Genomic DNA, 57671 nt, shown 5'->3' on the forward strand with positions numbered 1-57671 from the left:
TAACTTAATTTCATGTGTAAGACTCTTTTTTGTCCAACTTTTGGGGTGCAGTTCAAAAATAAGCCACCTTCACTATAATAATCTGCAAATCAGAAACAAACGCACAAAGAGTGATAAGGTGAAGGCAAGCCTAAGTAAAAGTTGAATAACTGCTAAATAGCCAGAATAAACAAGCTAAAACGCCTAAGGGAGTGTCGGCTTACGTCCCGGTAGATGTTAGTTATCGCTCCCTTGAGCGTTAGCTAACACTCCCTTAGGTGATAGGCTACGCTCCCTTAGGCGATTTCGAACAACCTTGAGATTTTTACAAACACCAAGATGTTTTTTAAAATCATCAGGTTGATTGAAAAAAACATAAGGACGATTACAAACAAAGATACGGTCGGTTGTCCACAAACTCCTATCGTTTGCAAACAATCGACCGTATCTTTGTCTTAGACAGAAAGACGCTATTATTTAATAGCCTCTACCGCTCTTTTTATTCGAGAAATGGTCTCCTCTTTACCCAAAACCGCAGAAATGTCAAACATGTGTGGACCTTTACCCTCTCCTACCAATGTCAGACGGAAAGCATTCATTATAACACCCAGATTATAGCCTTTCTGCTCTATCCATGCCATTACTATCTTTTCTTGATTCTCAATAGAGAAATCATCTATACTTTCAAGTAACTCTGCCAATTCCGACATTTGTGCAGGAGATTCTTCTTTCCAACGTTTCTTTACCGTCTTCTCATCATATTCTGTCGGAGCGACAAAAAAGAATTTGCATTGTTCCCACAACTCTTTCACAAAGCTGACACGTCCTTTCATCAGACCGACGACTGTGACAATCTTGTCCATCGGAGCATCAATGCCATGCTCTTTCAGAATTGGTGCAAACAATCCCGCTATCTCCTCATTACTTTTCAACAAAATATATTCATGGTTGAACCATTTTCCTTTTTCATAGTCAAATTTAGCACCAGCCTTGCTGCAACGATGCAAATCGAATAGTTTTACCAATTCATCCATCGACATGATTTCCTGATCATTCCCCGGATTCCATCCTAATAATGCCAAGAAATTAATAACAGCCTCCGGCAAATAACCGGATTCACGATAACCGGATGAAACCTCCCCAGTTTTAGGATCGTGCCATTCTAACGGAAATACAGGAAAACCGAGACGATCACCGTCACGTTTACTCAACTTTCCATTACCATCCGGTTTCAGGAGTAAAGGTAGGTGGGCAAACTCAGGCATAGTATCCGCCCAACCGAATGCACGATATAATAAGACGTGCAACGGTGCAGACGGCAACCATTCTTCACCGCGAATAACATGAGTTACCTCCATTAAATGGTCGTCTACAATATTGGCAAGATGATAAGTAGGTAATTCATCGGCAGATTTATACAACACTTTATCATCCAATATAGAAGAATTTATAACAACCTCTCCACGTATAATATCATGTATATGAACATCTTCATTCGGTTCTATTTTAAAACGCACCACATATTGTTTGCCTTCAGCAATCAGAGCGTCCACTTCTTCTTTTGAAAGTGTCAATGAGTTACGCATTCCCATACGGGTAGAAGCATCATATTGGAAATTATTTATCTCTTTGCGTTTTGCATCCAGCTCTTCAGGTGTATCAAATGCAATATACGCTCTATCGCTATCTAAAAGTACGTTTACATATTTTTTATAGATATCCCTTCTTTCAGACTGACGATAAGGTCCATAATTGCCACCAAAGCTAACGCCCTCGTCAAACTTAATGCCCAACCATTTAAACGATTCTATAATATATTCCTCTGCACCGGGCACAAAACGGTTTGAATCGGTATCTTCTATACGGAAAATCAAATCCCCACCGTGCTGACGGGCAAATAAATAATTGTACAATGCAGTACGCACTCCACCAATATGCAATGCTCCCGTAGGACTCGGAGCAAAACGAACTCTAACTTTTCTTTCTGCCATTTTACATTAGTATATAAAAACGGAGCAAAATTAAGGTATTTTTCCCAAATAACAGCACAACTTACATGCAAGTATATGTGTTCTTTATAAAAAAACTTACTCTTATCATTTATTTTTTGTATTTTTCGCCCCAAATAAGAATATTATGAATATCAGCAACAATAAAAAGAAATTCTATAAGGACTTACTATATAAAGCCCTGATATTTATCGGTACAGTAGGTATTATCGTGTATTTCCTACCGAGAGAAGGTAAATTCAATTATCAATTCGATATTAACAAACCATGGAAGTACGGATTATTACAGGCTTCTTTTGATTTCCCGATTTTTAAAGACGAGAATGTGGTTAAAAAAGAGCAAGACAGCATACTTTCATTATACCAACCCTATTATCAGTTGGATAACAACATTGGTAAATTGGAAATAAATAAATTACGGGAAAACTATAATAAGGATCTTAGAAAGACTTTGCCATCCGTCGAATACATGAAGTATATCGAGAAAGCACTAAAAAAGATATATGAAACAGGCATTGTGTCAAATGAAGAAATGAACCGGCTCTCTAAAGACAGCATACGTTCTATTATGGTAGTCAACAAGAACATGGCTACACCATTGGCTGTCAACAATTTATTTACCATTAAAGGGGCATATGAATATATTATGAATGCCGACACCATACATTTCAACCGCAATATGCTTCACCTGTATAATTTGAACGAATATATTACCCCAAACTTGACGTTCAACGAACAAAAATCCGCAGTTGCCAAAAAAGATTTACTCGCCAACATTTCCTGGGCTAAAGGAATAGTGCAAAGCGGGCAAAAGATCATAGATCGCGGTGAAATAATCACTCCCGAAACATACAGCATATTGGAGTCATTACGGAAAGAGTCTATCAAACGAAGTGAATCCATAGAGCAGAAGCGAATGATACTAGGAGGACAAATTTTATTCGTTAGTATACTGATGCTCTGCTTCATGTTATATCTAGAATTATTCCGCAGCGATTATTATCAACGGAAAGGAAGCCTGTTATTGCTCTTTGCCATCATTGTGTTCTATTCGGTACTCACCGCCTTAATGGTAAGCAATAATCTCTTCAATGTTTATATCATTCCATTTGCCATGTTACCGATGATTATTCGCATTTTCCTGGATTCACGCACGGCATTCATGACATTAATCACCACTGTACTCATCTCATCCGTAGCCCTACGGTATCCATACGAATTTATCTTATTGCAAACGGTTGCCGGATTGGTCGCCATATTCAGTTTAAGAGAGTTATCGCAACGATCACAACTATTCAAATCTACCATTCTAATTATTCTCAGCTATATTGCCTTATATTTCGCTTACGAGCTCATTCATGAGAATGATTTGACAAAGCTAAATCTGAGTATGTACACCTATTTTATTATAAACGGAATTCTATTATTATTCACCTATCCGCTACTATTTTTGCTGGAAAAAACATTCGGATTTACTTCCAACGTTACATTAGTGGAACTTTCCAATATTAATAACAGCCTACTAAGAAAGATGTCTGAAATAGCTCCCGGAACTTTCCAACATTCTATGCAAGTAGCAAACCTTGCGGCAGAAGCAGCTAATAAAATCGGGGCTAAAAGCCAATTAGTACGTACCGGAGCTTTGTACCATGACATAGGAAAGATGGTTAACCCCGCTTTTTTTACAGAAAATCAATCAGGAGTAAATCCGCATAAAAGCCTCAGCTATGAACAAAGTGCACAAGTTGTCATTAACCACGTAACAGACGGGTTAAAACTTGCTGAAAAATATAATTTACCCAAAGTTATCAAAGACTTTATCAGTACGCATCATGGATTGGGACAAACCAAATACTTTTATATTTCGTACAAAAACGAGCATCCTGATGAGCCGATAGACGAACAGAAATTCACTTATCCGGGTCCTAACCCATTCACACAAGAAACAGCCATACTGATGATGGCAGATGCTGTGGAAGCAGCATCACGCAGTCTTTCCGAGTATACGGAAGAGTCCATTAGTAATCTAGTAGAAAAAATCATTGATTCACAAGTAGCAGAAGGATACTTTAAAAACTGTCCGATCACTTTTAAGGATATAGAGACTGTAAAATCCGTGTTTAAAGAAAAACTTAAAATAGTTTATCATACGCGAATCAGCTATCCTGAATTAAAAACTAAATAACAGACCTAAAATACCAATAGATGAGAAACAAAATCATTCTGCTAACGATTCTTATTCTCTGCCTTTATAATTTCTGCCCAATTAATGCAGAAGAAGATACTACTTATCAATCGATTCTACAATATAGCCCGGAGGAACTATTTCAAAAAGCAGAAAGGTTTAAAGCTGAATCTCAAGAAGATTCGGCACATCTCTATTATTCAATCATCCTTAGCCGTTATAACGATCAAATTACTCCGGAAGAAGGAAAACTTTATGCTCAAAGTGCTAACAAGGCAGGAGTAATATGTTATTACTCGGGGAATTATACAGGAGCATTCAATCTTTATATTGAAGGTTTAAAGATTGCCGAGAAAAGTAAATATGTTGAATATATGCCTAACCTATACATCAATTTAGGAAATATATACAGTATTTACCAAGACTATGAGATTGGACGAAGTTATTACGAAAAAGCTCTGAACCTAAACAAACAATACAAGAATCCCGATATTGACTTCAAAATATTAACGAATCTGGTTCAGGTCTGTTGTTTCATGAAAGATACGCAACAAGCCAATAAATATTTCAAAGAGATACAATTTTTGCATCTGCAAGACAGTGTGTTCAAACAATATTTCGACAGATTCAACTTAGGACTTATATATGTTACGGATAATCAAAGTTCAAAAGGTATTTATTACCTAAAACAATCTGTCGATTATTGTCAGCAATATATAAATGATCCGGCTGTAGAATGCTCCTCATTAATTGAAATCAGCAAAGCCTACCAACAAGTACACCGATTGGATTCAGCTTTGTACTACTCAAAATTATGTTATGAGTTGGCCAGAAAGAATCAGGTAAAAGATATGCTGATACAAAGTTTAAAAGATCTGTCTGATCTTTATGAAAGAAAAGGTGATTTATCTAAATCATTAGCATGCAAGAGTGAATATCTCTCTCAAAATGATTCAATCTTCAACATAAGAGAATTCAATAAAATAAAGAAGATGCAATTTCTTTATGAAACGGAAAAGACCAATAATGAAATTGCTATGCTGAACAAAGAACGTGAAATAAAAGCATTACGTATCAAACAACAAAATAAAATATTATTTTCCATAGCGTTGGGATTACTTATTACAGCAGCATTTCTTGTTATTTTATACCGACAAAAACGTAAATTACAAGAGACCTACCAAGATTTATTCCAGCGCAATCGCGAAATCATGTTATCCGAAGAAATCTATAAAAAAATACATCTGCGCAGTGAGGCACGCATAAAAGAATTGGAAAACAAGCTAAAAGAACTACAACCGGAAGAAAACATACAAGAAAAAGAAACGGATGAAGATGATAAGAAATATCAGAAAAGTAATCTTAACGATGAGCAGAAAGAAATACTTCTTGAGGCCATCAATCACGTAATGGAAGATACTTTAGAATTCTGTAATGTAGATTTCTCATTAGAGAAATTAGCTTCATTGGTCAATTCAAATAGTAGATACGTATCTCAAGTAATTAATGAAACATACCATAAGAATTTTAATCTGTTCATCAATGAGTACAGAATCAAAGAAGTTCGCAAAAGGTTGATGGACACCGAGAATTATAGCAACTATACGATTAAAGCTATTGCCGAAAGTGTGGGTTACAAATCACACGCCAACTTTGTCCTTATCTTTAAGAAGTATACAGGCATAACCCCTTCAATGTTCCAGAAGATGGCTAACAAATAACAAAATGATACGAATTTAAGAATTCGTTCGTCACGGTTTCCCATAAGGTTAGTATTTCATGTATATTTGTAGTAAGATTTAATTGTTATTGTTCAACTGTTTAATTAAAATCTTATGAGAAAAAGGACTACTTTATGGATGCTATTTTTAATAGTGTTCTCATTTGCTTCCATAACATCAGAAGCTCAAACGGTTTCTGACAAAAGGAACACAACAAACAAAGAAAAAGGGATTCTCATGAATAGCCTTTCTTCTAAAGTAAAGAAACAAAGTAACCCTGCGAGAAAAGTACCTCTGCAAAATGTATCAGCAGGGAACATACCGACTTTTTACGGTACTCTTCTATATACTTCTCCTTGGGGAAGCAATCCCAATAATAAAAAATACGGAGTATATTCTTTTAATGTTACCGATAATGGTTTCAACTCGTCCCCTCTCATTTTAAACGATGATTTCCGGGATATGTACGCAGGGATGTACCTGGATGGGAAATATTATACATTGGCCAATCGCCCCGAAACAAGCACGGAACTCCCCTATGTTCTTTATACAACTTACAATACTTCTGACTGGACGATTGCCAATCAAAAGAAATTGCCCTATACCTCAATAGCTCTCGATATGACCTATGATCCGATAGGCAAACAATTCTATGTTCTTTCTTTAGATTTAAACAATAATCAAGTCTTAGCAACTTTTGATGTAGCCACCGGAGACATGGCTAAGATAGATATTATTAAACCGATGATTGTTCTTGCCGCCAATACGGATGGAAAACTCTATGGAATAGGAACTGACAGTAATTTCTATAGTCTGGATAAAAGTACCGGAAAAGAAACCCTTATCGGCCCAACTGATACAAGATCCCTATCAAATTATCATTTTGTACAATCTGCAACATTCGACTATTCAACCGGTAGACTATATTGGGTAGCATGTTTCGATGATCAATCTTCTTCCTTATATGAAATAGACTTGACTTCCGGAAAAGCATTATTAATCCAAAACCTACCAACAGACGATCAAATCACCGGATTATATATATTAGGAGATATTCCCGATGCCACAGCTCCTTTTGCTGTGTCTAACCTACAATTCAATTTCACCACATTAGGAAGCACAGAAGGAAATATATCCTTTAAGGCCCCTACTACCAATTTTTCAGGAGAAGCGTTGTCAGGAAACATGGATATAACAATCACGCAAGATGAGGAAATCATAAAAACACTCACCGGCATTGCTCCGGGTGCTGATTATGAAAGCGAAAAAATAACAATTCCGGCAGGATTACATACTATTAATGTCACCCCGTCCAATGAAAACGGTAAAGGTCCGGTCAGCACAATCAGAATATGGTCAGGACCGGATGTTCCTGCTGCGGTAAATAATTTGAAAGCTATAAAAGCTGAAGACGGAGGTGCTATCTTAACATGGGAAACTCCAACCAAAGGCGCACATGACGGTCTGCTTAACAGCAATTCTATAACCTACAAGATTATACGTAACCCTGACAATTACACTGTAATTGAGAATCTCACGACAAACACTTACACTGATTATGTAACCAGTGAGCTCGGTTATTTCACATATACCGTCATTCCCGTATCTGATGGAGGTGAAGGAATTGCATCTACTTCCGAAACATTAATGTTGGGTAAAGCATTCGATGTTCCTTATACAGCTGACTTCACCAAACAAGAAGACTGTCATTTATGGACTATCATTGACAATAATAAAGATGGAAAAACATGGTTTTATAATGAGAATAGAGGTCATGTTAGTTCTGACTACAATGGTATATTAAGCAATGATGACTGGTTCATTTCACCGGCAATACAACTCTCCTCCGAAAAAGTGTACAAATTAGAATACGAAGCAGCAGCGGGACTTAGTTCATGTCCGCAAAACTTTAAAGTTACTATAGGTAAAAGTCCTAATCCGGATTCGCAGGTCACAATTTTGGATACGCATGAGAATTTTAAAGATAATGTAAGTAAAGCATATGAAGTTATATTTTCTATTCCTGATGATGGTATCTATTATATAAGTTTTCAGGATTATAGTACAGTCAATCAATTTGCGGTTTATCTTTTCTCATTTAAGCTAACAGCATTAACCAGCTCCGGAGCTCCCGGAAAGATTGAGGATTTAACAATAACTCCCGACAAACAAGGAGCTTTATCGGCTCTTATATCTTTTACAACTCCTTCATTAACCTATTCCGGACAAACATTGACAGCTATTAATACTGTTAGTATATACAGAAACGGAGAACAGGCACACACGATCCAAAATCCCAACCCGGGAAAACAGTACTCTTGGACGGATGAGCATGCAATAGCCGGAAATTGTTCGTACAGGATATTTGCATCCAATGATAAAGGAGATGGTATGGATGTTGAACAATCAGCTTTCATAGGTCTTGATACCCCGAAAGCCATAGAATCTGTAACACTTAAAAAAGAGAATAATAAAGCTGTTATCTCTTGGGAACCTGTTACCGAAGGTATAAATAATGGCTACTTAGGAGATATCCATTACCAAATAGAGAGAAGCGATAATGTAATAGTAGCAGATAATATTTCGATAACAAACTATACAGATGATGTAATCAGCAGCATTTCTAGCGGACAAAAACTTATTTTCTACAAAGTAACACCTATAAATGCAAACGATATAGCAGGCCAACCAACTACATCAAATGAGATTGCTTTTGGTTTCCATTATACCGTACCGTTTGCAGAATCATTTGCTGGTAGTAAGCAACAAAACGAACCGTGGATTATTGAGAATACATCTAAAAACGGAATATGGTCCATTCAGTTACAGGGCTACAACCCCACAGCCATACCACAAGACAATGACGGAGGATTAGCTTCATTTAATGGTTATATGACAAACGGAGGTATGAGTCGTTTGATTTCTCCAAGTATCACATTAAAGGATAGTAAAAACCCCACTCTGCAATTCTATCTATATCATAATTACGATGGAGAGAACAAGGGCGACGATAGGGTACAAATCGAGGTAGCTGTAAACGGTGGTGACTTTACAGAAATAGAAGGGGCACTGTTTAAACGTGAAAGTCAAGAACTTGAAGGCTGGAGAATGTATGAAGTGCCATTAGTTACTTATCAGGATGCCGAATTTATTAATCTTTCATTCAAAGGTATTGGAGGTTACGGTCAAAATCTACATATAGATAATATACGTATCGTAGAGTCTTATACTTATGACCTGGAAATGACCGATCTATCCGGTCCATCAACGATAGAAGCCGGAAAAAGTAAAGAAATGGTTGTTACAATCTTAAATAAAGGAGCAGAAGCGACAAGTGAGTATACAGTAGAACTCTATAGAGATGGCAGTTTGTTCGAGAGCAAAGCCGGAACTTCAATAGCAGCAGGAGCTACTTCTGAATTTAAATTCATGTTAGCCACTACATTGGACGATGCCAACACATCTTCCATATTTACAGCTAAAATAATTTATTCTAAAGATGAAGTACCAGAAAACAATGATTCCAAAGAATGGAATGTACAAATAACAGAGCCTATCTATCCTAAAATAACCGAGCTTCAAGGAATTGCCGATAACAATAAAATCACACTATCCTGGACAGCACCGGAAACAGGTGGTATAAGCATTGCTGAAGCTATTACAGATGACTTTGAAAGTTATCCGACCTTTGCCATCGACAACATCGGACAATGGTTAATGTATGATGGTGATAAAAAGACTACTTATGGTATAAGTGGGGTCGATTATGATCACAAAAATGATCCAAAAGCTTTCCAAGTAATAAACTTCGATGAATTTATGTATGAAGATGAAGATGCTGAAAAAGCATGGGCACCTCATAGCGGAGTACAACACTTAATCTGTTTTGACGCTAAAGAGTCTACTAATGACGACTGGTTAATATCACCGGAATTAAGCAAGAACGAACAAACCGTCACATTCTTTGCCAAGACTGCTGTTTCCAAATACGGAAAAGAACGTTTTGAATTCTGGAGTTCAATTTCCGGTACTGAGATCACTGATTTCACGAAATTGAATGAAGGGGATTATATTGAAGCTCCGGATTCATGGACTAAATATTCATTTACTGTCCCTGCCGGAACCAAATACTTTGCAATACGATGCGTTTCAAACGATTCATATGCATTCTGTGTTGACGATGTTACTTACGAGCCATTAGCCGGTGAAACGAATTATGAAGTATCAGGTTATAACATCTATCGTGACGGAAAGAAAATAAATTCCGACCTTATAAAAGAAACGACCTATACTGACAATGGATTAGAGGACGGTACATATTCTTATAAAGTAACTGCCGTCTATCCGGAAGGAGAGTCGTATTATTCCGATGCTGTTGAAGTAACAGCCAAAGCATCCGGTATTGAAAGCATTACTGCACAATATCAGGTTTATGCTCAATCCAACAGCATTATTATAAAAGGAATCGGGAACAAAAACATAGCAGTCTGCAATGTCGATGGCTATGTACTATACAAACAATCAAACAGTGACGAAAATATCGAAATACCAGTACAACAAGGTATTTATATTGTCACTATTGGGGAAGAAGTTTACAAAGTTTTTGTAAAATAACTTAGACCTTATCCATTAGGGAGCTATAACTACCGTGAAGGTGAAGTTCGTTTCACTTTCACGGTAGTTTCATATTATTTTCTCAACATTTCTAATAAACCGCCGCACGTATCTTCAAGTATATCCAATACGTTCTCAAAGCCGGAATCTCCTCCATAATAAGGATCTGGGACATAGTCTACAACCTTTTTTACCGAGAAATCACACATACGATATATTTTCTTTTCTTCTTCCGGTGAGGGAGCCAGTTCGCGAAGATCATCTATATTACGATCATCCATACCGATAATCATATCAAAATCATAAAAGTCCTCTGTACGCACAGGACGAGAACGATGCACCAAATTGTAACCGCGACGAGCCGCGTGCATACGCATTCTTGCATCCGGCAGTTCTCCCTGATGATAACTCAGAATTCCCGCAGAATCGACTTTTACTTCATTTTCCATCCCTGCCTGCTCCAACAAACGAAGCATAATCCCTTCGGCAGATGACGAACGACAAATATTTCCGAGACAAACAAAAAGAATCTTCTTCATACCTATTATTATTCCAAGAATGTACGAAACAAATCAATCTGTGTATTAACAATCAAACTTTCCGGAAAGTCCGTTTCCACCAACAGTTCATACAGAAACTCATAATTGGCAATATCAAACGAAATATGCGCATCACTTCCCAATATAACAGGCATCTCATATTTCTTGCACAACCGTAATAACTGTATATTATTATCACGGGCCGAGCCTTTATGACGAGCCGGTTTTAGCGAACTATTGTTTATTTCCAACAAGGTGTGATTTTCCTTTGCTGCTAATACGATAGGTTCAAAATGAAGCGGGACAGTACCATCGCTCGGATGACTGATTATCTGTATCGCCGGATTACGGACAGCCCCGACAATAGCTTGGGTATTCTCATCTATTGTTCCGGACTGATAGCACAAAGAATGAATTCCTGCTATACGAAGATCAAGCATAGAAAAATATTCTTCCGGCATATCAACATTCCCTTTATAATCTATGATGTTCATTTCTGCCCCAAGCAACAATTCCACACCATACATATTTCGAGGGACAACATGTAAATTACGAAAATAAATCAACTCACACGTGCCCGGAATACCCGGTGAATGTTCTGTTATACCAAGTATTTTCAAACCTTTATCCGCAGCAGTACGTACCATTTCCTGCAGCGTACTGAAAGCATGACCGCTAGCTATCGTATGCGTATGTACATCCAACAATATATCCATATTTATTTTTAATCCGCTACAACAATTTTAAATACAGCAAATGATTTTCTATCGTCCAATTTAACGAAATAAACACTACTGAAAGGCAAAGGTATAGTCATTGGAATTACTTCTTCCCGACTCAAAAGAACCTTTCCTGAAATATCTGTTATAGTCACATTTGTATAAGTTCCTGTTGCACCTTCTATTATCAATTGATTTCCAATCACTTTAACAGAAGGAGAAGATTCGTCTTTTCTCACTGTCTCAATACCAACTAAAGGTTTCTGAAGAAACGCATCCATTATACTATAATTCTCACGATACCAATTCTTCATAAATTCAGCTTCTTCATCAATATTCGTACACTTTTCCGGCCAAAGATTAAGTTCTCTTGAGAAAGCTCCGGATGAAACAAATAAATCTTTATAGTTATCAATTCTCTCTTCAATTGTAGATATCGACAGCTGATTCTGTTTTAATTCTTCCCAGCAAGCTTTCAAACGTTCTTCAAAGTTACAAGGTTTTTCTTCAAATAAACGTTCAAATAATACATTAGAGAAAGGTACTTCACCTGTAAAAGCATATTTATTCAGATAACTACCATCGTAAGTACGCCCAAAAGTCGAATCCAAATCCCATGGTGTTATAAAGAATCGCTCTGCTTTCTGCACATTATAGACGCTAAGAAACATATTCTTTACCGGATTATCTACAACATACATTGCATTCAGGAATAAAATATAATCAATAATATTGTCCAGACAAACATGATTTTCCAGTTCTTCTGCAAAGTAGGCTTTATCTTTATTATAAATCGGAGAAACAAAATCAATAAAATGCTGGAGGTATTCCCAACCGGCAAGACCTTCCTCACCCGGATATTCCGACTCCAGACCACTCCATGTCACCCCATCTATCGGTTCATCTTTATCATAGACTCCACTGCCCAAAGGAGTTGCCCAAGTATTCGATTTATAAGACACTCCTTTAAAGCCATCTTTGTATTTTTTCAGCTTCAATTGTTTCCGGTCTATCTTTTCAGTAAAACAATATAAACCATTATACTTTCCATTCAAAAATACTTCTACAAAATACCCTCGAGTACCATTGTGTGCTTCCGGTTCATCTTTTATATGCGGCACATTATTAAATGAATTCCAGATATCAGTACAAAGACGGTTTCTCATCCGAGCATGATCAATATACATCGCATCCAAAATCCAGTCTCCGTCCTCTCTTAAACCCAACAAAGAAGCATCGACTTCTTCTCCTTGTTCATCCTGTAATTCTATAGAATATGACTTTTTAGGATAAGTGCTCGAAGATGCGCCACGAACTTTAATACCGGCCTTATGTGTAAATAACGCTTCATTAGTTGAAGTACGCTTTAAAGGATCTATCAAAACAAATCCGCAATCTGTTCGTTTGTCTTTTATTATCTCCGCTCCTTTCGCATCAAGACAAACAATCGGCAAAGTAGTTATCATCAAATGATAGGCAACTTCATTATCGGTAAAAAGGACTTTCAATTCATAACTCTTTTTACGCCCTATATCTTCCAAAGAATACTCAGAACCTTGAGCACAAAGTTGATCTTCAATATAAAATCCTGTAACGTCACTTCCTTCATAAGATACTGTTACTTTCAGGTTTTGTATATCCTGAGGTACGGAATAGTACAAATCAGTCGTATTCCCATCCTGAATACAAGAAACACCGTTCAACTTCAACGTAAAAACATTCTGGGCATACGTAGAAACTCCACTAAGAGAGAAAAGCCCCAACAGCAATAAATAAAAGAATTGTTTGTGTCTCATTTTACATCTTATTTAAATTAATATTTTACATCGGATCCACATCATAATAAACTATCAGCGAGCGAAACCGTTCATCCTCCACCATCTCCCGTTGTACACGAAGTAACTGGTCGCGTACTTTTTTCATAGAAGCATTGGCCTCGATCTTTATTACAATCTTCTTTATATAAAGAGTTTGAACACGAGCTACCGGCGGATTGTCCGGTCCCAATATACGATTACCGAATACGGCACGGAGTTTCTCCGCCATCGTCCTCGCCATCAAACCTAATAAATCTTCTTTCCTGTTTTTTAAATAAACATAAATCAAACGGTAATAAGGCGGATACTTAAATAATTGACGTTCGGCCAGCTGTGATTCATACATAGTCTGATAATCATTTTGTATCACTTGATGTATGATAGGATGCTCTATCGACTTGGTTTGCAATACAACCAGCCCGCGCTTATTCTTTCTTCCCGCACGCCCTGCCACTTGTGCCATTAATTGAAAAGCCCGTTCATAAGAACGAAAATCCGGATAATTGAGCATTGTATCGGCATTCAGAATACCAACGACACTTACATGGTCAAAATCCAACCCTTTGGATACCATCTGCGTACCGATAAGAATATCTGTTTTTCCTCCTTCAAAATCCGCAATAATACGCTCATAAGCCGCACGGGTACGTGTTGTATCCAAATCCATACGGGCAACGGTAGCCTCCGGAAAGATGAGTTTAATATCATCTTCCACCTTCTCCGTACCGAAGCCACGGTTCATCATCTCCACTCCTCCACATGCCGGACATGATTTCGGCACTTGATAGGTATAACCGCAATAATGGCAAGTGAGTTGATTAATCCCCTTGTGATACGTGAGACTCACATCGCAATTCTTACAACGGGGCACCCATCCGCAAGTACGGCACTCTATCATCGGAGCAAAACCACGACGGTTCTGAAACAATATAATCTGCTCCTTATTCTCTAAAGCTACGCGTATCTTTTCCAGCAGCATGGGAGAAAACTGACCGGACATACGCTTCTTTCTTGCCAATTCCTTAATATCTACCGGCATAATCTCCGGTAATTGTATATCTTTATAACGCTCCGCTAATTCTACAAATCCGTATTTCCCACTAACCGCGTTATAATAAGTCTCTATTGACGGTGTCGCCGTTCCCAACAAGGTTTTAGCACCATACATGGAAGCCAGTATGATGGCGGCATTCCTTGCATGATAACGTGGAGCCGGATCTTGCTGCTTATACGTATTCTCATGTTCCTCATCCACTATCACAAGACCAAGATGCTCAAACGGAAGAAAAACAGAAGATCGTACACCCAAAATAACTTGATATCCATTACCGCCCAACTGTTTACGCCATATTTCAACCCGCTCGGCGTCGGAAAATTTAGAGTGATAGATGCCAAGTTTATCACCGAATACCCGTTGTAAACGTTCGGTAATCTGTGTCGTCAAAGCTATTTCCGGCAATAGATACAATACTTGTTTGCCTGAATCTATAACCTTTTGAATCAGATGAATATAAATTTCCGTTTTACCACTTGAGGTAACTCCGTGAAGTAAACAAACGTTCTTCTCCTCGAAACTGGCAAGAATAGCGTCAAACGCCTGCTGTTGAGAAGTATTAAGTGCATTTATTTCCGAGACATTTGCTTGCTGCCTGTTTAAACGTCCGATTTCATGGTAATAAACTTCAAAAACATTTTTATCAACCAATCCGTTGAATATAGCAGGTGAAGCTGTAGCTTTAGCCAGCAAATCCTTTTTTGAAACTTCTTTCAAAGGCGTCTTTCCCATAAATCCGGAAAGTTCCACATACTTCATCAGCAACGCCAACTGTTTGGGAGCACGAGACAGCTCATCGAAAAGCTCCCTTAAACGTTCCTCCACGGAAGCCTCAGCAGTAAGCCGCACACGTACTTCCGTCTTTGGCTTATAATTACGCTTTAACTCTTCCTTTATGAAAAGGGCTTCTTTGTCCAATAGGGATTTGATTACGGACAACACATTTTTCACCCCGCTCTCTTTCTCCAATTGCGTGACACATTGCTCCGGCTCTTTAGACAATAAGTCCAAGATTAACTGCTCTTTCTCCGGTAACGGAGCATTTGCTTCAAAATCGGGATTATAAACAACTATCGTTTCACTCTCCAACTTCAGCCCTGAAGGAAGAGCCGCTTTATAAACATCTCCGTTCGTGCAGAGATAGTACTCCGACAACCAACTCCAAAAACGAAACTGTATGGGAAGAAGTATAGGTTCGGCGTCAAGCAACTCCGTTATATCTTTTGTTTCATAAGCCTCCGGAGCAGAAAAATGCACATTGGCTACTATTGCCGTATAAAACTTCTTACGCCCGAAAGACACAACGACACGGCAACCTATCTTCACTTTCTCCGCCATCTCATCAGGCAAAGAATAAGTGTAATAGTTAGCTAAAGGAAGTGGCAATATGACGTCTACGTATTTCTTCACGGCTTCATCATGTTAAACTCCGACAAAGATACAACAAACATCGGCATGATTAAATCTTTTCTCCCTTTAAATTGAATCGTTTCACCATGCTCATCCTGTCGTTTGAGCAAGGGAAACCTGTCGTTCAGGCATGGTGAAACGCAAGGATGTCCATAGGTGAACGATTCAAAGATACAGAAGTTATTCCATACTTAATATAAAAGGGACGTATCCGCAATGGACACGTCCCTTTCAAACAAAGTTTTATTCCTATTAGAACATATAGGCAAGAGAAACCTGCCACATCTTATTCTTTTTCTTAAATACATCACCGGTTAAGATAGTATCTAAATTCTTATCGCTAACCGTCGCTTTATTAGAGTTGCCTAAAGGAATGTTGTAATTTACAGCAATCTGCAGGCAATTAATTAATTTAGCACCGAGACCTACATTGATACCAATGTCTGCTTTCTTTGCAGTACTTTTCACTCCACTACCGATTGTTTCTCCTGCCAAATCGGCAATTCCTTTGAACACATCGTCCGATTTCAAATTAAACGAAAAGTCCGGTCCGGCTGTTACAAAGACACTCGCCATATCACCCATACCTATGGAGTATTTTAAATTGATAGGAATATCTATGGCATGCTGGCGGCTGGTCTTACTTGCCGTAGCCTCTCTCGGATCATCCGGCGTATATTCTATTTTAGCGGACTTCTGAGAATATAATAAGGAAGCATCAAATCCCAATCCACCGATAGGAAGTGTGAAATCAAGCATCGGACCGAAAAAATAACCGGCCTTATTTTCTGCTTTAAAGTTCTCTTTCAAGCCTGAGAAATCAGCTTTATTTAAATTCAATCCGGCTTTAACACCCCATCTTAATTGGGCCTGTGAAGGAAGGGCCATACACAAACATACAGCTACCAACAAAGCACTAATAATCTTCTTCATAAGTTCATTTGTTTTAGTATTCATAGGCAAAGATATGTAATTTCTTATTAACACCCTAAAGATTAGGCATAAAAAGTAATTACCCGGCTCTACCGCATATTCGCCTTTCTATAAAGAAATAACAATAAAACAGCTTAATTGTTTCTCTGTTCAGGATGACAAATTCTGTTCATGATAGGCATCAACCGCCTTTTTTACCGAGCCATACAGCAGCAATAGCCGTTTAGCCTGTTCATATTCTATTCCTAATTCTTCAGCCACCATACGGGTTCCCCTATCCACCAGTTTTTGATTGGACAACTGCATATTGACCATTCTATTCCCTTTCACACGTCCCAACTGAATCATGGTAGAAGTCGTTATCATATTTAGAATCATCTTCTGCCCTGTTCCCGATTTCATTCTCGAACTTCCCGTTACAAACTCCGGTCCGACAATCATTTCTATCGCAATATCCGCTTCTTTTGATATAGGCGCTTCGGGATTACTGGAGATAGAAGCGGTCAAAATACCGTTTTCCCGAGCCTTTCTCAATGCACCGATCACATAAGGAGTCGTACCGGAAGCTGCGATACCGACAACTGTATCTTTCACATTAATAGCATGTTCTTTTAATTCTTCCCAACCTCTCTCCATGTCATCCTCTGCATTTTCTACCGGGCAACGCAATGCACGCTCTCCTCCGGCTATCAAACCAATAACCAAAGTAGGAGGCATACCGAAAGTTGGCGGAATTTCCGAAGCATCCAGCACACCAAGGCGACCGCTCGTTCCCGCACCCATATAGAAAAGACGCCCGCCCTGTTTCATTCGCTTTACAACTTCCGTCACCAGCTTTTCTATTTGCGGAATCGCTTTCTGCACCGCATCCGCCACTTTATGGTCTTCTTCATTTATATCTTCAAGAAGTTCACGAATCGGCTTCTTCTCCAAATCATTATATAACGACGGTTGTTCTGTTATTTTTATAAAAGCCATTTTAGTTACTGATTCTTTTTAGTATGATAATTTATTAATCCCTCCATAGGACTTTTCACGATACTCCCAAGCTCTATTCCCATTTCAAAAGCTGCTTCACGCAAAATATCCTGATAATAATACGCCACAGACCCAACCATACGTATGGGATAATGACGATAATCATATTGCATCACATTCCGTTTGAAGAAAGCTTTAAAGCTATTTAGTACCAACGAACGAACTTCCGGTTCACTGAGGTTGGCCGCAATAAAAGGCGAAAAGCTTGCTAAGAAACGATTCGGAAAAGGTTGTTTATAAACCCTATCCATAATCTCAGCTCTCGTAAGACCGGATTGCTCAAAGAACTTTTCCTGCAATGTTGCCGGCAGTTGATTCTTTAAACAGTCTCCGATAAATAGTTTACCCAATACAGCCGCACTTCCTTCGTCACCAAGAATAAAACCTAAAGGAGATACATTACTTGTAATTTCATTCCCGTCATAAAAGCAAGAGTTAGAACCGGTTCCCATAATACAAGCGATTCCGGCTTCTTTACCGTAAAGTGCACGAGCCGCCGCAAGCAGGTCACTACCTATTTCTACCGGCACATCTATATGCCGGGCTATTGCCGTACTGACAATCCGGTTCTTTTCAGGGAAAGCACAGCCTGCACCATAGAAGTAAACCGCATCAATCACACTCCGCTCCAACTTCGGCATCAGGTTACTCGCAATTTCTTCGCTAATCTCATCGGTCGTTTGAAAGAAAGGGTTCGTACCCTTCGTACAAACGTGTAACACCGGCTTCCCATCAGTTACCAAACACCAATCCGTTTTAGTAGAACCGCTATCTGCCAACAATATCATATCTTTATATCTATTATTCATGCTTTTTCTTCTATCTCTTGTTTTCCATAATCCGGATCGATCTTAATAAACGAACATACGGCAATGGTCGCTGCACAACACAGCATTACCCAAATAAAGAAATTCTCATAACCAATATGTTCTTGCAGCCATCCGGCAGCCATACCCGGCAGCATCATACCCAAAGCCATAAATGCCGTGCAGATAGCATAATGTGCTGTTTTATGTTCGCCATCCGAATAATAAATCAAATAAAGCATATAAGCAGTAAATCCGAAACCATAGCCAAACTGTTCAATGAACACACACAAATTTATGACGATTAAACTCTGAGGCTGCGCATATCCCAAATAGACGAAAGTAAGACAAGTCAGCGAAAGGCTCCAAGCCATCGGCCAAAGCCATTTTCTCAGTCCGCCTTTAGCAGCACAAATACCACCGATAATGCCGCCGACCGTCAATCCTATAATGCCAATCGTACCATATACCCATCCCACTTGTTCCGTTGTAAGCCCCAAACCTCCTTTATCCAAAGGATCAAGTAAAAAAGGATTTATCAATTTTACCAATTGAGCCTCAGGGAAACGATAAAACAACATAAACAAAATAGCAATACCTGCCTGTTTCTTCTTGAAAAAAGAAGCAAAGGTGTGGAAGAACTCCCGAAAAATATCCGAGACATTAGTTACACCACCTGCAACAGGCCTGTCCGACGCAGGTTTAGGCAGAATAAACTTATGGTACAAGCTAAATCCTATAAATAAGCCCGCCAATATAAAAAATGTAATAGACCATGCAAAAGATACTTTTCCCGTCCACCGTTCCAAAGAACCGGCCAATATAACCAATAACCCTTGTCCGGCAATTGTTGCTATACGATAGAATGTACTACGGATGCCGACATATAAAGACTGGTCGTGCACATTCAAAGCCAACATATAAAAACCATCTGCCGCTATATCATGGGTTGCCGAACTAAAAGCTACCAACCAAAAGATTGCCAAAGTCAACTGAAAGAAATAATCCATCGGGATGGTAAAAGCAATGCCTGCCAATCCTGCCCCGACCAACAGTTGCATGGTTACCACCCACCAACGCTTTGTTCTCAATAAATCAATAAAAGGACTCCAAAAAGGTTTAATTACCCACGGCAAATATAACCAGCTTGTATATAAAGCAATATCCGTGTTAGATATACCCAAGCGTTTATACATGATTACAGAGATAGTCATGACCGCTACATAAGGCAATCCCTGCGCAAAATACAAAGTAGGAATCCATGCCCACGGAGATACTTTTTTGTCTTTCATCATACTTTTTCAATATAGTTTATTAACCATCGCTCCAATATAATAGTGCAACAATATCTCGTTGTAATTATAACCTTGCTCACCCATCACAGCCGCACCGATCTGGCAAAGTCCGACACCATGCCCCCAGCCTGCACCATAGAAAATAAACTGATCGCCTTTTCTCTCTATTACAAAAGCCGAGCTATATAAATGAGATGTTGACAATATACGTCTTATCTCCAACTCCTTTCCGATAGTCAGTGTCCTCTTACTACCAACGATCTTCAGACGGACAAGTCTTCCTGATACTCCACGTTCTACCGGAATCAACTCTTCTACCGTTCCAAAATCAATGCCTGAACGCCGGTTAATCAGTTCGGACAATTCATCTTGCGTATATACAACCTTCCAACGATAGAAATTTATGGTTTCCTGATCATAATTATTTAAAACCTGACGCAATATACGCTGATCCGTCGTATTACAGAAACTATCCGGAATACTTTTTATCCATTTCTCTGCTTCCGTTTCAAGACGAAGATCCGGTAGCTCTGTACACTTCTTACTATCTCTTTGTCTGGACAAATAAGGATGTTTCTTGTCTTCCCAACAATATTGGAACTCTTCGAAGGCCCCTCCGCAGCATTTAGAGAAACGTGCATCGCAAATTTCACCTTCATACATCAATACCTCCCCTGCCGTTTCCGTCACAGCTTGTGTTACCGTAGGTCTGGAAGCACGTGTTATGCCCTGATACCGTTGGCAATGATCATCCGCACAAACATCAAAAAGCAAATGATCGTCCGTATCATACCATTTTATCAGTTGGGAATCCTGAATAGCGAACTGAGGTTTCTCCGATTTACCGACCAATACTCCATTGACAGATTTCAGCTTATTCATTAACCAGCTTCTGGATATAACGGCATGAGCTTTAAGTAACTCCAAAGAAGCAGAGGCACTCATCTCGGAAGAAATAACACTTATCAGATACGTCTCAAGCGGAACAAGATTGATTACTAACAACTTCCCATTTTCCACTATAAACTTCAGAGCACCCTGAAACGATTGGTTCTCTCTTCGCTCCCAATGAAAACCTATACCGATACTCACTTCATACAACTCGAAAAAGCTCTCCGTAAACCCGGATGGTTCAAATAAAAGTTCAGAATAATATTTGTCTTTCCATTTTATGCCTTCCGAAGAATAAGTAACCAATTGCTCACCTGTGAAACAAGCTTCTCCAAACAAATAATCACCATGGAAGCAAAAACGAATCTCTTGTCCGGACATGATACCTACACGTACTTTCGGCTCTTTCATAATTCTCTCTTTAAACGCATAGACAGTTTATCCATATCATTAAGTCTCACCTCCCGAAAAACGGTGCTAACATCCTCTTTTGTTATCTTCTCAAAATCTTTCTCCAAAGGGATAATCAATACCCCTCCCATATCCACTGCACCCGGACTGAGCAATAAATTTCCGTCTCCTTCTATCGAATAACAAGCCGGGCGATGTTTCTCACGCAAAAACAAACAAACGATCCATTTATCCTCTTCACGCCAAGTCAACACATTAAACATCGGTTCCTCTTCGCCTGCCTTTACTTCCAGCATTTCATAGACACTCTTAAACAATTCCGCTGCATCTGTTTTATGTTCCGATTCTATTATCAGCACACTCCGAAGATAATTCTTCAATGTATAAAGTTTTAAGCCTGTACGCTCCCAAAGCAACTCTTTATCTATGGACTTCCATTCTTTTTCTATCGGAAGAAAACCTTTATTGCCTGCTTGAAAGTGAGCATGATCCGGTGCCGAAGCACCACACCTCGGACCATTATAAAAGATTACATACTTATCTAATGCCGTTGCCATATCAAGCATATCCTCAAAACGAGTGGAAAGGGATTGTGGCAGATGCTTCAACAAAGGTATCGTAAAATGTTCCGGAAATATAGGAAAGGGATTAACTAATACCTGATAATCATCTCCAAAAGGCAATCCTCTTTGTTCCTCAGGCAGATTAGCAGGACATAGAAAGCATTTCCGTTCCTTCAGAGACTTATTATCTGTTTTTGCTGCCGATGAAACAAGACGTGCTGGATTAAACTGAAGATGAATCTCAAAATCGTCATATTGAAATCGCTTAGTTTTAATTCTCCCCAATGCAAGATAATTTTCTCGCGCCAGTTGCCAATTTTCTAATTGCACTTTAAACAGTTCCTGTACCTGTTCTGATGTTACCAACCTTTTCATTGCTTTTTATTTAATGCGATACGTGCCTGAAGTTCCCAAGTACGGATGCGGTCTTTATAAGTATTATGTGCATTCATCTTCGTCACATCAAGCGAAGCATCCGAATTATCTTCCCAACGCCGACAAAGATATACCACATCATAAACACGTCCTATCCGGTATTCACGTGAGATATTTAATCCTAACGCATAATCTTCTCCATAACTGGTATTAGGTACTTTCACTTCACGCAGCACGGGGGTATAAAAGGCACGGGGAGCACCTAAACCATTAATACGTAGTGCGTTATTTCTCCCATTGTCCGACGTCCATTCCTTATGGTCTATAACACCCGGAGCAATCATATTCATATTAAAATCCGTCATCATGTAAGTACCGACTACCATCGCACAGTTTTGTTCATAAAAAGCATCTACCATGGTTTGCAAGGTATGCTTGTCCTTATACACATCGTCACTATCTAATTGTACGGCAAACTTTCCACACTTCGGATGGTTTACTCCTTCATTCCAGCAACCGCCGATACCCAAATCATAGCGAGAGGGAATAATATGAATCAATCTTTCGTCGGCACTATATTTCCCGATAACCTTGCTCGTTCCATCCGTTGAATGATTATCAATAATAATCAGATTGAACTTAAAATCAGTATCCTGACACAGCACCGAACGAATAGCATCTTCTATGGTACGGATACGGTTACGGACAGGAATGATGACAGATGCTTCATATTCAAACTCTCCTTCATTAAATACCACGTCCTTAAATTCCGGTTTCAAGTATCCGCCAATCCTCTTCAGATGTTCCGTACAAGCACTCTCCATTTCAATTTGTACCTGACGGTTCTTCGGGTCTACATAATCGAATATCTTTTCACCACTCTTACGTGCATCATGTTCTACCTCCGAATAAAGATATTCATTAATATGCACTAACTCACCCAAACAGGAAACACGTAAACGTAAATCATACAGACCTGCAAACCGATAATCTTTATCCATTTCGTCAACGGCTTTTCTCAACAAGTCCGCCCGATACAACAAGACAGAACCAAAGTCAAAATCATCACGCAGACTACCCGGTTGATAATCAATCACCGGACATATAGAGGAGTTACCTTTCACCACTTGATAATGATCCGCATAAAGCATTGCCGCCTGGGTATCATGCGCTATACGTAGCATACGCTCTAAAGCATATTCACCCAATTGCAAAACAGTATATTTGGTATAAACCAGTGAATATTCACTATCCGAATGAGACGCAATTCCTTTCATCGTGCTTGTACCGTTCAAAGAGTCTGCCGGAAGTAACTCACAGCCGTCAACCGATTCAATATGTCGGTCAGACAACAAATAAATCTTATTCACCAAGCCGGTTTCTTGTAGTCCCTTTACAGTTTCGACAACCTGCTCTTTATCTTTAAAAGGAATAAAACAATTGATTATTGCTTTCATCTTATTTGTTCGTTTTACTAGGTTCAGCCAATACGAGCGAAAGGCTCAACAAATATAAAACAAACTTAGCTAAATCAAAAAGAATTATCGACTTACTTACCTAGCCTATCGGTTTACAGGAAATAGCTCTAAATAAAACGTACCATACCTATATATAATCTATATACTATTAACTTATATTTTATACCCCCTACTAAATTTTTGTCGCGGAGCTCATTACCAACACTTTATCTTTCAAAAAGCCTCAAATAAGAAAACTTGTGACATCAATCGCCCTTATGTGTGCTGAAAATTTGTCGCGCTTTTTGCACGACTCATAAAAATGCACTACGTCTTCATACTCGACGCACTACATCTTTCTTACGAATGCACTACGTCTTTCGGCAACTTCGTCAGGGAGAGTCCGGTTAGACATCAAAGAGAAAATTACAATACACAGGGAGAACGCACCTAACAGTCCCGATGCTGAAACAAGAACTATAAGCCTTATTTCTTTCTAATCAGAAGACAGGCTCCGAGATAAGTAAACAAAGCATTAAATATGAGAAGTTCATAGCTGAAAGAATAACCGTTAAACCATTCTTCCGAGTTCTTTTGCAGAATAAAACATAATATCGGAGAAAGAATAGCGACTAACGGAATATAGCGGTCATACACTTGTTTCTTAGTAAAGATGCCAAAAGCAAACAAGCCAAGTATAGGTCCATAGGTATAACTTGCTAAAGTATAAACCGCATCAATAACACTTGTATTGTTCAATAAATTAAAAATCAGGATTGTCACAGCCATTACCACCGACATTCCTATATGCACCAGTTTACGCACTCTAGCCACTCCATTCTCATCTTTCTTCTTGGTCGTTTCCAGGATATCCACGGTAAATGAAGTTGTAAGTGCCGTCAATGCCGATCCCGCGGCAGAATAGGCAGAAGACACCAATCCCAGCACAAAAAGAATGCCGACAATTACAGGCAAATAACCTTGCGTGGCGATCATCGGGAATAGTTCATCGCTCTTTTCCGGCAACTGTATACCTCTCTGTGCAGCATAAAAATACAGAAGTGCGCCTAGCATCAAAAACAGCCCTATTACAAAAAACTGCGAGACAATACTCACAACCATATTCTTCTGCGAGTCTTTAAAGTTCTTACAGCTAAGATTACGTTGCATCATATCCTGATCCAATCCTGTCATAGCTATCATCGTAAAAATACCTGCCATGAACTGTTTGAAGAAAAAGCGCTTATCATTGACATCATCAAAGAAAAACACTCTCATATACCCACTTTCACGAATGGAATGGAACATATCCGCAAAGCCCAAGTCCATATCAGACACGATATAATAAATACAAAGTATAAGGGATGAAACCAGACAAAAGGTTTTCAAGGAATCTGTCCATATCAACGTTTTAACTCCTCCTTTAAAGGTATAAAGCCATACTAATGCTATCGAAAACACGATATTCAGTATAAAAGGAAGATGCAAAGGGGTAAAAACCAGTAATTGCAATACAGCACAAACAAGAAACAGACGAACGGAAGCACCTAGCATTTTGGAGATAAAGAAAAACCAGGCACCCGTTTTATAAGTAGAAGCACCAAAACGACTTTCCAAATATTCGTAGATAGATACCAGATTCATCTTATAGAATAGTGGGGTCAGTAGGAAGGCGATAATAAACTGCCCGGCCATAAAACCCAGCATCATTTGAAGATAAGAGAAGTTACTGGCTCCCACCATGCCGGGGACGGAAACAAAAGTTACTCCAGAGATACTGGAGCCTATCATGGCAAAGGCAACAAGATACCATGCCGACTTTCTATTCCCTACAAAAAAGCCTTGGTTGTCTGCTTTTCTACCCGCAAAATAAGAGATAAGGAAGAGAATAACGAAATAAAAAAAGATTGTAGATAAAACCAATACAGGACTCATAAGTTCATTTTGTTTTTATCTACAATCCGTTAATCATTAAATACCCAAAGGTAAAACCTATTTCCTGAACTATCTTCTTTGGCGTCTCACAGAAACTCTCGGACCGGAAGAAGACGAGGAAGATTTAGAAGCCTTAGAAGATTCTTTCTTTACTTTCTCTTGCTTAGTAGAGGTAGATGAAGCAGCGGCATTATCCGTTCCTTTCTTCTTTGAATTTCTACCCACAGAAGCGACCTTATCCCGGGATTTACCAGTGCTCTCTTTCGCCAAAGCTACGCTATCAACAGGTTCAACAGGCTTAATCCGGGTAGATTCCCACAAGTTATCATTGAACGCTTTCAGCTGCCCTTCTATGCGTTTTTGTTCCTTTACAAGGGCACTGTCCGTAGGGCAATACTGGCTCAATGTCTGATTAAGCATATTGGTTGTCTTATAAATCTCCCCTTTGTACATCCTTGCTGTGAAATAATCATCTACATTCAGGTTCGAAGTATTGTTCAAATCACTGGTCATAACAGGCACTTGGCTCAAATAAGGGCTTATATCATTAAAATCCAACCAAAACATCGGTGATTTAACCTCTTCCGTAGAAAAGTCTCCCGTACGATGAAGCACCGGACAAATAGCAACGACTTTAGCATTCATAGTTGAAGAACGCTGATCGAAATACCAATTCTCTTTTATAAAATAGCTCAATACTTCCGATGAAGGTATATCACTATTATCTATCCGAAGTAAAGTGTCTCTCTTCTCAATCTGTTCTTCATAATAAATATGGAAACGATCCAATAAATCCCTGAAATTAATTCGATTTTCGGCAGTCAGAGACTCAGTACCATCCAATCTGTATTCATACGCCGGGATCTTGCCTTCCGCCATCAACTTAAAGATGAAAGTGAACAAGTTCATTCTATTCCCTATCGGTTCTACAGGAAAATACAATGCCGCATTTTTCTCGTCTTTTAAATTTAGCGTACGATATATTTCACGTTTCCAGATAACCTCTTCAGGCATCGGCACTTGTCCTGTATATTGCGCTTTGGCCCTCACTGAAAGTTCAGGTGCCGATTGCGACTCTTTCTTTTCTTGTTGTGCCCTACGCAATGGCGGCTGTGCCATTATTTGCTGTACAGCAAAAAGAGAACAAAGAAATGTTACTATACAAATAAAGCGTTTCATATCTTGTTATATTTTAATTTACAATTACTTCAAGCGATGTTGGCAATAAACGTTCCACTCCATCAGGTCCTACCGCTTTTACACGAGAAATATAAAAACGTTTACCTCTTGACAGACGGCGGAATAAATCACGTTGACGGTTAGAGAATTTACTTCCGTCTGAAATCTCAGGAACCGCATTTCCCATATTATCAAAAAAGACAGTCTCGAAGCTCAATACATTAAACTTAATGTTCAGTAACCCGTCGTCAATGGCTGCAATAATTCCCTCAGTACCCATTAACTGAGCTTTCGAAAATCCTGTCCCTCCACGATATCTCTGCGGATTGCCCTTGTCATCCTTATATTCTATGAAAGGAGTCGGGTTCGGCAATTGCCTTACACGGAAAGCATATTGTCCCATCACCTGATTTCTACCTTCCAAATTGGCACTAACCGTAATTACCGCATCTTCGCCAACTTTAGACGGATGAGCGATAAATCCCCCTTCAACACTCTTTAATGTTCCATTGCCATTCGATATAGTAGCCTGTATCTTTTGATTCGGCACACCCGGAACGGATATACTTATCGGATTGTCATAACCGGCATAAAGCACATTCATCATCGTAGCCGAGACTGTTGCCGAGGGTTCTACGACAGTATATTTCTGTGAAAAGTCCCTTCTAAGTACGCTCCCATCCCCCTGATTCAACTCCAAATAGCCGGCTAAAGTAAACTCACCTGTGCTGTTGCAAATCGTTTCATAAAGTCCGTTACTCTCCTGAGGTAATTCTTTATCACCTATAAATATAGAAGGACGCTGGGTAGAGTCGACAGCTGCAAGAATGATATTTGCACTGAATTTACCACCACGCACAATATTCTGTGAGTTCGGTATGACATAGGCATTTACCTGATTCACACGCAAATCACCCACATCAATATTCTTCACTAATGTATGAAGCACTTCACCCTCAGCATACCGGATATCATTCTGCAACTTAGTCAACAGTGTAACCGCTGCCGCAACAGGTGTATTCTCAAATATATATTCTTGCCAATTCTTACCCAAAGCGGATGACTTCTTAGGAACCTCCGTACTTAAATTATCGCTGATAATCGTTCTCTGAAGTGAATCCGTTATCATGGACAATATTTCTTTCTTATATTCATTAATACTATTGAAAAGCTTATTACCCTGTCCGGTCCGGGGAGAAAGCATGATATAAGATGCAGCCTCAAGATTTTCCTTGTTGGATATATTCTTCACATCACCTTTTTTACCGTCCGATTCTTTCACTATACGTACTTTAAGTTCATCCACATAGTCATATAAAGAATCAGATATACGCTTAACGTGTTGAGCTTTATCATACCAAGCCTTTACTTTTTCCGGATTCTTCTCCATATAATAAGAAAAGTCATCATATAAAGACTGATTCTGTGTCGTTGAATTCGAGGTAGAACGATTTAAGCTCTCATCTACCAACGAAAAGCCATTAAGCACATCCGAGGAAACATTCAGGGCAAGCATAGCCATTAAGACGATATACATCAAGTTTATCATCTTCTGCCTTGGGGTTTCCGGTCCGTTTGATGTTGCCATTGTTCTTTATTAATTTATATTTTAAACAAATCAGACATTATCTGTCCCGTTTACTTTCATATTTACTGTCATAGCTTCCAGCATACGTGCATATACCTTATTCAGTTCATCGATTTGAGAAGCCATCTTTTTACTTTGTTCATTAATCTCATCCAAAGTTCCTAATTGTGAACTAATGCTACGCAATTGTATTTCATAAATCGCATTGATCCCATTAAGGTTCTTATTCAATATATTTATCTGTTCCGCATCTTGTCCCATAGATTTCGTTTGGTCAACAAAACGGGTCAAAGCATCTGTCATTTCTTTCAATTGATCCAAATAAGCCTTTGTTGCTTCCTCCATTTCCGGACTTACTTCTACTCCCGGAGTTACCGGAGCGACACCGCCCGAACCTATTGATATAAAAGGAACACCACCTGCCATATTACCAGCCCCCGCAGGCATAGTACCTGTCGGTACTGCTCCGGCAGCCTCAGTAGCTTCCGTAACAACATTTGGCTGGGCACCTTGCACTACCGATTGAGGAACTTGGATATTTCCTCCCATTCCACCAATAAAGATGGCACCACCGCCTCCTCCGGTCTGTTGACCTTGCATGCCTTGAGCTTGCATTACGGTACTCATTGAGTCTTCGGATTCGTCAGCTGTTTCATCCTCTTTTTCTTTCTTTCCATAATCTGCACCCGCAATCTTTATATTCGGGAAAACGCTTTCCCACTTATATGATTTGAAAGGTCGGTCAAATGCAGAAATAAAAAACACTAAAACTTCCGTACCCATACCGGCAAATAACATAAAGTTTGCTCCCGGCAAGTGAGTCAGCTTAAACAAAGCACCCAAAATTACGATAGCAGCACCCCAGCTATAGGCATAGTTCAACATAACTTTACCTTGATAGCTCGCAAGAAAATCCTGCAACTTACGGGTCAATCCCCCTTTTTTATCTTTGTCTGTCATATCTTATATATCTTTATTTACCTTTTCTATTGTATCCTATCTGCGTTCTCACACATCTAAAGCCGATATATGAACGTCCCACATTCTGATATTCATAAGTACGGGCATCCGAACGTATGAAAGCAGCAACATCTTTCCAAGAACCTCCCCTTACTGTTTTCTTCTTCATCATATAGGGATCTTCCTTAGCAGCATTATACGTTAAATCGGGATTCATATCACTCATTGATAAAACTCCGGCTTCAGTATAAACCGTTGAAGTCCATTCTGCCACATTACCCGCCATATCATATAAACCATTGGAATTGGGTGAGTATGCTCCGACCCTTGTAGTAATCAAATTACCGTCCTTGGTATAATCACCTTTGTCTGGTTTGAAATTCCCATAAAAACATCCCTTATCAGACTTTGTCTCTTCTTCTTTCCACGGATAAATATTACCGTCAACACCTCTTGCCGCAAACTCCCACTCCACTTCAGAAGGTAAACGATAACGTTGGATAAATCTTGCCGCACCACGTAAGCCTGCCAATAAATAGTTCGTGCGCCATGCACAAAAAGCATTTGCCTGTTCCCAGTTAACGCCGACAACCGGATATCCATTATAACTCGGATGACTAAAATACAACTTCATATAAGGCTCATTATAAGCATTCTGAAAATCATTCACCCAGCAAGTCGTATCCGGATAAATATTTATAATATAACTATTCTGAAAATCATACAGGCTAGATAATGGTCTGGTTACCGTCTGGTTGATAATGCGTCCGTCTTCATCCACATATGCAGTATCTTTTGAAATCATAATGACTTCATCCATATTAACCGGCACATCAGTATTTAGGTTTCTCTCTGCCGGATTAATTCGGTTCTTGCGTAAAGCTGCTTGTGTATGGTCAAAGAACTCATAAGCATAATTCATCTGATCAGCATCCAGTATTTTATTACCCTCTACCGGGTGTATCTTATAGACACTTTCAATGGCCAGCTGCTCATCTTCCGTCGCCTTTTTCCAAGGAATTGGTTTGTTCCAATTTAAATGAGGCTTAATAGGATTTCCTTCTCTATCCTCTTCTATCTTGTATAACTCATTTCCACCAAAAGCCGGATCAGCCAAACGCTCACGAATGATAGAATCACGTACCCAAAATACAAACTGCTTATATTTTGAATTCGTTATCTCTGTTTCATCCATCCAAAAAGCATCAACAGAGACCTCTTTCGTAGGAACAGAAATACCCCAAAGGCTATCCGATTTTTCCGGACCTATTTTGAGAGAACCGCGCTTAACCAACACCATTCCATAAGGAGCAGGTTCATTCCACGCTACCGCACTAACTCCGGTCAATTCGCCCCCCGCTGAAGCTCCTCCTGCCGGCCCCATACAGGCAGACAGCGTCCCTAGAATTACTATACAGCCAATTAACAACAACTTTTTCATATTCATTATAATATGCGTATACTCTTATGTTTATTTTTACTCTTTCCCATAAAATTCATATTCATCGAATAGTTTACGAAAATATCATGACTGCCACTAAGTGCACCGATTTTAGACGTAAACATATTGTAAGCATACCCCACAGTTAAATCCTTCAGTTGCATACCCAAAAGAAAAGAAACAGCATTTCCCGGGCTATACGATAAACCTGCATAATACACTTTTTCATTCCAGGTATATAAAGCACGCACCGTCAAATCCGCCTTAAAAACTACCATATCTGTTTTAAGCATCACCGACGGTTGTATTGAAATTAACGGATTTTTCGTTTTTATATTGCATCCGCCTGTGAAATAAAATGTAGGGTCTACTTTTATTTCATTATTATCACCCAAAAGAACAGTAGGAGCATTAAGATGCGAAACAGATAAACCGGCATAAAATATCGGATGAGTATAAAAAGCCCCGAAATCAATATCAAATCCTGTTCCACTTGCTTCAGAAGAGGGAAAAGCGGGGTCGTTCTTAGAACTCTCGTCTTCTCCGAGATACAAGTTCTTAGGGTCAAAAGAAATACTTAATCCACCCAACTGGGCTCCTATCCCTAAATTACCACCAAACAGTTTAAGTTTAAAAGAGTATTGTAGCCAAAAACGTTGATTACGGAGCAAACCGATACCTTCGTTAAAAAATCCGGCACCTACGCCATGTTTCTTTTCCAAAAACTTAAAAGGCATATCCGCACCAAAATACATAGACTTTGCTGCATGAGTAAAACCCAGCATCTGCATACTATATGTTCCGTAAATATTCAGTTTATCGGTCTGCCCCGCATACGCCGGATTATAGAATCCATTCAACGCCCAGTAGTTAGTAAACTCTACATCAAACTGGGCTTTCCCCTTAAGAAAGCAAAGCAACAGACAACCAAATAGTAACAGCCTTTTAATATTCATCCAATCATGTAAAGAATTTCCGTACCTTATAAAACTGACAAATTGTGAATAAATTGTGCCAATATATAAAAAAGGGAGCTTTTTAATCAAACTCCCTCTCATATATCTGTTTATAACAGATGTATACTCACTTAATACTCTTCTTCGTTGAAGAGTTGTTCAATATTTGTTTATCAGCCAGTTATCATTGACACAATAACATTTAGCCAAACAAACCACGCTATCGGAGGCTATCTGAGGACAAAGATAATGATTTCTGGACAAACAAATACTATGAATTTTGCAATAATTCCATTTCTATTGTTCTTATTCCTCCTTCCAAAGGGGTTTTATAACTTTCCTCTTCATAAATAGCTAATGATAAATATAGTAGAGCAGAACGTGTTAGTCTTAATAACCGCAATGTTTTATCGTAGAAAGCATCTTGTTCGATTTCATAAGTTTCGGGAGCTTCATCCCAATACATATTTTTAACTTCTACAACTTTGAAAGATTTATGCTCGATGTAATTTCGGATAGTAGCAATCTCTTTTGCTTCCGGCTCAATTGGCGAACCGCTTTTTTCATCCAAATCCTTGCTTAGCCAAAAAAGCCCACGCAAAGCTAAATTATGCTCGTTGAAAATTTCTGTCCTTATCGGATTCTTAACATTGCCGCTTTTGTGCCAGATATTTCGAAAAGAAACCTTATTCTTATCAATACCTAATTTCAAATAAATATTGAGTAGATATGCGATTTTGTCAAAGATGGAATAACATAAACGAAATGCTATCTTTACTTTCTCGATATTTATTGAATATAACGGCATGTCAAAAACGCTGTAAAGCGTAACTTCTCGATTCGAGAAATGCTTTCTGTCATTATAGGCTCCATCATAAAAAAAGAACCTTGCTGTAACAAATTCCTGCTTAATCTGATTGAATATAGATTGATATATCGGCTTATCTTCTCTTTTAAGTGTCATTGCTGGCGTGTGTAAAATATCACGGGCAACTATATTTTGTCGAATAACATCATTTAGCGGATTCAAGAACAAAACATTGTCAATGCACCAAAGACGATAATCTTTGTCTTCCTCAGTACAATCTGCTAAAATATCAGGATACACTTTATAATCGTCCAATAATTCAGATGGGTAGCTACTTGCTATATGATTGGCTAATTCGTGAAATCCATAACCAACTTCGGGATACACATCTTTCTTTTCAGACGCCTCCAATAGATATTTACGAGCGTATTGTAAAAAGATGAATTGATGGGTTCCGTCGAACAATTCCCTTGCATAACGATATAAACCGTATCCTTTATTCCCTAATGCCATGCCGAAATCAGAATTAATGTTTAAAGCCCAATTAAAGTAGTATTGAGCTTCTGCGTATCTCCCAATATGGCTAAAAGCACATCCAAGGTTGGTCAATACTTGGCAAGCATCCATTGCCTTCACGTCGTCTATAAAATGCAATGCAACTCTCAAATGATAAATCTCTTTTTCGTATTCCGTAGAAAATAGTTCGGCATTCTCTGGTGAATCATATTTTAATGACAACACATAACTCCATCCATTCGCAACGAAATAATGAAATCTACATTTTTCACTTTTATTAAATTGGCTAATATCAACTTTCGTTGACAGGTCCAAACCTTCTTTGAGTTTAGATAGATTTCTTTCCTCCCTTGAGGTTTCGAATATCATAGCCAATTTATTTAAGATTTCCAATGGTGTATGTGTGTTTATATTGCACATAATAAAAACGTAGTTAAAACAGATATAAGTTTAATACAAACACCCAAACATCCAAAGCGGGATTCTATTACCGTTGCCAGTTTCAATATCATCAATAGCAAGATAACTATTCGGAAGATTTGCAATCTGATCGAATGTTTTGCGACTTCCACCAACCTCAAACAAATACTTGCCATCGGCCATAAAATCGCCCTGCTTGGGCATTGTCAGAGTCGTAATTGCTCCAACCTGATTAGCAAAAAATGTTTCACGCATCGTCCCTTCCGAGACTTTGCCAGAAAGGGCGTACATCAGATTGGCATTATTAAGATATATCTTTTTCGGTCCGGTCAGGTGCTTGTAGTCTTTGATTTTATTCGTAAGTAACCACAGCAACCCAGCGCGATCTAACAGATACAACATTTTAAGTGTCTGGTCACGCGTTGACTCCAATTGTGACGAGAGTTTATTGATGTTCGGTTCTAAGGGAACATTCTCGGCAATAACCATCAAGAGTTTCTTGATTTTCTGTGCGGTCGTGTAAGTAATATCTTCAACGGCAGGAATATCGCTATCGATAACAAGTCGTGCAACCTCTCCAACTCGCATCAAGTAATCCTCCCCTGCCTCTTTATAGTAGGGATAATATCCTATCTGAAGATATCGGTCAAAATGTTTCAGCACTTTTATTTCAGAAGTAACATCCAGCGCATATTTTGTATGGGTTACAAGCAATTTTTCCAAATCGATGGATGGAATCGTTGCAATGCCCTCATATTCGAGATATTCTCGGAACGATAACCCAGTAAGAGTGTAAAGCGATTGTCTGCGGGACAAATCTGCCACCGAATTTTCGATAGCAAGCATAGCAGATCCGGTATAGACAATATTCAAGTCAGGATAACTGTCATAGAAGTATTTGAGCAATGCCGTCCAATTCTTATACTTGTGTACTTCATCGAAATAAATATGCATCACACCATGCGTATAGAGGAATTCAACTAACTCCTCCAATCTATGATTCTCAAACCACAAATTGTCAAGCGAAACATATAATACATCGTCTATGTTGTCAAATGTTTCCTTGATATGTTGCATTAGCATGGTGGTCTTACCGACACCACGCGCTCCTTTTATTCCCACCAGTCGAACATCCCAGTTAATCCGGTCATACAAATATCGTTTGAAACGCAAATCGGTCGTAGCGAGTTTTCGATGATAGGCATTTAATAAAGGCTGAATATCCGCATAATCCATAATGAAATCAATTTTGTAGGTTTTGAGTGCAAATATAGCAAAACACTTTCAGAAAAGCGAATTTTTTATCAATATTCACCTTTTCAAAAGTGCTATGTATCATGATATCTTTTTGCATATATCTATAAATGACTAAAAATTATTTCCGGCAACTTTTCCTCTACGGCTTATAAATCTGAAAATTGAATATGACAATGAAATATTTAGCTTTAATTCTTAGCGTCATTCTTTCAATCGTCCGATAGCTTTCCGGATACCATAGGCTACCGATGTCATATTGTTTCTTGCAGCGGACAAGGCAGACGAGAGGCTTGAGGCGGAAACGAACCTTGTATCGTCCTTGGATCGCAAGAACCGGCCACGGTTCAAGACGGATTGCCAATGAGATTGAATAAATGTGTTTTCGAGGAGCGCATCAAACAAAATTGCCACATATCGAACTGTGTTCACGCGGAGGTAGAAGCCCTCCTTGCAAGCAAAGAGGGCTTCCATATCTTCGATGCGCACGGGAATACAAAACAGATGGTAAGTATTGGCACAAGATACAATACCAGCCATCTGTTCACGGGTGAAGTTGCAGCCAAAAGAAAGAGGATGATTGCTTATCGGCTCATCAATACAGCACTTACCGGTTATAGACAGTGATTCAGATATATCATACATCCGCTTTATCTCCATGCACTCCTCAAACGAGAATGAGTCGGCTATAAAAAGAGATTTGACGAGGTTGGCGCATTCGGTTAGCAGTCCTTTGACGATATGGATGTTCATTTCGTGGCAGTTCCGGCAGACGGCATGATTGCAATCAATGTACCGGTGCCTGTTTATGAAGTCATCCAAGTAGCGATCATACCGCTTGCCATCTACTATGACATCTTGAAGATAAAGCTCTCTCGCTTCAGAGAGTAAGATAAAAAATTCTTCTGCTACATCCTGTTCCGTAGCAAAATGATGCAAGTGTAGGCTTTCTCCAAAAAGAGAGAGAGCCATTATTCAATCTTTTCATTATAAATTTATTTTTATGGATTTATATTTTAATTACAAAGGGCTTTACTAAAGCTATTTAAGAAATCATTGCAGAGCATTGTTTCTATTGGTAATCTTCATTAAGGCTCACTATTTTTCGCTGCTTTATTTACGATTAGAATACTCACCTCGTAAAGTATCCACATCGGCAGGGCTACGAGCGACAACGTAAAGACATCCGAAGTCGGGGTAATGATTGCCGCCACGACAAGAATGATTACGATGGCATGTTTCCGGTAGCGGCGCATGAAACCGTCCGAAAGGAATCCCAACTTGGCAAAGAGCCACGAAAGCATGGGGATTTCAAAAACGAGTCCCATTGCAAGACACATCATCACCAGCGTTGAAATATACGAATCGAGGGTAATGAGATTATCCACCTCGCCACTGACCTGATAAGTCCCCAAGAAACGGAATGTCAGCGGAAAAATCAGAAAGTAGCTGATCAATACCCCCAGACAGAACATCACGTAGCCTCCTCCGACCACTTTCGTAACATAACGCCGTTCGTTTTCATAAAGTGCAGGCGATACGAACCGGAACAACTGGTAAAGGATATACGGCGAAGCGCACAACACTCCGGCACATAGTGCAGTCTTCATGTGAATGATGAACTGCTGTGCCAGTCCCGTGTTGATGAGCCGGACGGAGAAAGATTCGGATAAGTCTCCGCTCCATGCCGCGATCCGGTTGAAAAGACGGTAGGTAATGAATCCGTCGCTCTTGGGGGCAAGTACGACTGAAAATAGTGCTTCTTTGAAAAAGAACGCCACCATGCCGAACCCGACGGTTACGAGGACGATCTTTACAATCGCCGCCCGCAACACGTCGAGGTGTTCCCAAAAGGATTGTTTGTTCTCCACCGCCATCATCGGTTATTCCTTTTTTTCAGGCTCCGTTTCTATCTCCTGTTTCATCTCGTTCATCCCTTCCTTGAATGAACGTACTCCTTTTCCGATACCTTTCATCAGTTCGGGAATCTTTTTGCCGCCGAAAAACAGCAATACCACGAGTGCGATCAGCAACACTTCCTGCATGCCGATACCGCCGATAAACAATGGTGTCATATTATTGCTTTTAATTTTGGTTATTGTACATTATCGAACATAAACTCCAAACGGCTGTCCATCTCATCAAAAATCTCCAAATCAGAGGTTACTTTTCCTATCGGGATAATACGCATGGTAAGTTGTCCCATATTTGGGTCATCGGCTTTCGCGTAAAAGATGGCTATCGTGTTATTGGAAGGGCAATAGGTGATGTCGCCGTTCTCGAACCGGAGCTGTCCTTCTTCGGTATGGGTGGGGCGTTGTGGCATGGAACCGTAATATTCGCGGCCGCCGTAACGTCCTAAAGTTGCAGTCAGCGGAAACATACCCCTGATTTCATTCGCCAGCGGTGTGTCGAGCCATTCCCCGGTAAAAGTATGTCCGCCGGCAGTAATACGAATCGACTTGCCTTGCGGTTCTTCACGCCCGATACCGATTCGTTCGAGCCAGCTCTGCACCCGCGATTCTGCGGAAGGTACATCCGTAGCCTCGATTGCGATTCCGTCAGGGACATTCGCACCGGATGCGGAAGTCTGCACGGAACGATAGCTGCTGCCGGCTCCATATCCGTCATGGGTACAGAATGGCACAACGGTCTTGCCCGAAAAATCATAGGCCGAAAGGAATGAAAGTACCGCCTGCGGAACATCGGTTGCCCACACGGGATAACCGATGAAAACCACATCGTATTGATCCATGTTTTCAATGCTGTTTTTAAGTAACGGAAGTGTTCCTGCCGCCTGCTCCGCGTGATTCTGATCACGGACATCATCGAACTCCGTCGGATACGGGGCGGTCGTTTCTATCAGATGCAAATCTCCGCCGACAGCCGTTTGGATATATCGGGCCACCACCTCGGTTGTACCCCGGCGGGTTCCTTTATCGATGATAATGCTTGCTCCGGTCGAGGCATCCACGTCAGAGGCATAATTCGTATTCCCCCAACGGCTGAACCAAGCGATCAGGATTTTCCCATTCCCGGGTTTAACTGTTCCCGAGCCGTCATCGTTATCTTCATTGTCCCCCGGATTGTCAGGAGTATCCGGAGTTTCGGCCTGTGGCTCATCATTCCCTTCGCTGCATCCGGCAAAAGTCATTACCGGAACAAGCAGCAATAAACATATGAATAATCGTTTCATCTTTCTTTTCGTTTAATTGATTTCATTCAACCAGTCTGCAATCATCGAGTGGCATCCGGATGTTTGGGATGAACGTATCCACAGGCTTGGAGTAAGGAAATTTCCTTCCGGGATAAGTCGTTTGGCATCCGACTCAACTCCACTGATTCCACTGCTTGCGCTCGATACTATCAGACCAATGCTTTTCCCTTTCATTTCACTGCCGTGTTGAAACAGGTATGTTTGCAGTGGGGCTGCCATATTGCTCCACCACAACGGCGCTCCTATGATAATTCTGTCATAATCAGCTATATTCACATCTACGGATTTGATAGCCGGATAAGAACTCTCGTCATTCGGATTGTTCCGGATAGCCTGAATCAGCGCGCTGCCGATAGCGTAATTGTTTGCGGCATAGTCGAGTCCTTCTTCGGCAGGTTCTATTCTTACCGCATCCGCCTCTATTTGTGTTTGCAAATCGGTCACGATGGTATGTACATTATTCGTGAAACTGTAATACACAATCAGCGTCTTGCCCGTAGGGTCGGGGTTGGGATTGTCGGGGTTGTCCGGATTTTCCGGCGTATCCGGGATTTCGGTTTCCGGGCCATCAGGTCCGTTGTCATCGGGAGAGCAGGCGCTCAATCCCACCGCTACAAAAGCGGCAAATAGTAGATACAGAAACTTTTTCATAATGCTTCTCGTTGTTAAAAATTAAATTATTTGTTATTATTCGATAATACCTATTTGTTTGAGCCATTTTTCAACGTCTTCCCGAGAGTTTTCAGCCCGGTTTCCATACACGGCCAAACTGCCGAGTAATGTCGAGTTGGGGCATACCGAACGGATATCGGACACGCTTTGAGCCGTGCCACTGCCACCATGCGTACAGAAGGGTGCTATGTACTTCCCCGACAGATCGTAGCCTGCCAGAAAGCTCTTCATGGCCGGGGTAAGATGCCCGCCCCAGATGGGGGTTCCGACAATCAGCGTGTCGTACTCGTCCATGTTCTCTACCTTTGTTTTCAATTCCGGGCGATAATCGCTCTCCAACTCTCCGGGGGCAATTTGTATTACCTCCTCGTAAGAATCGGGATAAGGAATAACTGTCTCCACTTCCACTATATCGCAACCGACAAGATCGTGTATGTGGTTGGCGACCATTCGGGTATTTCCACCCCATGAGAAATAGACAATGAGAATTTTTCCGGCATCTCCTGAAATCGTATCTCCCGATCCTACCGTTGCCGATTCTTCACTGCTGCAAGAAACAAGGGTGAATAGCAGCATAACTATCATTGTCAATAATCCTTTTACGTTCATATTCATTATGTTTTTAATTTTTCTACAATACAAAAGTATGGAAGCCGGAGAAGATAACCTTTGTTGCCCAGCTCAATTAAGTTTGTTATCAGGCTCAAATGGAAATTCTTTCCAGACGATGTCTCTTTCTACCCGTGGCTTCAACAGGTCGAACACGTCCATTCCGCACTTTCCAGCAAAGTCGAACAAATTGGCCGCATATCGTTTGTCCATATTTATTAAGGTATAAGCAACTTCTATCGTTTTTAACCGCAATAGTGTTTCCGGCAAAGGTTGCTTCCGGTGAAGATAAGGGACTAATGACTGGAAGAAACTCTCTATCCCGGGACACGCCGACAAGAGATGCAGGGCCGGAAGAGCTTCCATTGTATGTTTCCGAAACGAGCTGTCCAGTGTTTGGTAAAACTCGCAAAGGAAATGTCTTGGAAACGAAAAGTACAACATCCTACATGGGGCATCCACTTCCGGTTCTGCATAAAGATGCGAGTAACTGTCCCTTCCGATAAAGGCACAATCTCCCCGGACAATACTCAATGCTTCACCGCACTGGTTCCGCAAATGCAACTGCCCGCTATACAAATAAACCAGCGTGTATCGGGGAAAAAGGTGGTAGGCATGGGAAGTCGCATGAATTGACCAAAAAGAATAAATATCCTGTTCTTCGTTCATGTTCTTTATTATATTGCCGACAATCCGACAAGTGTCGCCGGATTGTCGCGTACCATGTAATTGACTTGTTGCTGCGACAACCCGTTTTCGAGCAACGCCCGGATACAGCGACGCATACCTTCAACTGGATGGGGCATTCCCACCTGCCCGAGGTCTGTCGTTATGATGCTGTGTTCCGGGGCTATACGGACGAACCCCGCAAACTCCTTGTCGCTCATCCGTTCAAAGTCTGGTAATCCCGTACCCGGGCCCCATAAGTTGGTTATATAACTGTACTCAATCCATGCCCCGGAATCAATACATCGTTTTATTTGGTCGTAGGTCATTTTCCAAATGCCGGAATTGGCATGAGTTACAACGAATTTCTTTACACCGACTTCACGGGCTTTGCGGGCCAGCGTGATGCTTTCTTCGGGGGAAGAGTGTCCGGTAGCGAAAATGATATCCGCCTCGGCACATATTTCCATTACCTGCACGACTTCCGGCAGGACATGCCCATTGTCATCCAACACGGGAATACCCTCTTTTTTTCCATGATACCGGATATTCTGGTAAACAGCATCCTGTGTAGGCATCCAGATGCAGCGGCAAAGGTTGCCTGTTGTATTCACAGCCTTTTCCGCAGCGAACGTGTTCACTTTTTCTCCATGTACCCGATTCATGCAAAGGCTTCCGAACACCTCGAAATCCGGCAATACCTGACGAATTAAATATGCCCTGTCATGACTACTGAAATCATTAGATTTGAACAACATGGATTTATATCCGGCATCATGAGCGGCACGGGCAAATTCCAGTTCATTTCCCAAGCGGGCTTTGGAGTCCGGAGCAGCGTGCAGATGAATATCGCTGACACCGCGGAGCAATTCATCTGTTCCCGAAAAATTGAAATCTTCACTATCAGTAAACGTCGGTATCCCGGCTTTCGACGGTAATATGCCGGAAAGGAGCATGGCTCCTCCCGCAATCATGGAATTACGAATAAAATCCCGGCGTGACAGACCTTGTTTATCTTTCATCGTTTTCTTCTTGATTCAGTTCGACAATACCGATTTTTTGCAACCATGCAATAACACGGTCGTATGCGGTGTCGTATGTTCCTCTGCGAATCTGTATGCCCTCCAAAACGGTAGATTGCGGGCAAAGGGAACGAATGAGCCGATAGCTCGCCTCGGCAGAACTGGTTCCACTGGTGCAGAATGGCACAACGGTTTTTCCGGCAAGGTCGTGTGTTGTCAGGAAAGAGCGGATAGGAGGGGCCGCCGTTTCCACCCAAATCGGATAACCTATGAATATGACATCGTATAAATCGATGTCCTCTATCCGGGTTGTGAGAGGCGGACAATATTCGGTCGCTACTTCTTCCCTGATCTGTGCCAGCAAAGTGTCATAGTCATCGGTGTAAGTATCTACGGTTTCGATCTCCACAAGGTCGCTCTTTACCGTATCATGAATATAACCGGCAATCGTCCGTGTGTTGCCCGTGTGGGAAAAATAGACGATCAGAATTTTTCTGTTTCCCGAAGGCTCCGCGGGTTCTTCCGGTTTTTCGACCGGAGGAGTGTCCGGTGAATCCGTTTGGGGGTCATTGGCTGAGCAGCCTGTTACGGCTAACATAAGCCATGCTAAAAGCAATAAAATCTTCTTTTCCATATCAGTTTCTATTTAGTTATTCAACTGACACAAAGGTAAAAGCAAAGCCCCGCAACATATTTGCTGCGAGGCTCAATTTGCTTTGTTCTGGAGTCCGGTTCTTATTTTTCTTTCAGGACTTTTTTGAAAAACGTATCTATTTTATCGAAAGGAATCACATCAAGATTGTCGTACAAATCGACATGGTTAGCTCCCGGAATAATCAGCAGTTCCTTGTTATCGCCCGTCAGCCGCTTATAGGCATCCTCGCTGAAATAGCGAGAGTGAGCTTCGGCGCCGTGTATCATCAGCACGGCACTACGGATCTCGCCGATATAGGTGAGTAGAGGCATATTGATGAATGATAACACGCTGGTCTTCGTAATTCCCTCATTGGAGTTTGGGGAACGGCGGTGGTAGCCTCGCTCCGTTTTGTAATAGTCGTGGTACTCCTTGACGAATTGCGGAGTATCGTCCGTTACAGTCTCCACCACGCCGCCGTCACGCTCGTATCCGCCGCTTCGGTAGTCTTTCGTGCGCTGTTCGTTGAGAGCCTGACGAAGTTTGTTGCGTGCATCTGCGTTGTCATTGGCATCGAAATAACCGTTGGCATTCACACGGCTCATATCGTACATGGTAGAGGTAACGGTTGCCTTGATACGCGGGTCGTTGGCCGCAGCATTAAGGGCGAAACCGCCCCAGCCGCAGATGCCGAGAATACCGATACGCTCCGAATCGACATCCTCGCGGGTGGTCAAGTAATCGACCGCCGCGCTGAAGTCGTCGGTGCTGATTTCCGGCGAGGTCAGGTAACGGGGCGTGCCGCCGCTCTCGCCATAAAACGAGGGGTCGAAAGCGATGGTTAGGAATCCCCGCTCGGCAAGGGTCTGGGCGTAACGTCCCGACACCTGCTCTTTGACCGCTCCATAAGGTCCGCTTACGGCGATACCGGGCAAAGTTCCTTGCGCATTTTTCGGCTTATACAAGTCTGCGGCAAGCGTGATGCCATAGCGGTTGTGGAAGATAATTTTCGTGTGTTCCACTTTCTCACTCTGCGGAAATGTCTTGTCCCATTCCTGTGTCAAATTCAATGTATCCATATCTATTGATTTTATCTCCTTTTCCTTGTTATTACCGATGCTGCAACTCGTAAAAGCCAGCAACGTCATGATAGCAAATGCTTGTATCTTCATAATCTTCTCGGATTTATATTATTTCATCTTGTAGCGCAGCCAGACTATATCCGTCGGCCACTGCTCCACGCTTTCCAGTTTCAGACGGAACGGGTTGCATCCCATGTCAGTTATACCATCGAAAACGGCAGTCTGCCCCTTGCGCCCGTCAATGCCGGGGGCTACCATGATACTGACTTCATCAATCAGTCCGGCCTCTAAAAATCCGCCGCAGATATGCCCGCCCCCGACTATTGCAAGGCGTTTAACCCCGAAATGCTCGGACAGGGCTTCCATAGCTTTGGGCAAGTCGATTCGTCCTTTCCCGGCCGCAATCCAAGAAATGCCTTGCTGCCGGAGTGTTTCCAGATACGCTTCGGGTACTTCCTCGCTGACGATGCAGAGCAACGGATGCCCGTCTGCTTCATCCGCCTGCCAGCGCAGTTTCCCATGTGTATCTACTACAATGGTGTATTCGTCCGATTTTCTGGCGACATAAATGGAAGTCCTGCCTATCGGGGTTCCCTCCATTCGGGAAGATTCCTCTTTGACAGCCGTACATTCCAAAGCGGTAGTCACCCGCCCGGAAAGTTTCGAGCAAGAACCGAGTTTCTCTAATGCGATATAGTATTCATCCGTACTCAGTTGCCCGACCATCGGGCAGTCGATGCGGCCATCGACGGATGTCATCATATGACTGATAATATAAGGTTTCATATCTTTATAATTTTATAATAATCCGGAACAAAGGTAGCTCCGTTTATCCGGCCCGTCATTAGATGGATTACGGATTGAGCTACCCTTTTTACCGATTTTAGCGTCCTACCTGTTTTTGCTGTTCGGCGTTGTAACGATCTCCCACAACCGGAATGGCAACAACCGTATCTTCCAGTTCTCTCCATTCTTCAGGAGAGAGGGAAAATTCAAGCGTGCGCAGATTCTCTTCTAAATGCGCCAGTTTCGTCGTTCCGGGAATCGGCACGATCCACGGTGCTTTCTGCAACAGCCAGCCGAGGGCTACCTGAGCCGAGGTCATACCCCGTGTACGGCCGAAGGCTTGCAACGCGCTCACGATGCGCGTGTTGGCCCGCATTGCTTCCGGCTGGAAGCGCGGAAGAGTTTGGCGATTGTCATTGTTCGGGTCGAAGACCGTGTATTCGTTGATGCAGCCGCCCAGAAAGCCCCGGTTAATCGGGCTGTACGGAACGAAGCCGATACCCAGCTCCCGGCAGGTATCGAGTACACCGTTTTCCTCCACAAGCCGGTGCATAAGATGGTATTCGCTTTGGATAGCAGTCAGCGGGCAGATAGCGTGTGCCTTACGGATGGTTTCGGCACTCACCTCGCACATCCCCCAATGCTGTACTTTGCCCTCTTTCATCAGGTCGGCAATGGTCGCTGCCACCTCTTCTGCCGGAGTGTTCGGATCGGCACGATGCTGGTAAAACATCGGCAAGGATTCGAGCCGCAGGCGTCGGAGCGATTCCTCACAATAACGGCGAATTGTTGCCGGTCGGCTGTCCTGACGTCCCGTTCCCTTACCGTCGATGACTTCATGCCCGAATTTAGTCGTTACGCTGATCCGGCCCTTGAACTCGGACAACGCTTCACCGGCCAAATTTTCATTGGTCAGCGGGCCGTAGATGATTGCCGTGTCGAAGAGTGTCACACCACGGTCTACCGCCTCATGCAACAGTCTGATACATTGTTTCTTATCCGGATGCTGGCTGCGGTTATAGGTCATACCCATCACGCCGAAACCGAGAGCCGAAACCTCGAAGGCCGCCTTCCCCGTTCCCAATACGCGATGTCCTTTGATACGGGCGACGCCTGTATCATCGTTTCGTGATGTTTCCGGTTGTTTCGGCTCGGCAGCAAAAACCTTGTCAAGTCCGGCAGGCATAGCCAATGCTGCTCCCGCCAGTGCCGCCGTTTTAAGAAATCCACGGCGGCTGATGTTCATTTTATTATCTTCTTCCATTGTTTTACGTTTTTGTGATTAGTGAATAGAAAAGGCACCGTCCACCAAAAGGGCATGACCATCCACGAAACTTGCCTGCTCGGAGCAGAGCCACAGGACGGCATTTGCTATCTCTTCGGGTTTACCAAGACGCCCGGCAGGAATATCACGTACCAACTCTTTCTCCAAATCCGGATTGCGCCGCATCAGTTCCTCTGCCATCGGCGTTCTGATGACGCCCGGACAGATGGCGTTAATGCGGATGCCCTTTGCGGCATAATCGATAGCCGCGGTACGTGTCAGACCGATTACGGCATGTTTGCAGGCGATATAGGCTGCCTGTCCGGGAAATCCCGTCACACCACCCTGCGACGAGGTATTGACAATCGCTCCACCGCCCTGTTTCAACATCTGGAGAATCTCGTAGCGCATGCAGTTCCATACGCCTTTCAGATCGACAGCCACCGTGCGGTCGAACTCCTCGTCGGTAATCTCCGCCATCGGACGTTGCGGGGTTTGGATGCCCGCGTTGTTGTGTGCCGCATCGAGTCGGCCATAGGTCATAACGATCCAGTCTATCATCGTCTTTACGGCTTGCGTGTCCGATACGTCGCAACGATACGAAACAGCCTTATAACCTTCCGAGTTTAATTTTTCGGCCTGCTCTTTCGGTTCGTTGATATCTACCAGAATAACCGTTGCACCGGCTTTTGCGAATCCTTCTGCACAAGCAAGACCGATTCCGGCTGCCGCACCAGTTACCATTGCTACTTTTCCATTCATTGTTTTTGTTTCCATATTATTTATTTTTGAGATGAATAATTCTTCTGTTGATAATCCAGTGCCGGTTTCCGATCACCCAACAGAGGCTCGTACTTGAAATCTGTACCTCTGTCTTGTTGCATTTCTTGTTTGGCAGCAGCAATGAGTTCAGGATTCAGGAAGAGGTCGCATACGGTAGTCGCTATGATTTCCGAAGCGACCAGTGCGCTCTGCACACCTAAAGAAGAACCGCTGGCCGCTACCGCTTGCCATGAATGTGCTGCCGTTCCCGGAATCCAACCCATCGTGAATACGCCTACCGTCGGTACTACCCAACTGATGTCACCCACGTCGGTCGAAGCGTTCACCTCCTTTGCCGGATAGGGTGGAAAAACAATGGTGGGATCGAGTGGCCCCGGATGTTCTAATGTCGAGGCAATCCCTTCGGCAAATTCCATTTGGCTCTTGTTCCAAAGAGGTAAGGATAGCGAGTTGAAATTCGTTGCCGCCACGTCTATCAACGTGTGGTTGACAAGCAACGGATAGCAGCCCGACGTAAGTTCATATTCGGCGGTGGTTTCCGTGGCGGTAGCCGCACCACGTGATATTTCCACAATTCGCCTCCATACCTCACGTGCCACTTGCGAATTGGCATGACGCACGGTCAGGTCGATCTCCGCGAAATCAGGAACCACGTTGGAAGCCCGTCCACCGTTACTGATTATATAATGTATGCGTGTCTTGTCGGGAACATGCTCGCGCAGATATTCCACGGCTGTAGCCATTACCATCGCCCCGTCCAATGCCGACCGTCCGCGGTCGGGAGCGGCTGCGGCATGGGCCGATACGCCCCGGAAACGGAATTTGGTGCTGACACTTGCCATGTGGGGCGAGGAATAATAACCGTTGTAGTCAGTCGGATGCCAGTGCATTACGGCGTCCACGCCATTAAACAGCCCATCGCGTACCATATAAACTTTCCCGAAACCGCCTTCTTCAGCGGGACAACCATACAAACGGATTTCCCCGTGAACACCGTTTTCCTCCATCCATTGCCGGAGAGCGACTGCCGCGGCCACGGCTCCCGAACCTATCAAGTTATGCCCACAGCCGTGCCCGTTGGTGTTATCCGCTCGGAAATGACGTATGCAGGTGGAATCCTGCGACAGACCTCCTAATGCATCATATTCGGCAAGCAGGCCGATGACAGGCCCTTCACCGTTCCGGTAACTCGCAACAAAGGCAGTCGGCATCCCGGCGACACCCGTCTGCACGGTAAATCCGGCGTCGCTCAAACGCTTTTGCAGGATAGTCGCACTCTTATGTTCCAGAAATCCCAGTTCGGCAAGTCCCCAGATAGCCGTTGCGTTGTCAGCCAACGGTTGCCGCTGGGCTTTGACCAGTTCGAGCAATCTGCTTTTCATCCTTTTTTCTTTTGGTGATGCTCCCATCGCAGTGTTTACTTGCAGCATACAAAGCAGGGCAAGCATTCCTATGACAATTTCATTCTTAATTCTCATATTCTTCAATTTAGTAGTTTCAATACTGTGGCAAAGTTAAAAAGAGAGCCCCGCAGCGTCTTTGCTGCGAGGCTCAAAATACTTTGTTGGGAAGTTCACTCCGTTAAAATTACATGCTGGGGTTTATATGCCTGATCACTCTGGCGGGATTTCCGGCAACAATAGTGTCAGGCTCTACATCGTGCGTAACGACACTGTCGGCTCCGACCACCGCATTCTCACCGACGGTAACACCCGGAAGAATGGTCGCTCCGGCTCCGATCCACGCCCGCCGGCAGATATGTACAGGCTTGCAGGTAATTACCGACCTATTTTCCAAATCGTGGTTATTGGAGATAAGTTGAACATTTGCGGCTATTTGGACGTCATCGTCGATAGTAATTCCTCCTGCCGACATCATCAGACAACCGGGCATGATGATTACATTGCTCCCGAATTTCACGTTGGCAGTCCGGACACCCGAAAACGGAGTCTCGATGCGACATCCCTCGCCGAGATTCGAGAACACCTTATGCAGCAGTTCATCATACTCTTCGGTATCCGGCATCGTATGGTTCAACCGGAAGATATTTTGCCGCAACTCCTTTGCTTTTGCCAGTTCCTCTGCCGTTTGATTCCGGCAGTCGATTCTCAATTCTTCCATAAACTTACTTGCTTGCCTGTTTCGCCCATTCTCCGGCTTGCTTTACACCTCCGTTAAGCAGCCGACCCTCTTTCCACACGATTTTCGGGTAGAGTTTTTTGAGTTGTTTTACACTGCCCGTTATCGAACTTCCGCCGGAAGTGGCGAACGGAATGACGGTTTTACCGGAGAAGTCGTATTTTTCGAGGAACGTATTGACCGGACGCGGGCATAAGTCCCACCAGATAGGATACCCCACGAATATCACGTCGTAATCTTTCGGTGCAACAGATTCTCCACCCAATTCCGGTCGTGAGTTTTCGGTCGTCATTTCAACCGAGCTTCGGCTTTTCTTGTTGTTCCAATCGAGGTCGGCCGATGTGTAGGCTTTAGCGGGAGTTATCCGGTAAAGTTTACCGCCGGTTGCTTTGGCAATGGCATCCGCTACTTTTTCAGTTGTTCCGGTACAGGAGAAATAGGCGACAAGAATTTTCTTGTCCGATGACACATTGGTGTCCGTGACTTGTTGCTGCGCCGCTGAAACCGATAAGGCTCATAATTATCAATATTATATGTTTCATCTTATTTTAATTTTGAATATTCTTTATCACTTACAGGCTCAAGCCATTCGTTGTTGCTATTCTCGCCGGGAACCTCTATGGCAAGGTGGGAAAACCAACTGTCAGGTGCAGCTCCGTGCCAGTGTTTCACGCCGGCCGGAATGTGGATGGCATCGCCGGGTCGCAATTCGACCGCTTCTTTTCCCCATTCCTGATAATAACCGCGACCTCCCACGCATACGAGCGTCTGCCCGCCGCCTTTCGTGGCGTGGTGTACATGCCAGTTGTTGCGGCAACCCGGCTCAAAAGTGACATTTACGACAGGCACGCCAGCTGTCACCACGGGCGCAACATAGCTTTGTCCGATGAAATACTTGGCATAGGCATCATTCGGCTTGCCAACCGGAAAAATGATGGTTTGTGCATATTCTTCGAGCGAACCGACTGCGGTACTATCGGCATTTTCAGTCCAAACCTCTTTTGCCATACGAAAAGCTGCCCATGCCTTGGGCCAGCCCGCATAAAAAGCGGCGTGGGTAAGGATTTCGGCCATTTCGGTTTTGGTTACTCCGTTTTTCTTTGCCGATTCGAGGTGATACTTGAACGAAGAGTCGGTCAGTCCCTGCGACATGAGGGCGACCACCGTTACGATGGAGCGGTCGCGGAGCGAAAGGAGGTCATTGCGACTCCACACCTCCCCGAAAAGGATGTCGTCATTGAGGTGCGCGAACTCGGGTGCGAACTCGCCGAGCGCGTCACGTCCGGCTGTTTGCTTGATTTTGACTTGTGATCTTGCCATGATTGGAAATATTAAAGTTAATAATAAAACCAATGAAGTTACTTTTGTTTTCATACCGTTTGATTTTAATTCTACTTTTTATGGAGATCGGCATTCGATTCCCGAATGCAAAAATACGAAACGAGCCTTGCAACGATTTTGCTGTAAGGCTCAAATTTATTTGTCAGGAGGTTCATTTCACCAAGATGGAGCTGCCCCGTATGCCTCCTTGTATATTTTGGAGAAATGCGACAGATTCTTGAAACCTACGTCGAAGCAGGCTTCCGTAACTTTCTTTTTCCCCGACTTGATTAAGTCATGAGCTGCTTCGAGGCGCCGTTTGATGATCCATTTCTGGGGTGTCAGGTCGCTCACTTTGGCAAAATCACGTTTGAACGTGGCCAAGCTGCGCCCTGTGTAGCTTGCGATTTCTTCCATCGACAGGTCGCACATGTAGTTCTCGTTCAGGTAGTCGAGGATGTCTACTTTCCAAGGTTCGACGAAATCGAACAGCGAAGCGTAAAGGTTCCTGTCCGTGTTGAGCAGGACATAGACACCTTCGATCATCTTCAATTTCAGAATATCTTCCGAAGGTCTCTCCCCGGCATCGAAATAAGGAACGACCGACTCGAACAGAGAGCGGATATCCGGCCGGTTGTTCGGCAACACACGCAGACTCACCTTTTCACGCTTTGAATCAGCAGGAATCTCTTGGCGGTTAAGTGTTTGATAAAACTCCCGAAGAAAAGTCCTTGAAAATTTCAACGTGATAGAGCGATAGGGTTCCCCATCCTTTACGTGTTTCTGTAACCACATCCTGTTGTCACGTCGCATGAAAGCGCAATCCCCCGGATGCAAAACCGTTTTCTTTCCACGTTCCTCGATTTCCAATTCTCCGGAACACAGATAAATAAGCGTATGTTCCCGATTTTCGTGGGCACATCCCCGGTCGTCAGTAAAATAACTTGCTATAAGCACATTCGAGCAATCGAATACATCAAGTTTTTCCATATTCTTAGCTTTTTATTTTTGCAAAAATAGCGCATTATTTTCAGTCGATGTTTGTTGTAAAGCTCATTTTAGCATCTAAGAATAATCTTTTATCCTTCGATTTTTGCACCTACATCACACCAAAATGAAGTATAACTATCTCCTCATATATCTATTTCTTACCGTTTTTACCACCCGTAAAGCATGAAGTAAACATCTGCGTCGATAGGCTTCTTCCTCCTCATCAGGACTTCGACCATCCCAAGACAAATCGGAAGTAGAGTCACCCCCACCGGAGGAAATTGGTACTGGTTGCCCTCCGATAAGTGCATCGGCAACGACAAAAATCAGGTTGCGAACCGATGGTACAGCCAACTGTTCGAGCAACGTATTCAGTTCGGATTCCAATTCTTGATTGATGTCGGAAAGAGATTGGTTCTCTCTTTTCAGTTGATAAAACTCGCCATAATCCGCCAGCACATTGCGCTGGGATGCTTCGACTTGCCGTGCCGCATCATTTCTGTATAGGGATTCTATTTTGCGGACAATCTCGGTGAATCGTTTTGCAATATGCTGGTTCTGACGCTCCACCCACTTGTCAGTACCGAACAAAGGCACTTTCTCTGTAATTTGCGGTGGTGTGAAATCGACCTTGTGATTGCGGAACGGCTGGATAACTGAACGGATATTTGTCGCATCTCTGGTCAGCCTATCCAATTCCTGCTCCTTTACATGAAGTTTGCCAGCCTTGTCTTCAAGTTTGGACTGATATTCAGAAATCTGCTTCTGTATCTCGGCCTTCCAGGATTCATATTCCCTAAGAGCCATTTTGCCGGAAGCCAAAGACTTGTCAATTTCTTCCAGTTGAGATTGATACTTGAATATCTGCGATTCCAGTTTCCGTATCATGGTTTGGAGTCCCTTGACAGCCTTTTCAGCCTGTTTTGCCTCTTTGGTCAGTTTGCGGATATAATCGCGCTTATGCAAATGTTGCACATTACGCCCATCAATACTGTCCCCACGTTCAAGACCATATTTACTACCGACATCTTCATACAGGGAAGTGTGCATCTCTTTCAATATACGACCATATTCAAACCGGTCTTTCCCAAACTTTGCCGACCACATCACACACTCGCGTCCGCTTTTGGGACGGATGCCGACCGGAACAATCAGGGCATGGATATGCGGGCTGCTCTCGTCAAGGTGTACCTGAAACCCGACAATGTTTTCCTGCCCGTATCTGTTGGCGCACCAGTCATAGATGTCCTTCGCCCAATGTTCAATTTCCTTGCACCTATATAGATGACTGTTGTCTGCGTCTTTCTCCATGTTGGCGGTCTGGTCTCCGAATGCCATCTCAAGTGTCCTGTCATGGTTGCCGCCGAAAACAAATTTAGCGCAACAGTTCGGCTGGATCTTGCTGTCCGGTTTGAATGGCTTCCAATCCAAAGCGGACAACCGTTCCTGCAAACGGACTTCGAGCGGCTTCTCCTGATAGCCCAACGGATGGATTTTCCCGTCAGGGCCAATCTCGAAATTCAGTTTCATTCTGGTCTTGTCGTAGTGGTTGGTTGGATCCTGATTCTTCCTGTCAATCTTCTCCTCGTTCCAACGCCGTTCGTTTTCGTTGGTCTCTGCCGTGCCGAATGATTTTACAGCCTCGACATGCATGGCCTGTTTTATGTCTGTATTCATAATGTCCTCTCAATATATATTTTTATTATTGGAGCTTGCTCCTATGCCAGTTCACTCAACCGAGCAATGACCGGACTTTATTGCTGCCAGGCAAAAAGTCCTTATTGTGTTATGGACTTTCTATAAATTCCCGGAACAAGTTCCTCCGTTATTCAATAAGTTCCAGGCCGAGTTCATCAATCAGGGTTTGTAGGATAGGATTGCGCTGAATCATTTGCTGGAGTATCTGCCGCTTGGATGGTGAAAAGAGAAAGAAGTCCGCAATGTCCAATCCTTGGCTGCGTTGTTCTTCATCAGATGTACATTCCAATACATTGGAGACAATGACCTTTTTGCAAATTCCCGACAACAAAGCAGACTTTTCTTTCCATTGTTCAGTTGCTCCTAAATCAGGGATGAGTGTTACTTCCCTGTCTTTAAGAACCTGCATCGCATCGCTGTTGAAACAACCGTTCTTGCCACCAGTCGCCAGCCATATATAATCGGATATAAAATGACTCATGACAACAGCAGTCTTTTCACTTTCGACCAGCATTACCGGAGAAGTAGAGTTCTTCAAAAGATGTTCTCCAAACAGGCATTGCTTCAAATGGAAATCCTGCAATTTCAACTCAGAATGAGCCCATCCGACAAATGCCTGAGGCTCCTTAACCCGATGCCCTGTTTCTGCATTATAACACATCACCTTACCGGTTCTTACCAGTCCATTTATATCCATCTGCCAGAAAACTGCAGAGCCTCCCCATTTTGCGGATGTTCCTATGCGATACATTCCAAACAGCCTGCTTGTCTCATCTTCGCCAAACACTCGGCAGAAATATTGGAACAAAGGGTTAATCGAATAATGCGATTGACTCCTTTCGACATAGGAAGAAGGGACATATGAAACTGGATTCTTGTCTACCGGCTTATAAATGATGGACTGGAATGATTTGCCTATACTCTCAGTCATTCTCAATATATTAGGATTATTCTTGAAGTATTCTTTAGGTGTATAGTGATACCCGCAACTGTTCTCATGGTCACACTTCCCGACATTACCAGGAAAGGTAATACTACCTTGTTCATCAATATACCTGACAAAACATCGGCTTTTACCACAACTCGGACAAGTAATCTTGCTTCCGAATCTGTATTTCTGCAAATGAAATCTGTATTCACTCATGATTCCCGGAGTTTTCTGTCGTTGCACTTTGCACTTTTGCACTTCGAGAGGATAGCATGGCATCCTTACCAAAGGAAAGTGCAAAAGTGCAAGGTGCATCAGTGTTTTCTGCTACAAGTTTACGATAGACTCCATGCTGGAGTTTGGCTATAAGGGGATGTTGAAGCCGGCACAGCTGGTCAAGCGCATAATAAACAGTACGTCTGGACATATCAACTTTTCTACCTGCAACAACAGCATCCCCAGAAGTAAATGTCTCTCCCAACAGGGAAAGCCAAGATTCCTTCGTTTCACCTATACTGTTTATGACAATGGCTTCCTGAATCCTCCTGTATGTTTCTTCGTAATAATCAATCATACGGATTGCCGACCTTACAGAATCCTGTTCGATATACTGCATATCGTCATCATCAGTTGCCCATTTCATTATCTGGAACAATAGTGCAAGGCGTGCGACATGCCCGTTGAGTTTCATTTTACGGCTTTCCACATCAGCATCATCCTCAATAGCATTTACAGCATCGATAATTCCATTATACCATTCGTAAAAGCATTCCTCCGCATCATCGGACATTGTTAGAATACGGGGATTTACCGTCATGCCTTTCTCATCAAGAATACAAGGGATACTGAAGACTCTGTTGATTATTGTTCTCCATTGATTCATAATATCAGGACGGACTGTATTTCTTTCTTCCCGTCTCCATCCGGATATTTTTCTGTTTTTGGGATAGACAAACAGAAAGCGGTCAAGCAATCCATTGGCAAGAAATTCTGTACGGAAGACTTCCTGCAGCATATTTGTCTGTACCGAACCTATGACATTTATACATGGGTTCTTGATTAGAATAGGACGTGATTCGGACTTGCGGATAACCTTTAACGGCTGTCCGCTATAAGCTGTCAGCAAATCTTCAATGAGGTTGTTCTTGCTATTGTACCTTTTAACCGAATTGAACAAAGCCAAAATTTCATCGACAACCAATGTTATCCCACGTTGATTATACTGATGAATATTCATCATCGCCTCAGGAGTAGAATCATAAATGACAGTAGTTACAAAATTCGGTTTCTTGAGCAACTGCCCTTCCACTTCATTTCCGTGCTTGCCTACGGACATGGCTCTTTCATATTCATCACATTCCTCGTTATATTTCTCATGCAACCGGTCATCATACTCATTAATCGGCTTATATATAAAACCGAGAGGAGGAGTCTTCCCAAGCCCAGGACGACCGACCAACATCATATAAAGGGAAGGGCAAGTTTTCCACTCGCCCTTTATACGGATATGGCAAGAGTTACCTATTGCAGTAGCAACAGCAGAAAGGATAATAGAAGCTGTATATTCTACATTAAAATTTTCGTATCTGGCAAGATTCAAGATAATCTCCTGTATTTTGTCGGGGAAAACATCCAACGGAAGTCCCGTTTCTGGAATATGCTCAACCTCAGAACGGAGCATATTTGTCAGATGCAGATTATCATACATGATAGTCTCCTCCCTGTTCCGGTAAAACATCCCCGACTGCAAAGGCTTCATAATGGAAACGCCTTAGAAAGCGGTCCACATCCTCCTGAGTATACCAATACTTATCACCTTCACGGGAATAGCCGAGGTAGCCGTTGTCCCGTAATTTCTTCAGATATTTCTCCTTGATACCCAATTTTGCCATCAAGGATTTGTTGTCATACAGACAATTCGCCGCCACCTTATTTGCAGATGGCAGTTTTTCTTGTCGTTCTACTATGCGGAGAATCTTTTCTAACAATTCTCTTTCACATATAGTCTCTACCTGTAATTTCTTTGCCATAGTAAATCATATTATGGCTTTCCAATCCTTATGCACACTCGGACTTTAAGCCGGGTTATCTTGCCATGACACGACTGTGCACATCGTCTCACGACAGTGGCGAAGGTAGAGAGTCCTTAGAACCTAAGAAGTTAGCATAGATTATATAACAGGTTATTCCTAATGTTAGACTAATATTAGGATACGCGCTTAACCATCTGATTATAAATAAAAAGAGCAGCCGTTTGGCTACTCAAAAAAAATGTCGATTTTCTGAAAATTTTTCGGCACAGTCAGGTCTTTTCTGTTTTGACGGGACTGCCCTATGTCTGAAGTATCAAAAAGAGTACATAATTCGGCATCAGGGAAAAGCTCCATTCCGAATTTCCAATAGGTCTTAGTTTCCATTTTAAGACGCTCCGGATAGTCTCCACAATAAATCCGACCACACATATATGCTAAAAGCACTTTTGATTCTTTCCATTTATAATGGGAACCGTGTTCTTCCATATAACCGGCTTCAATGGCTTTGCCGAAAACTTTCTTTGCGAGTTCCGTATTCAATGTCCCCGACAAAACAACAGAAGCGTCAATATCTGCTGTCTGTTCCTCCGAAACTGGAGTTACAATGTTACCATTTTTATTTATCTTTCCCTTATTTCCCTCTTTCATCATTTCAGCGCAAAAGGCGAGAGCTGCGCCTGAAATCAATGTTATGATAGTACCCCAAAACGTTGCAGAACCGGTATTGTCTCCATCAATCGGATTTATCACACCGATTCCGACAAGCAACAACGTACCAGCAAATAGGGTAATAGCACTTGACCAAAGAATCAACCTTGCATATCTTTTGAAAGCAAAGGACAAAGCAAGAACGATAATACAAAGACCTATAACCAAGAATATTATTTGTAGCATAAGTATTTCTAATTGTACAAAAAACTAATTATTCATTATTATAAATTCTGAAAATCAGATTATTTCAAGCGGAGTGAACTCTTCTTTCAGCCGGGCTACTTCAGCAGACAAGGTTTCCGGCAAGAAACGGGCATAGACTTTCTCCGTTACATCCGTACTGCCATGACCGAGCAATCGGCTGACTACAGACATCGACAAGCCTTTGTTCAAAGCAAAGACGGCAAACGAATGTCGGGCCACATGCATCGAAAGGCTGAAAGGCAAGCCGATTTGTTCACCAACGACAGCCAGTGATTGGTTGATACATTTGGTCGCATTGTTGCGGGCCTTATAAAGTGCCTCCGCATCATCCAAATCCAGAGATTCCTTCACAAGATTGAATACATATTTACACCCTTCACGTTTTTCCTGCCATTGCTGCAAGATGTGCAGGGCAGGTTCAGTAAGTGGTATCACATGGCGTTTGTTTGTCTTGATCATAACCTTTCGTAGCTCGTTTCTTGCAAAGTCAATGTGTTTCCACTGCAAAGTCATCACATCCACCACACGGAGTCCGCAAGCGTGAAATGCGAAGAAAAACATTTCTAAAAACTCTTTCCTTCGAGGTTCCATACAAGTCCTGTAATACTCCAGCAAGGCCAGCATCTGTTCTTTAGTCAAACTTTTTCCGTCAAATTCGTTTTCCTCCTCCGACAAAGAAACTTTGGTAACTATACGCATATCTTGAATCCTCGCATTTATAGCCGGCTCCATGATGTTCATTTCACAGGCATACGCACAGGCTTTCAGGATAGGTGTCAAAGAATGATTGATGGTTGCATCGCTGTTCTGCTTGATTTCCCTGCGCCATTCTATATAACTGTCCAAAAGCTCAGGAGTCATATCACCGACAAAAATAGAATCCGGACGGTAAGTCCCTTGTTTGGTCGCTCTCAAAAAGGTCTGGAATATATTCATGCAACTCTTTCCGTTCTCATACCGACTTCTTCCGATTCTGTTTCTCGAATAATCAGAAGCGAGGCGTTCCAATGTGAACTCCACGAAATCTTTTCCCTGGTCGCGTCGGGCAAGAGGCTTGTCTGCAAGAAAGCCGGAAATGACATCTACCGTTATTTGATTTGGATGCTTTTCGTTGTACTCCGCAAGCAGACTATCGATCCGTTCAACACGAGCCAGCAGAAGCTGATTCAGCCGTTTGGCCTCATTGCCGTGACTTACACGAATCTCGCCACGTCCCTGATTGCCGTTCTGGTTCCAGTCCGCAACCTTGACAAAGACATTCGTTGTCTTACGGATTATCTGCCTGTTCCAAGTATATTCCAACTCGACAGGATAAGTCTTGTCTTTTTCGGCATCCTTTGGAGCACGAAGGCGATATTTGCCTAACGGATATATTCTTTTCGGTCTTCCCATACTTTTTTCCTCCTTTTACCAATATTCCTGAGGAGAAACAAAGATATGGAATTTTAGGCAAACAAACTCCGATTTTGAGAAGAAAAATCGCAATTTAGACAAACAAACCACACTATCCAATACCATAAAATACCAGCGCGACAAACAAATATTCATTGTTCGTCGCGCTGATATTTAATTATTTAACCTGCTAAAAGACCATCAATACTCTTCCTCGTTGAAGAAGAAATCTTCTTTGCTAGGATAATCAGGCCAGATATCTTCTATGCTCTCATATATTTCACCTTCATCTTCCATTTCCTGAAGATTTTCAATAACCTCCAAAGGTGCACCTGAACGCATTGCATAATCAATAAGCTCATCCTTGGTAGCAGGCCAAGGAGCATCTTCTAGTTTTGATGCTAATTCCAATGTCCAATACATAGCTTCTCTTATTAATTGTAATTACTAATTTCTTATATCTCTATTTTCCCGCAAAAGTAAAACAAATAATTTCACTTGCAACTTTTATTCCAAAATATTTCATCACAATTTTCACACAAATTGATTTTACGGGATAAAACAAATAAATAATCAGACAGACGATTAATGTAGGCCAATACATTTTCATCAATAACACAAGTGTCTTTCAAAGACAAAACACAACGT

At 42.0% G+C, this 57671-nt stretch carries 48 protein-coding genes and 1 pseudogene (1 of these 49 running past the window's edge); 3 read left to right on the plus strand and 46 right to left on the minus strand.

Annotation, left to right across the window (positions count from 1 at the left end; all coding sequences use genetic code 11):
- Nucleotides 1–452: 452 nt before the first annotated feature.
- Nucleotides 453–1970, minus strand: a complete 1518-nt coding sequence (gltX, locus tag DXB63_RS12790; protein WP_122126812.1) for a glutamate--tRNA ligase — start codon at nt 1968–1970, stop codon at nt 453–455.
- A 145-nt stretch (nt 1971–2115) separates the two neighbouring features.
- Between gltX and DXB63_RS12795 the strand changes: the two genes are divergently transcribed.
- The 3 genes from DXB63_RS12795 to DXB63_RS12805 all read left to right on the plus strand — a co-directional run bounded on the left by DXB63_RS12795 (nt 2116) and on the right by DXB63_RS12805 (nt 10508).
- A complete protein-coding gene (locus tag DXB63_RS12795; protein WP_122126813.1) occupies nt 2116–4173 on the plus strand; it encodes an HD family phosphohydrolase in 2058 nt (685 codons plus the stop codon).
- A gap of 20 nt (nt 4174–4193) precedes the next feature.
- Nucleotides 4194–5894 (plus strand): AraC family transcriptional regulator, encoded by a 1701-nt coding sequence (locus DXB63_RS12800; RefSeq protein ID WP_122126814.1) that lies wholly within the window; start codon nt 4194–4196, stop codon nt 5892–5894.
- A gap of 114 nt (nt 5895–6008) precedes the next feature.
- Complete coding sequence (locus DXB63_RS12805) at nt 6009–10508, plus strand: choice-of-anchor J domain-containing protein (RefSeq protein WP_122126815.1); 4500 nt, start codon at nt 6009–6011, stop codon at nt 10506–10508.
- Between the two features lie 74 nt (nt 10509–10582).
- Here DXB63_RS12805 and DXB63_RS12810 read toward each other — a convergent pair whose 3' ends face one another.
- The 45 genes and pseudogenes from DXB63_RS12810 to DXB63_RS13030 all read right to left on the minus strand — a co-directional run.
- Nucleotides 10583–11047 (minus strand): low molecular weight protein-tyrosine-phosphatase, encoded by a 465-nt coding sequence (locus tag DXB63_RS12810; RefSeq protein WP_122126816.1) that lies wholly within the window; start codon nt 11045–11047, stop codon nt 10583–10585.
- A gap of 8 nt (nt 11048–11055) precedes the next feature.
- Nucleotides 11056–11763: a phosphatase gene (locus DXB63_RS12815; RefSeq protein WP_122126817.1), complete on the minus strand. Its 708-nt coding sequence runs from the start codon at nt 11761–11763 to the stop codon at nt 11056–11058.
- Nucleotides 11764–11771: 8 nt separating this feature from the next.
- Nucleotides 11772–13562 carry a CotH kinase family protein gene (locus DXB63_RS12820; RefSeq protein WP_122126818.1) on the minus strand — a complete coding sequence of 597 codons (1791 nt, stop codon included), beginning with the start codon at nt 13560–13562 and terminating at the stop codon, nt 11772–11774.
- A 25-nt stretch (nt 13563–13587) separates the two neighbouring features.
- Nucleotides 13588–16047 carry a primosomal protein N' gene (gene priA, locus DXB63_RS12825; RefSeq protein ID WP_122126819.1) on the minus strand — a complete coding sequence of 820 codons (2460 nt, stop codon included), beginning with the start codon at nt 16045–16047 and terminating at the stop codon, nt 13588–13590.
- Nucleotides 16048–16299: 252 nt separating this feature from the next.
- Nucleotides 16300–16980: a porin family protein gene (locus DXB63_RS12830; protein WP_122126863.1), complete on the minus strand. Its 681-nt coding sequence runs from the start codon at nt 16978–16980 to the stop codon at nt 16300–16302.
- A 150-nt stretch (nt 16981–17130) separates the two neighbouring features.
- Nucleotides 17131–17958, minus strand: coding sequence for an N-acetylmuramic acid 6-phosphate etherase (murQ, locus tag DXB63_RS12835; RefSeq protein ID WP_122126820.1), 828 nt, complete (start codon nt 17956–17958; stop codon nt 17131–17133).
- Between the two features lie 5 nt (nt 17959–17963).
- On the minus strand, nt 17964–18806 hold the full coding sequence (locus DXB63_RS12840; RefSeq protein ID WP_122126864.1) for a BadF/BadG/BcrA/BcrD ATPase family protein: 843 nt from the start codon (nt 18804–18806) through the stop codon (nt 17964–17966).
- A gap of 17 nt (nt 18807–18823) precedes the next feature.
- Nucleotides 18824–20116, minus strand: coding sequence for an MFS transporter (locus tag DXB63_RS12845; RefSeq protein ID WP_122126865.1), 1293 nt, complete (start codon nt 20114–20116; stop codon nt 18824–18826).
- Nucleotides 20117–20125: 9 nt separating this feature from the next.
- Entirely contained in the window at nt 20126–21421 is a 1296-nt protein-coding gene (locus DXB63_RS12850; RefSeq protein WP_122126821.1) for a SpoIID/LytB domain-containing protein, read from the minus strand.
- Nucleotides 21418–22359 carry a DUF4922 domain-containing protein gene (locus DXB63_RS12855; RefSeq protein ID WP_122126822.1) on the minus strand — a complete coding sequence of 314 codons (942 nt, stop codon included), beginning with the start codon at nt 22357–22359 and terminating at the stop codon, nt 21418–21420. The genes DXB63_RS12850 and DXB63_RS12855 overlap by 4 nt, the downstream gene beginning before the upstream one ends.
- The gene (locus tag DXB63_RS12860; protein WP_122126823.1) at nt 22356–23816 is read right to left on the minus strand and encodes a glycosyltransferase family 2 protein; all 1461 of its coding nucleotides are present in this window, start codon (nt 23814–23816) and stop codon (nt 22356–22358) included. The genes DXB63_RS12855 and DXB63_RS12860 overlap by 4 nt, the downstream gene beginning before the upstream one ends.
- A 486-nt stretch (nt 23817–24302) precedes the next feature.
- Entirely contained in the window at nt 24303–25751 is a 1449-nt protein-coding gene (locus DXB63_RS12865; protein ID WP_122126824.1) for a sodium:solute symporter, read from the minus strand.
- 69 nt (nt 25752–25820) lie between these two features.
- A complete protein-coding gene (gene gldN / locus DXB63_RS12870) occupies nt 25821–26930 on the minus strand; it encodes a gliding motility protein GldN (protein WP_122126825.1) in 1110 nt (369 codons plus the stop codon).
- Nucleotides 26931–26943: 13 nt separating this feature from the next.
- Nucleotides 26944–28518 carry a gliding motility protein GldM gene (gldM, locus tag DXB63_RS12875; protein ID WP_122126826.1) on the minus strand — a complete coding sequence of 525 codons (1575 nt, stop codon included), beginning with the start codon at nt 28516–28518 and terminating at the stop codon, nt 26944–26946.
- A 30-nt stretch (nt 28519–28548) separates the two neighbouring features.
- The gene (gldL, locus tag DXB63_RS12880; protein ID WP_122126827.1) at nt 28549–29478 is read right to left on the minus strand and encodes a gliding motility protein GldL; all 930 of its coding nucleotides are present in this window, start codon (nt 29476–29478) and stop codon (nt 28549–28551) included.
- A gap of 13 nt (nt 29479–29491) precedes the next feature.
- Entirely contained in the window at nt 29492–30919 is a 1428-nt protein-coding gene (locus tag DXB63_RS12885; RefSeq protein ID WP_199604209.1) for an SUMF1/EgtB/PvdO family nonheme iron enzyme, read from the minus strand.
- A gap of 5 nt (nt 30920–30924) precedes the next feature.
- Nucleotides 30925–31875, minus strand: a complete 951-nt coding sequence (locus DXB63_RS12890; protein ID WP_122126829.1) for a PorP/SprF family type IX secretion system membrane protein — start codon at nt 31873–31875, stop codon at nt 30925–30927.
- Nucleotides 31876–32146: 271 nt separating this feature from the next.
- The gene (locus DXB63_RS12895) at nt 32147–33568 is read right to left on the minus strand and encodes an LA2681 family HEPN domain-containing protein (protein WP_233522855.1); all 1422 of its coding nucleotides are present in this window, start codon (nt 33566–33568) and stop codon (nt 32147–32149) included.
- Nucleotides 33569–33649: 81 nt separating this feature from the next.
- The gene (locus DXB63_RS12900) at nt 33650–34855 is read right to left on the minus strand and encodes an ATP-binding protein (RefSeq protein ID WP_122126831.1); all 1206 of its coding nucleotides are present in this window, start codon (nt 34853–34855) and stop codon (nt 33650–33652) included.
- A gap of 222 nt (nt 34856–35077) precedes the next feature.
- Nucleotides 35078–35845, minus strand: a complete 768-nt coding sequence (locus tag DXB63_RS12905) for a hypothetical protein (protein ID WP_199604211.1) — start codon at nt 35843–35845, stop codon at nt 35078–35080.
- A 116-nt stretch (nt 35846–35961) separates the two neighbouring features.
- Nucleotides 35962–36750: a twin-arginine translocase subunit TatC gene (gene tatC / locus DXB63_RS12910; RefSeq protein ID WP_122126867.1), complete on the minus strand. Its 789-nt coding sequence runs from the start codon at nt 36748–36750 to the stop codon at nt 35962–35964.
- Nucleotides 36751–36756: 6 nt separating this feature from the next.
- Nucleotides 36757–36948 carry a twin-arginine translocase TatA/TatE family subunit gene (locus DXB63_RS12915; protein ID WP_122126832.1) on the minus strand — a complete coding sequence of 64 codons (192 nt, stop codon included), beginning with the start codon at nt 36946–36948 and terminating at the stop codon, nt 36757–36759.
- Nucleotides 36949–36968: 20 nt separating this feature from the next.
- Nucleotides 36969–38069, minus strand: a complete 1101-nt coding sequence (locus tag DXB63_RS12920) for a cyclophilin-like fold protein (RefSeq protein WP_122126833.1) — start codon at nt 38067–38069, stop codon at nt 36969–36971.
- Nucleotides 38070–38081: 12 nt separating this feature from the next.
- Nucleotides 38082–38741 (minus strand): flavodoxin, encoded by a 660-nt coding sequence (locus tag DXB63_RS12925; RefSeq protein WP_122126834.1) that lies wholly within the window; start codon nt 38739–38741, stop codon nt 38082–38084.
- 36 nt (nt 38742–38777) lie between these two features.
- Nucleotides 38778–39371, minus strand: a complete 594-nt coding sequence (locus DXB63_RS12930) for a flavodoxin (RefSeq protein WP_122126868.1) — start codon at nt 39369–39371, stop codon at nt 38778–38780.
- A gap of 72 nt (nt 39372–39443) precedes the next feature.
- Nucleotides 39444–40040 carry an AraC family transcriptional regulator gene (locus tag DXB63_RS12935; RefSeq protein WP_122126835.1) on the minus strand — a complete coding sequence of 199 codons (597 nt, stop codon included), beginning with the start codon at nt 40038–40040 and terminating at the stop codon, nt 39444–39446.
- A gap of 8 nt (nt 40041–40048) precedes the next feature.
- Nucleotides 40049–41059: a DUF6282 family protein gene (locus DXB63_RS12940; protein ID WP_122126836.1), complete on the minus strand. Its 1011-nt coding sequence runs from the start codon at nt 41057–41059 to the stop codon at nt 40049–40051.
- Entirely contained in the window at nt 41049–41693 is a 645-nt protein-coding gene (locus tag DXB63_RS12945; protein ID WP_233522856.1) for a flavodoxin, read from the minus strand. The genes DXB63_RS12940 and DXB63_RS12945 overlap by 11 nt, the downstream gene beginning before the upstream one ends.
- Before the next feature lie 101 nt (nt 41694–41794).
- Nucleotides 41795–42865: an alpha/beta hydrolase gene (locus tag DXB63_RS12950; protein WP_122126837.1), complete on the minus strand. Its 1071-nt coding sequence runs from the start codon at nt 42863–42865 to the stop codon at nt 41795–41797.
- An 18-nt stretch (nt 42866–42883) separates the two neighbouring features.
- Complete coding sequence (locus DXB63_RS12955) at nt 42884–43561, minus strand: dihydrofolate reductase family protein (RefSeq protein WP_122126838.1); 678 nt, start codon at nt 43559–43561, stop codon at nt 42884–42886.
- 97 nt (nt 43562–43658) lie between these two features.
- On the minus strand, nt 43659–44825 hold the full coding sequence (locus tag DXB63_RS12960; RefSeq protein WP_122126839.1) for an aldo/keto reductase: 1167 nt from the start codon (nt 44823–44825) through the stop codon (nt 43659–43661).
- Nucleotides 44826–44843: 18 nt separating this feature from the next.
- Entirely contained in the window at nt 44844–45602 is a 759-nt protein-coding gene (locus tag DXB63_RS12965) for an SDR family NAD(P)-dependent oxidoreductase (RefSeq protein ID WP_122126840.1), read from the minus strand.
- A 5-nt stretch (nt 45603–45607) separates the two neighbouring features.
- Nucleotides 45608–47086 (minus strand): amidohydrolase, encoded by a 1479-nt coding sequence (locus DXB63_RS12970; protein WP_122126841.1) that lies wholly within the window; start codon nt 47084–47086, stop codon nt 45608–45610.
- 109 nt (nt 47087–47195) lie between these two features.
- On the minus strand, nt 47196–47729 hold the full coding sequence (locus DXB63_RS12975; protein ID WP_122126842.1) for a DapH/DapD/GlmU-related protein: 534 nt from the start codon (nt 47727–47729) through the stop codon (nt 47196–47198).
- A 4-nt stretch (nt 47730–47733) separates the two neighbouring features.
- Nucleotides 47734–48289: pseudogene (locus DXB63_RS12980) on the minus strand (flavodoxin).
- A gap of 1 nt (nt 48290) precedes the next feature.
- Nucleotides 48291–49121 (minus strand): carboxymuconolactone decarboxylase family protein, encoded by an 831-nt coding sequence (locus DXB63_RS12985; RefSeq protein WP_122126843.1) that lies wholly within the window; start codon nt 49119–49121, stop codon nt 48291–48293.
- Nucleotides 49122–49244: 123 nt separating this feature from the next.
- Nucleotides 49245–50057 carry an AraC family transcriptional regulator gene (locus DXB63_RS12990; RefSeq protein ID WP_122126844.1) on the minus strand — a complete coding sequence of 271 codons (813 nt, stop codon included), beginning with the start codon at nt 50055–50057 and terminating at the stop codon, nt 49245–49247.
- A gap of 135 nt (nt 50058–50192) precedes the next feature.
- Nucleotides 50193–51734: a MobV family relaxase gene (gene mobV / locus DXB63_RS12995; RefSeq protein WP_122126845.1), complete on the minus strand. Its 1542-nt coding sequence runs from the start codon at nt 51732–51734 to the stop codon at nt 50193–50195.
- 148 nt (nt 51735–51882) lie between these two features.
- Complete coding sequence (locus tag DXB63_RS13000; protein ID WP_122126846.1) at nt 51883–52899, minus strand: DUF6371 domain-containing protein; 1017 nt, start codon at nt 52897–52899, stop codon at nt 51883–51885.
- On the minus strand, nt 52892–54391 hold the full coding sequence (locus tag DXB63_RS13005) for a DUF3987 domain-containing protein (protein ID WP_122126847.1): 1500 nt from the start codon (nt 54389–54391) through the stop codon (nt 52892–52894). Before DXB63_RS13005 ends, DXB63_RS13000 begins: the two co-directional genes overlap by 8 nt.
- A complete protein-coding gene (locus DXB63_RS13010; RefSeq protein ID WP_118318178.1) occupies nt 54384–54713 on the minus strand; it encodes a helix-turn-helix domain-containing protein in 330 nt (109 codons plus the stop codon). Before DXB63_RS13010 ends, DXB63_RS13005 begins: the two co-directional genes overlap by 8 nt.
- A 228-nt stretch (nt 54714–54941) precedes the next feature.
- Nucleotides 54942–55610, minus strand: a complete 669-nt coding sequence (locus tag DXB63_RS13015) for a hypothetical protein (protein WP_118318180.1) — start codon at nt 55608–55610, stop codon at nt 54942–54944.
- Nucleotides 55611–55664: 54 nt separating this feature from the next.
- A complete protein-coding gene (locus tag DXB63_RS13020) occupies nt 55665–57023 on the minus strand; it encodes a site-specific integrase (protein ID WP_122126848.1) in 1359 nt (452 codons plus the stop codon).
- Nucleotides 57024–57224: 201 nt separating this feature from the next.
- Nucleotides 57225–57446 (minus strand): DUF2795 domain-containing protein, encoded by a 222-nt coding sequence (locus DXB63_RS13025; RefSeq protein WP_002558131.1) that lies wholly within the window; start codon nt 57444–57446, stop codon nt 57225–57227.
- Nucleotides 57447–57517: 71 nt separating this feature from the next.
- Nucleotides 57518–57671, minus strand: partial view of a cob(I)yrinic acid a,c-diamide adenosyltransferase gene (locus DXB63_RS13030; RefSeq protein WP_122126849.1) — the end only. It continues 410 nt past the right edge of the window; only the last 154 of its 564 coding nucleotides appear in the window; its start codon lies beyond the right edge, outside the window — the gene reads right to left on this strand; the stop codon is at nt 57518–57520.

Source organism: Bacteroides sp. OM05-12, assembly GCF_003438995.1.
Classification (GTDB): Bacteria; Bacteroidota; Bacteroidia; order Bacteroidales; family Bacteroidaceae; genus Bacteroides.

Bases quoted from the DNA above. Each gene is read 5' to 3' on its own strand.
- DXB63_RS12810 (WP_122126816.1), bottom strand. From the start codon at position 11,047: ATGAAGAAGATTCTTTTTGTTTGTCTCGGAAATATTTGTCGTTCGTCA.
- gldL (WP_122126827.1), bottom strand. From the start codon at position 29,478: ATGACAGACAAAGATAAAAAAGGGGGATTGACCCGTAAGTTGCAGGAT.
- DXB63_RS12955 (WP_122126838.1), bottom strand. From the start codon at position 43,561: ATGAAACCTTATATTATCAGTCATATGATGACATCCGTCGATGGCCGC.
- DXB63_RS12900 (WP_122126831.1), bottom strand. From the start codon at position 34,855: ATGGATTATGCGGATATTCAGCCTTTATTAAATGCCTATCATCGAAAA.
- DXB63_RS12985 (WP_122126843.1), bottom strand. From the start codon at position 49,121: ATGAAAACAAAAGTAACTTCATTGGTTTTATTATTAACTTTAATATTT.
- DXB63_RS12905 (WP_199604211.1), bottom strand. From the start codon at position 35,845: ATGGCTCTCTCTCTTTTTGGAGAAAGCCTACACTTGCATCATTTTGCT.
- DXB63_RS12965 (WP_122126840.1), bottom strand. From the start codon at position 45,602: ATGGAAACAAAAACAATGAATGGAAAAGTAGCAATGGTAACTGGTGCG.
- DXB63_RS12850 (WP_122126821.1), bottom strand. From the start codon at position 21,421: ATGAAAGAGCCGAAAGTACGTGTAGGTATCATGTCCGGACAAGAGATT.
- DXB63_RS13020 (WP_122126848.1), bottom strand. From the start codon at position 57,023: ATGGGAAGACCGAAAAGAATATATCCGTTAGGCAAATATCGCCTTCGT.
- DXB63_RS13015 (WP_118318180.1), bottom strand. From the start codon at position 55,610: ATGCTACAAATAATATTCTTGGTTATAGGTCTTTGTATTATCGTTCTT.
- DXB63_RS12940 (WP_122126836.1), bottom strand. From the start codon at position 41,059: ATGAAAGATAAACAAGGTCTGTCACGCCGGGATTTTATTCGTAATTCC.
- DXB63_RS12945 (WP_233522856.1), bottom strand. From the start codon at position 41,693: ATGGAAAAGAAGATTTTATTGCTTTTAGCATGGCTTATGTTAGCCGTA.
- DXB63_RS12885 (WP_199604209.1), bottom strand. From the start codon at position 30,919: ATGAAAAAGTTGTTGTTAATTGGCTGTATAGTAATTCTAGGGACGCTG.
- DXB63_RS13005 (WP_122126847.1), bottom strand. From the start codon at position 54,391: ATGTATGATAATCTGCATCTGACAAATATGCTCCGTTCTGAGGTTGAG.
- DXB63_RS12815 (WP_122126817.1), bottom strand. From the start codon at position 11,763: ATGGATATATTGTTGGATGTACATACGCATACGATAGCTAGCGGTCAT.
- DXB63_RS12950 (WP_122126837.1), bottom strand. From the start codon at position 42,865: ATGAAGATACAAGCATTTGCTATCATGACGTTGCTGGCTTTTACGAGT.
- DXB63_RS12840 (WP_122126864.1), bottom strand. From the start codon at position 18,806: ATGATATTGTTGGCAGATAGCGGTTCTACTAAAACGGATTGGTGTTTG.
- DXB63_RS12975 (WP_122126842.1), bottom strand. From the start codon at position 47,729: ATGGAAGAATTGAGAATCGACTGCCGGAATCAAACGGCAGAGGAACTG.
- gldN (WP_122126825.1), bottom strand. From the start codon at position 26,930: ATGAAACGCTTTATTTGTATAGTAACATTTCTTTGTTCTCTTTTTGCT.
- DXB63_RS12960 (WP_122126839.1), bottom strand. From the start codon at position 44,825: ATGGAAGAAGATAATAAAATGAACATCAGCCGCCGTGGATTTCTTAAA.
- DXB63_RS12920 (WP_122126833.1), bottom strand. From the start codon at position 38,069: ATGAAACGATTATTCATATGTTTATTGCTGCTTGTTCCGGTAATGACT.
- DXB63_RS12915 (WP_122126832.1), bottom strand. From the start codon at position 36,948: ATGACACCATTGTTTATCGGCGGTATCGGCATGCAGGAAGTGTTGCTG.
- DXB63_RS13025 (WP_002558131.1), bottom strand. From the start codon at position 57,446: ATGTATTGGACATTGGAATTAGCATCAAAACTAGAAGATGCTCCTTGG.
- DXB63_RS12990 (WP_122126844.1), bottom strand. From the start codon at position 50,057: ATGGAAAAACTTGATGTATTCGATTGCTCGAATGTGCTTATAGCAAGT.
- DXB63_RS12865 (WP_122126824.1), bottom strand. From the start codon at position 25,751: ATGAGTCCTGTATTGGTTTTATCTACAATCTTTTTTTATTTCGTTATT.
- DXB63_RS12970 (WP_122126841.1), bottom strand. From the start codon at position 47,086: ATGAGAATTAAGAATGAAATTGTCATAGGAATGCTTGCCCTGCTTTGT.
- DXB63_RS12830 (WP_122126863.1), bottom strand. From the start codon at position 16,980: ATGAAGAAGATTATTAGTGCTTTGTTGGTAGCTGTATGTTTGTGTATG.
- DXB63_RS13000 (WP_122126846.1), bottom strand. From the start codon at position 52,899: ATGAGTGAATACAGATTTCATTTGCAGAAATACAGATTCGGAAGCAAG.
- DXB63_RS12930 (WP_122126868.1), bottom strand. From the start codon at position 39,371: ATGAACGTAAAAGGATTATTGACAATGATAGTTATGCTGCTATTCACC.
- murQ (WP_122126820.1), bottom strand. From the start codon at position 17,958: ATGGCTTTTATAAAAATAACAGAACAACCGTCGTTATATAATGATTTG.
- DXB63_RS12935 (WP_122126835.1), bottom strand. From the start codon at position 40,040: ATGAACGAAGAACAGGATATTTATTCTTTTTGGTCAATTCATGCGACT.
- DXB63_RS12845 (WP_122126865.1), bottom strand. From the start codon at position 20,116: ATGAAAGACAAAAAAGTATCTCCGTGGGCATGGATTCCTACTTTGTAT.
- DXB63_RS12860 (WP_122126823.1), bottom strand. From the start codon at position 23,816: ATGAAAGCAATAATCAATTGTTTTATTCCTTTTAAAGATAAAGAGCAG.
- DXB63_RS12890 (WP_122126829.1), bottom strand. From the start codon at position 31,875: ATGAATATTAAAAGGCTGTTACTATTTGGTTGTCTGTTGCTTTGCTTT.
- DXB63_RS12925 (WP_122126834.1), bottom strand. From the start codon at position 38,741: ATGAAAAAGTTTCTGTATCTACTATTTGCCGCTTTTGTAGCGGTGGGA.
- mobV (WP_122126845.1), bottom strand. From the start codon at position 51,734: ATGAATACAGACATAAAACAGGCCATGCATGTCGAGGCTGTAAAATCA.
- tatC (WP_122126867.1), bottom strand. From the start codon at position 36,750: ATGGCGGTGGAGAACAAACAATCCTTTTGGGAACACCTCGACGTGTTG.
- gldM (WP_122126826.1), bottom strand. From the start codon at position 28,518: ATGGCAACATCAAACGGACCGGAAACCCCAAGGCAGAAGATGATAAAC.
- DXB63_RS12805 (WP_122126815.1), top strand. From the start codon at position 6,009: ATGAGAAAAAGGACTACTTTATGGATGCTATTTTTAATAGTGTTCTCA.
- DXB63_RS12820 (WP_122126818.1), bottom strand. From the start codon at position 13,562: ATGAGACACAAACAATTCTTTTATTTATTGCTGTTGGGGCTTTTCTCT.
- DXB63_RS12855 (WP_122126822.1), bottom strand. From the start codon at position 22,359: ATGAAAAGGTTGGTAACATCAGAACAGGTACAGGAACTGTTTAAAGTG.
- DXB63_RS12795 (WP_122126813.1), top strand. From the start codon at position 2,116: ATGAATATCAGCAACAATAAAAAGAAATTCTATAAGGACTTACTATAT.
- DXB63_RS12895 (WP_233522855.1), bottom strand. From the start codon at position 33,568: ATGATATTCGAAACCTCAAGGGAGGAAAGAAATCTATCTAAACTCAAA.
- DXB63_RS12800 (WP_122126814.1), top strand. From the start codon at position 4,194: ATGAGAAACAAAATCATTCTGCTAACGATTCTTATTCTCTGCCTTTAT.
- DXB63_RS13010 (WP_118318178.1), bottom strand. From the start codon at position 54,713: ATGGCAAAGAAATTACAGGTAGAGACTATATGTGAAAGAGAATTGTTA.
- gltX (WP_122126812.1), bottom strand. From the start codon at position 1,970: ATGGCAGAAAGAAAAGTTAGAGTTCGTTTTGCTCCGAGTCCTACGGGA.